Source organism: Pseudoalteromonas sp. APC 3495 (assembly GCF_030407645.1).
Classification (GTDB): domain Bacteria; phylum Pseudomonadota; class Gammaproteobacteria; order Enterobacterales; family Alteromonadaceae; genus Pseudoalteromonas; species Pseudoalteromonas tetraodonis.
In genome coordinates this window covers 1-56,180 of record NZ_JASDDA010000018.1, presented here as the reverse complement: position 1 = coordinate 56,180, position 56,180 = coordinate 1, and the positions used below count along the sequence as shown (strand labels likewise).

At 41.3% G+C, this 56,180-nt stretch carries 62 protein-coding genes (1 of these 62 running past the window's edge); 41 read left to right on the top strand and 21 right to left on the bottom strand.

Annotated features, from left to right (window positions below):
- The 3 genes in view from QL984_RS09500 to QL984_RS09490 are tightly spaced (at most 8 nt apart) and all read left to right on the top strand, a layout consistent with a single transcriptional unit that may run on beyond the window.
- Positions 1-761, top strand: partial view of a protein-glutamate O-methyltransferase CheR gene (locus QL984_RS09500; protein ID WP_138764173.1) — the 3' portion only. Its footprint begins 70 nt before the window's first position; 761 of the gene's 831 nt are visible here — the last part of the coding sequence; the start codon falls outside the window, past its left edge; its stop codon occupies positions 759-761.
- Complete coding sequence (gene cheD / locus QL984_RS09495; RefSeq protein ID WP_138764172.1) at positions 745-1,362, top strand: chemoreceptor glutamine deamidase CheD; 618 nt, start codon at positions 745-747, stop codon at positions 1,360-1,362. Before QL984_RS09500 ends, cheD begins: the two co-directional genes overlap by 17 nt.
- Positions 1,363-1,370: 8 nt before the next feature.
- Positions 1,371-2,402, top strand: coding sequence for a chemotaxis response regulator protein-glutamate methylesterase (locus QL984_RS09490; RefSeq protein WP_028834833.1), 1,032 nt, complete (start codon positions 1,371-1,373; stop codon positions 2,400-2,402).
- Between the two features lie 3 nt (positions 2,403-2,405).
- Here the strand turns inward: QL984_RS09490 and QL984_RS09485 are convergent, their stop codons facing one another.
- Positions 2,406-3,431, bottom strand: coding sequence for a polysaccharide deacetylase family protein (locus QL984_RS09485; RefSeq protein ID WP_128583457.1), 1,026 nt, complete (start codon positions 3,429-3,431; stop codon positions 2,406-2,408).
- 42 nt (positions 3,432-3,473) lie between these two features.
- Between QL984_RS09485 and QL984_RS09480 the strand changes: the two genes are divergently transcribed.
- Entirely contained in the window at positions 3,474-4,745 is a 1,272-nt protein-coding gene (locus QL984_RS09480) for an MATE family efflux transporter (protein ID WP_033102781.1), read from the top strand.
- 4 nt (positions 4,746-4,749) lie between these two features.
- Here QL984_RS09480 and QL984_RS09475 read toward each other — a convergent pair whose 3' ends face one another.
- A complete protein-coding gene (locus tag QL984_RS09475; RefSeq protein WP_033102769.1) occupies positions 4,750-5,019 on the bottom strand; it encodes a hypothetical protein in 270 nt (89 codons plus the stop codon).
- 13 nt (positions 5,020-5,032) lie between these two features.
- Entirely contained in the window at positions 5,033-5,608 is a 576-nt protein-coding gene (gene nfuA, locus QL984_RS09470; protein ID WP_013466120.1) for a Fe-S biogenesis protein NfuA, read from the bottom strand.
- A 146-nt stretch (positions 5,609-5,754) separates the two neighbouring features.
- Here nfuA and QL984_RS09465 point away from each other — a divergent pair, with 146 nt between their 5' ends.
- Positions 5,755-8,304 carry a M14 metallopeptidase family protein gene (locus tag QL984_RS09465; RefSeq protein WP_138764171.1) on the top strand — a complete coding sequence of 850 codons (2,550 nt, stop codon included), beginning with the start codon at positions 5,755-5,757 and terminating at the stop codon, positions 8,302-8,304.
- A gap of 2 nt (positions 8,305-8,306) precedes the next feature.
- Here the strand turns inward: QL984_RS09465 and QL984_RS09460 are convergent, their stop codons facing one another.
- The gene (locus QL984_RS09460; protein WP_036957090.1) at positions 8,307-8,984 is read right to left on the bottom strand and encodes a phosphoribosyltransferase family protein; all 678 of its coding nucleotides are present in this window, start codon (positions 8,982-8,984) and stop codon (positions 8,307-8,309) included.
- Between the two features lie 74 nt (positions 8,985-9,058).
- On the opposite strand from QL984_RS09460, the gene bioH reads away from it, so the two are divergent.
- The 3 genes from bioH to QL984_RS09445 all read left to right on the top strand — a co-directional run bounded on the left by bioH (position 9,059) and on the right by QL984_RS09445 (position 11,061).
- On the top strand, positions 9,059-9,796 hold the full coding sequence (bioH, locus tag QL984_RS09455) for a pimeloyl-ACP methyl ester esterase BioH (protein ID WP_036957092.1): 738 nt from the start codon (positions 9,059-9,061) through the stop codon (positions 9,794-9,796).
- 92 nt (positions 9,797-9,888) lie between these two features.
- Complete coding sequence (locus QL984_RS09450; protein WP_008112879.1) at positions 9,889-10,197, top strand: hypothetical protein; 309 nt, start codon at positions 9,889-9,891, stop codon at positions 10,195-10,197.
- 6 nt (positions 10,198-10,203) lie between these two features.
- Positions 10,204-11,061, top strand: a complete 858-nt coding sequence (locus QL984_RS09445) for a putative metalloprotease CJM1_0395 family protein (protein ID WP_013466116.1) — start codon at positions 10,204-10,206, stop codon at positions 11,059-11,061.
- Between the two features lie 66 nt (positions 11,062-11,127).
- Here QL984_RS09445 and QL984_RS09440 read toward each other — a convergent pair whose 3' ends face one another.
- The 4 genes from QL984_RS09440 to greB form a co-directional block, all read right to left on the bottom strand.
- Positions 11,128-13,452 (bottom strand): Tex family protein, encoded by a 2,325-nt coding sequence (locus QL984_RS09440; protein WP_013466115.1) that lies wholly within the window; start codon positions 13,450-13,452, stop codon positions 11,128-11,130.
- 168 nt (positions 13,453-13,620) lie between these two features.
- Positions 13,621-14,199: a CBS domain-containing protein gene (locus QL984_RS09435; protein WP_013466114.1), complete on the bottom strand. Its 579-nt coding sequence runs from the start codon at positions 14,197-14,199 to the stop codon at positions 13,621-13,623.
- A gap of 55 nt (positions 14,200-14,254) precedes the next feature.
- The gene (locus QL984_RS09430; RefSeq protein ID WP_024602195.1) at positions 14,255-14,560 is read right to left on the bottom strand and encodes a hypothetical protein; all 306 of its coding nucleotides are present in this window, start codon (positions 14,558-14,560) and stop codon (positions 14,255-14,257) included.
- Between the two features lie 124 nt (positions 14,561-14,684).
- A complete protein-coding gene (gene greB / locus QL984_RS09425) occupies positions 14,685-15,158 on the bottom strand; it encodes a transcription elongation factor GreB (protein WP_024602196.1) in 474 nt (157 codons plus the stop codon).
- 183 nt (positions 15,159-15,341) lie between these two features.
- Between greB and ompR the strand changes: the two genes are divergently transcribed.
- Together ompR and envZ are read left to right on the top strand one after the other, a co-directional pair.
- Positions 15,342-16,061, top strand: a complete 720-nt coding sequence (gene ompR, locus QL984_RS09420; RefSeq protein ID WP_016899332.1) for a two-component system response regulator OmpR — start codon at positions 15,342-15,344, stop codon at positions 16,059-16,061.
- Positions 16,062-16,066: 5 nt separating this feature from the next.
- A complete protein-coding gene (envZ, locus tag QL984_RS09415; protein WP_016899331.1) occupies positions 16,067-17,380 on the top strand; it encodes a two-component system sensor histidine kinase EnvZ in 1,314 nt (437 codons plus the stop codon).
- A gap of 41 nt (positions 17,381-17,421) precedes the next feature.
- Here envZ and QL984_RS09410 read toward each other — a convergent pair whose 3' ends face one another.
- Positions 17,422-19,464: a glycoside hydrolase family 97 protein gene (locus QL984_RS09410; protein WP_016899330.1), complete on the bottom strand. Its 2,043-nt coding sequence runs from the start codon at positions 19,462-19,464 to the stop codon at positions 17,422-17,424.
- A 139-nt stretch (positions 19,465-19,603) separates the two neighbouring features.
- Complete coding sequence (gene speE, locus QL984_RS09405; RefSeq protein WP_290172533.1) at positions 19,604-20,467, bottom strand: polyamine aminopropyltransferase; 864 nt, start codon at positions 20,465-20,467, stop codon at positions 19,604-19,606.
- A 199-nt stretch (positions 20,468-20,666) separates the two neighbouring features.
- Here speE and speA point away from each other — a divergent pair, with 199 nt between their 5' ends.
- The 4 genes from speA to QL984_RS09385 are packed head-to-tail and all read left to right on the top strand — an operon-like array spanning position 20,667 to position 25,666.
- Positions 20,667-22,547, top strand: a complete 1,881-nt coding sequence (gene speA / locus QL984_RS09400; RefSeq protein WP_013466095.1) for a biosynthetic arginine decarboxylase — start codon at positions 20,667-20,669, stop codon at positions 22,545-22,547.
- Positions 22,548-22,607: 60 nt separating this feature from the next.
- Positions 22,608-23,480: an acyltransferase gene (locus QL984_RS09395; protein ID WP_008109502.1), complete on the top strand. Its 873-nt coding sequence runs from the start codon at positions 22,608-22,610 to the stop codon at positions 23,478-23,480.
- An 18-nt stretch (positions 23,481-23,498) separates the two neighbouring features.
- Entirely contained in the window at positions 23,499-24,419 is a 921-nt protein-coding gene (locus QL984_RS09390; protein ID WP_138764170.1) for an acetyltransferase, read from the top strand.
- Positions 24,416-25,666 carry a mechanosensitive ion channel family protein gene (locus QL984_RS09385; protein ID WP_138764169.1) on the top strand — a complete coding sequence of 417 codons (1,251 nt, stop codon included), beginning with the start codon at positions 24,416-24,418 and terminating at the stop codon, positions 25,664-25,666. Before QL984_RS09390 ends, QL984_RS09385 begins: the two co-directional genes overlap by 4 nt.
- Here the strand turns inward: QL984_RS09385 and chrA are convergent.
- Complete coding sequence (gene chrA / locus QL984_RS09380; protein ID WP_138764168.1) at positions 25,635-26,786, bottom strand: chromate efflux transporter; 1,152 nt, start codon at positions 26,784-26,786, stop codon at positions 25,635-25,637. The genes QL984_RS09385 and chrA overlap by 32 nt on opposite strands.
- Positions 26,787-26,970: 184 nt before the next feature.
- Here chrA and QL984_RS09375 point away from each other — a divergent pair, with 184 nt between their 5' ends.
- Together QL984_RS09375 and QL984_RS09370 are read left to right on the top strand one after the other, a co-directional pair.
- A complete protein-coding gene (locus QL984_RS09375; RefSeq protein WP_016899327.1) occupies positions 26,971-27,603 on the top strand; it encodes an OmpA family protein in 633 nt (210 codons plus the stop codon).
- A gap of 104 nt (positions 27,604-27,707) precedes the next feature.
- Positions 27,708-28,373, top strand: coding sequence for a hypothetical protein (locus tag QL984_RS09370; protein ID WP_036957095.1), 666 nt, complete (start codon positions 27,708-27,710; stop codon positions 28,371-28,373).
- A 14-nt stretch (positions 28,374-28,387) separates the two neighbouring features.
- Here QL984_RS09370 and QL984_RS09365 read toward each other — a convergent pair whose 3' ends face one another.
- Entirely contained in the window at positions 28,388-30,166 is a 1,779-nt protein-coding gene (locus QL984_RS09365; RefSeq protein WP_036957096.1) for an ABC transporter transmembrane domain-containing protein, read from the bottom strand.
- A gap of 88 nt (positions 30,167-30,254) precedes the next feature.
- On the opposite strand from QL984_RS09365, the gene QL984_RS09360 reads away from it, so the two are divergent.
- The 4 genes from QL984_RS09360 to QL984_RS09345 all read left to right on the top strand — a co-directional run bounded on the left by QL984_RS09360 (position 30,255) and on the right by QL984_RS09345 (position 32,100).
- Complete coding sequence (locus QL984_RS09360) at positions 30,255-30,653, top strand: DUF3224 domain-containing protein (protein ID WP_013466088.1); 399 nt, start codon at positions 30,255-30,257, stop codon at positions 30,651-30,653.
- A 17-nt stretch (positions 30,654-30,670) separates the two neighbouring features.
- The gene (locus tag QL984_RS09355) at positions 30,671-30,853 is read left to right on the top strand and encodes a hypothetical protein (RefSeq protein WP_008109493.1); all 183 of its coding nucleotides are present in this window, start codon (positions 30,671-30,673) and stop codon (positions 30,851-30,853) included.
- Between the two features lie 9 nt (positions 30,854-30,862).
- Positions 30,863-31,480 carry a LysE family translocator gene (locus QL984_RS09350; RefSeq protein ID WP_013466086.1) on the top strand — a complete coding sequence of 206 codons (618 nt, stop codon included), beginning with the start codon at positions 30,863-30,865 and terminating at the stop codon, positions 31,478-31,480.
- 77 nt (positions 31,481-31,557) lie between these two features.
- Positions 31,558-32,100 (top strand): PH domain-containing protein, encoded by a 543-nt coding sequence (locus QL984_RS09345; RefSeq protein ID WP_036957097.1) that lies wholly within the window; start codon positions 31,558-31,560, stop codon positions 32,098-32,100.
- 62 nt (positions 32,101-32,162) lie between these two features.
- Here the strand turns inward: QL984_RS09345 and QL984_RS09340 are convergent, their stop codons facing one another.
- Both QL984_RS09340 and QL984_RS09335 read right to left on the bottom strand, forming a co-directional pair.
- Positions 32,163-32,507: a rhodanese-like domain-containing protein gene (locus tag QL984_RS09340; protein WP_008467278.1), complete on the bottom strand. Its 345-nt coding sequence runs from the start codon at positions 32,505-32,507 to the stop codon at positions 32,163-32,165.
- Positions 32,508-32,512: 5 nt separating this feature from the next.
- Positions 32,513-32,701, bottom strand: a complete 189-nt coding sequence (locus QL984_RS09335) for a DUF2892 domain-containing protein (protein WP_008467276.1) — start codon at positions 32,699-32,701, stop codon at positions 32,513-32,515.
- Positions 32,702-32,832: 131 nt separating this feature from the next.
- On the opposite strand from QL984_RS09335, the gene QL984_RS09330 reads away from it, so the two are divergent.
- From QL984_RS09330 to QL984_RS09320, 3 genes are read left to right on the top strand one after another with little or no spacing between them, the layout of a single operon-like run.
- A complete protein-coding gene (locus QL984_RS09330) occupies positions 32,833-33,135 on the top strand; it encodes a metalloregulator ArsR/SmtB family transcription factor (protein ID WP_008467273.1) in 303 nt (100 codons plus the stop codon).
- A 5-nt stretch (positions 33,136-33,140) separates the two neighbouring features.
- The gene (locus tag QL984_RS09325) at positions 33,141-36,416 is read left to right on the top strand and encodes an efflux RND transporter permease subunit (RefSeq protein WP_036957123.1); all 3,276 of its coding nucleotides are present in this window, start codon (positions 33,141-33,143) and stop codon (positions 36,414-36,416) included.
- The gene (locus QL984_RS09320; RefSeq protein ID WP_128583458.1) at positions 36,406-37,476 is read left to right on the top strand and encodes an efflux RND transporter periplasmic adaptor subunit; all 1,071 of its coding nucleotides are present in this window, start codon (positions 36,406-36,408) and stop codon (positions 37,474-37,476) included. The genes QL984_RS09325 and QL984_RS09320 overlap by 11 nt, the downstream gene beginning before the upstream one ends.
- Here QL984_RS09320 and QL984_RS09315 read toward each other — a convergent pair.
- From QL984_RS09315 to QL984_RS09285, 7 genes are all read right to left on the bottom strand, one after another.
- Positions 37,473-38,150, bottom strand: coding sequence for a nitroreductase family protein (locus QL984_RS09315; RefSeq protein ID WP_013466082.1), 678 nt, complete (start codon positions 38,148-38,150; stop codon positions 37,473-37,475). The two genes, QL984_RS09320 and QL984_RS09315, sit on opposite strands and share 4 nt — an antisense overlap.
- Before the next feature lie 212 nt (positions 38,151-38,362).
- Positions 38,363-39,601 carry an ABC transporter permease gene (locus QL984_RS09310; protein ID WP_013466081.1) on the bottom strand — a complete coding sequence of 413 codons (1,239 nt, stop codon included), beginning with the start codon at positions 39,599-39,601 and terminating at the stop codon, positions 38,363-38,365.
- Positions 39,594-40,301, bottom strand: a complete 708-nt coding sequence (locus QL984_RS09305) for an ABC transporter ATP-binding protein (RefSeq protein WP_033102758.1) — start codon at positions 40,299-40,301, stop codon at positions 39,594-39,596. Before QL984_RS09305 ends, QL984_RS09310 begins: the two co-directional genes overlap by 8 nt.
- Positions 40,301-41,467 (bottom strand): efflux RND transporter periplasmic adaptor subunit, encoded by a 1,167-nt coding sequence (locus QL984_RS09300; protein WP_033102757.1) that lies wholly within the window; start codon positions 41,465-41,467, stop codon positions 40,301-40,303. The genes QL984_RS09305 and QL984_RS09300 overlap by 1 nt, the downstream gene beginning before the upstream one ends.
- Before the next feature lie 48 nt (positions 41,468-41,515).
- On the bottom strand, positions 41,516-42,226 hold the full coding sequence (locus tag QL984_RS09295) for a YIP1 family protein (protein WP_013466079.1): 711 nt from the start codon (positions 42,224-42,226) through the stop codon (positions 41,516-41,518).
- A 194-nt stretch (positions 42,227-42,420) separates the two neighbouring features.
- Positions 42,421-43,098, bottom strand: coding sequence for a TorF family putative porin (locus tag QL984_RS09290; RefSeq protein WP_016899323.1), 678 nt, complete (start codon positions 43,096-43,098; stop codon positions 42,421-42,423).
- 372 nt (positions 43,099-43,470) lie between these two features.
- Entirely contained in the window at positions 43,471-44,634 is a 1,164-nt protein-coding gene (locus QL984_RS09285) for a hypothetical protein (protein ID WP_033102756.1), read from the bottom strand.
- Positions 44,635-44,900: 266 nt separating this feature from the next.
- Between QL984_RS09285 and QL984_RS09280 the strand changes: the two genes are divergently transcribed.
- From QL984_RS09280 to rplQ, 18 genes are all read left to right on the top strand, one after another.
- Positions 44,901-46,859, top strand: coding sequence for an AsmA family protein (locus tag QL984_RS09280; protein ID WP_036957100.1), 1,959 nt, complete (start codon positions 44,901-44,903; stop codon positions 46,857-46,859).
- A gap of 274 nt (positions 46,860-47,133) precedes the next feature.
- Positions 47,134-47,502, top strand: coding sequence for a 50S ribosomal protein L14 (rplN, locus tag QL984_RS09275; protein WP_008115397.1), 369 nt, complete (start codon positions 47,134-47,136; stop codon positions 47,500-47,502).
- A gap of 10 nt (positions 47,503-47,512) precedes the next feature.
- Positions 47,513-47,827 (top strand): 50S ribosomal protein L24, encoded by a 315-nt coding sequence (rplX, locus tag QL984_RS09270; protein ID WP_004589210.1) that lies wholly within the window; start codon positions 47,513-47,515, stop codon positions 47,825-47,827.
- A gap of 16 nt (positions 47,828-47,843) precedes the next feature.
- Positions 47,844-48,383 carry a 50S ribosomal protein L5 gene (rplE, locus tag QL984_RS09265; RefSeq protein WP_010392500.1) on the top strand — a complete coding sequence of 180 codons (540 nt, stop codon included), beginning with the start codon at positions 47,844-47,846 and terminating at the stop codon, positions 48,381-48,383.
- A gap of 10 nt (positions 48,384-48,393) precedes the next feature.
- Positions 48,394-48,699 carry a 30S ribosomal protein S14 gene (gene rpsN, locus QL984_RS09260; protein ID WP_006794245.1) on the top strand — a complete coding sequence of 102 codons (306 nt, stop codon included), beginning with the start codon at positions 48,394-48,396 and terminating at the stop codon, positions 48,697-48,699.
- A gap of 21 nt (positions 48,700-48,720) precedes the next feature.
- Positions 48,721-49,113, top strand: coding sequence for a 30S ribosomal protein S8 (rpsH, locus tag QL984_RS09255; RefSeq protein ID WP_016899320.1), 393 nt, complete (start codon positions 48,721-48,723; stop codon positions 49,111-49,113).
- 13 nt (positions 49,114-49,126) lie between these two features.
- Positions 49,127-49,660 carry a 50S ribosomal protein L6 gene (gene rplF / locus QL984_RS09250; protein ID WP_006794247.1) on the top strand — a complete coding sequence of 178 codons (534 nt, stop codon included), beginning with the start codon at positions 49,127-49,129 and terminating at the stop codon, positions 49,658-49,660.
- 9 nt (positions 49,661-49,669) lie between these two features.
- Entirely contained in the window at positions 49,670-50,020 is a 351-nt protein-coding gene (rplR, locus tag QL984_RS09245; RefSeq protein WP_008115388.1) for a 50S ribosomal protein L18, read from the top strand.
- A gap of 9 nt (positions 50,021-50,029) precedes the next feature.
- Positions 50,030-50,536 carry a 30S ribosomal protein S5 gene (gene rpsE, locus QL984_RS09240; protein WP_008115387.1) on the top strand — a complete coding sequence of 169 codons (507 nt, stop codon included), beginning with the start codon at positions 50,030-50,032 and terminating at the stop codon, positions 50,534-50,536.
- A gap of 3 nt (positions 50,537-50,539) precedes the next feature.
- Positions 50,540-50,722: a 50S ribosomal protein L30 gene (rpmD, locus tag QL984_RS09235; RefSeq protein WP_008115384.1), complete on the top strand. Its 183-nt coding sequence runs from the start codon at positions 50,540-50,542 to the stop codon at positions 50,720-50,722.
- 4 nt (positions 50,723-50,726) lie between these two features.
- Positions 50,727-51,161, top strand: coding sequence for a 50S ribosomal protein L15 (gene rplO, locus QL984_RS09230; RefSeq protein ID WP_013466073.1), 435 nt, complete (start codon positions 50,727-50,729; stop codon positions 51,159-51,161).
- Positions 51,162-51,171: 10 nt separating this feature from the next.
- Entirely contained in the window at positions 51,172-52,500 is a 1,329-nt protein-coding gene (secY, locus tag QL984_RS09225) for a preprotein translocase subunit SecY (protein WP_008115380.1), read from the top strand.
- A gap of 22 nt (positions 52,501-52,522) precedes the next feature.
- Positions 52,523-52,636: a 50S ribosomal protein L36 gene (gene rpmJ, locus QL984_RS09220; RefSeq protein ID WP_002959476.1), complete on the top strand. Its 114-nt coding sequence runs from the start codon at positions 52,523-52,525 to the stop codon at positions 52,634-52,636.
- A 125-nt stretch (positions 52,637-52,761) separates the two neighbouring features.
- Positions 52,762-53,118: a 30S ribosomal protein S13 gene (rpsM, locus tag QL984_RS09215; RefSeq protein WP_008115377.1), complete on the top strand. Its 357-nt coding sequence runs from the start codon at positions 52,762-52,764 to the stop codon at positions 53,116-53,118.
- 12 nt (positions 53,119-53,130) lie between these two features.
- Positions 53,131-53,517, top strand: coding sequence for a 30S ribosomal protein S11 (gene rpsK / locus QL984_RS09210; RefSeq protein WP_002959471.1), 387 nt, complete (start codon positions 53,131-53,133; stop codon positions 53,515-53,517).
- Between the two features lie 21 nt (positions 53,518-53,538).
- A complete protein-coding gene (rpsD, locus tag QL984_RS09205; protein WP_002959461.1) occupies positions 53,539-54,159 on the top strand; it encodes a 30S ribosomal protein S4 in 621 nt (206 codons plus the stop codon).
- 24 nt (positions 54,160-54,183) lie between these two features.
- Positions 54,184-55,170: a DNA-directed RNA polymerase subunit alpha gene (rpoA, locus tag QL984_RS09200; protein ID WP_008115371.1), complete on the top strand. Its 987-nt coding sequence runs from the start codon at positions 54,184-54,186 to the stop codon at positions 55,168-55,170.
- Between the two features lie 39 nt (positions 55,171-55,209).
- On the top strand, positions 55,210-55,611 hold the full coding sequence (gene rplQ / locus QL984_RS09195; RefSeq protein WP_013466072.1) for a 50S ribosomal protein L17: 402 nt from the start codon (positions 55,210-55,212) through the stop codon (positions 55,609-55,611).
- The last annotated feature ends 569 nt before the right edge of the window (positions 55,612-56,180 follow it).

Below are 56,180 nucleotides of genomic sequence, written 5' to 3'. Positions count from 1 at the left end.
TTGTACTAGGAGAGCATAAGCGAGAGATGGTCTACTCACGCTTGGCAAGACGAATTCGTGAGCGAAAATTAACAAACTTTTCAAGCTACCTCGATTACTTAAAAAATCATAAAGATCAGGAGTTTGATGCATTTATCAATGCCATTACCACTAATCTAACCTCTTTTTTTCGTGAAATGCATCATTTTGAGTTTATAAAAGATCAGTTAATACCAACCCTGTTAAAGACAAATAAACAGACTAAGCGCGTTCGAATTTGGTCTGCAGGCTGCTCTACCGGTGAAGAGCCCTATAGTTTAGCAATGACGCTGCAAGGAGCTTTTCCAAGTGATTGGGATGTGAAGATATTAGCCACTGATCTTGACTCTAATGTACTGGCGAAGGCGCAAAGTGGTATTTATACCGCAGCGAACGTAAATGGTCTTGATGATGCTTTACTAAAACGCTGGTTTTTAACCAGTAAAGATGGGCAAAGTTATAAGGTTAAACCTAAGCTGCAGCAATGTATTTCATTTAAGCGTTTAAACTTATTACAAGACTGGCCAATGAAAGGCCCGTTCGACTTGATTTTGTGCCGAAATGTAGTGATTTACTTTGATAAAGAGACAAAGGATCAGCTTTTTAACCATTATGCCGATATTCTTAATGACCAAGGTTATTTATTTTTAGGGCATTCAGAAACCATGGGTAAAGAGCATGTTTTATTTAAAAACTTAGGGAAAACCATGTATCAAAAAGTAGCCCATGCACATGCAATTTAAGCCAGTATTAGCGGGTTTTGAGCATATTAAACGCTATTGGGACGCCTCGCGAGATCGTGTGGTCGCTAAGGTATTACCAGGTGAGTTTTATGTTTCTAAAAATGATGAGCTAATCACCACCGTACTAGGATCGTGTATTGCTGCCTGTGTTTACGACGATAAGCTAGGCATAGGCGGGATTAACCACTTTATGCTACCAATTCAAAAAGGTGAGCGAATTGAGCAAGCGCATAGTTTAAGTTGTCGTTACGGTAATTGGGCTATGGAATATTTAATTAATGAAGTGCTTAAAAATGGCGCATCCCGGGCAAACTTAAAAGTAAAACTGTTTGGGGGAGGCAAAATAATTAGCGCCATGACAGATATTGGTATTGGCAATATCAGTTTTGCCAATGCATATATAGCAGAAGAAGCGCTAAATTTAGTGGCGCATGATATGGGCGGGCCTTGGCCACGAAAAATATTTTTTAATCCTCATAATGGAAAAGTACAAGTTAAAAAGCTACGTAACTTACACAATGATACGATTGAAAAACGTGAAGTGCGTTACTTACATAATCTTGAGCAACAAACAAAAGCCACTGATATAGAGCTGTTTTAAGGATGGCTATGATTAAAGTATTAATAATTGATGACTCGGCACTGATCAGACAATTGCTGACAGAGATACTGCAACAGGCAAAAGATATTGTGGTAGTAGGTGGTGCACAAGACCCATACGAAGCCCGAGAGATGATCAAAAAATATAATCCGGATGTACTAACGTTGGATGTTGAAATGCCAAAAATGGACGGCATTAGTTTTTTAAAAAACCTGATGCGCTTACGTCCTATGCCGGTTGTGATGATTTCTACACTCACACAAAAAGGTTCACCCATTACGCTTGAAGCGCTTGAGATTGGTGCAGTTGACTTTATTGCTAAGCCAACAGTTAACGTTAAGGAGCAAATGAGTCAATATGCTGATATTGTTCAGCAAAAAGTCAGAGTGGCAGCCAGTGCACGGGTTCGAGGCTATAAAAAAAATAGTGCTGTAGCAGAACCTATCCCCACTAATGCCGAATTTTTAGTAAATAAAGTGATTGCGATTGGTGCGTCAACCGGAGGCACGGAGGCGATAAAAGAAGTACTTATACGCATGCCAAAAAACTGCCCACCCATTGTAATAACGCAGCATATTCCTCCTGTATTTAGTACCTCATTTGCAGAGCGAATGCAGCGCACTTGTACCATTAACGTAAAAGAGGCACAACAAGGCGATAAGCTGGTAGCAGGATGCGCTTATATAGCTCCCGGCGGGCTACATTTACGCATTAGCAAACAAGGTAGTGCATTATATTGTCAGCTTGATGATGGTGAACCTGTAAATAGGCATAAGCCCGCAGTAGATGTACTGTTTAACTCATTACTTGAAATTGGTGCTAAGTATATTGTTGCCACACTATTAACCGGTATGGGAAGTGATGGCGCGAAAGGTTTACTGGCGTTAAAACAACAAGGGGCTTATACATTGGCACAAGATGAGTTTTCGTCTGTGGTATGGGGAATGCCCAAGGCTGCTATTGATATCGGGGCTGCAAATGAGGTCGTACCGCTGGATAAAATGACCCAGCGGTTATTAAATCAAGTGATTAAAAAATAGAATTTAATTGATCACCCAAGGCTGTGAAAACCAATAATAACTGCCTGCTTTTTTTATTGATGGGGCGGTGCAGTTAAAGCGAGAGCGGCCTTTATTAAGCTGCTTTGGCGGCGTCACCTCAACCGTATTATCGTTTAACCAATTTAAATTAGCTTGCCCAATGCTTGATACATAACAGGCAAATTGGCTTTTATGAAAGTCATCAGTCTCTAGATTTATAGTTAACGACGGTGGATTTTGTGTGGTTACACTATCTTTATAGGTTAGTTTATTAATAGTAAAAGCAGTTGAATTGAGCTTGGTAATTAACGTATCTAATTTGCTATAAAAACCAGATGCGGGAAAACGTGGTAAACGGCTAAAATTAGAATGTTGATTAACTGCACCAGAGTGCTGACCAATGCCAATAAAGCCTAGTTCAGTAACGAGAGCTTGTAGCTGATTGTTAAACTCTCCGTATGGATAGGCAAGGTATTTATAATCGTGGCCTATTTCTTCTTTTATACGCTGCTGTGAACTAAGAATGTCGTTTTTAGTGCGTTCACGCCATTGGCTTTGTGTTTCATTTTCGCGCTTTTTATGCAGATAGTTATGCTCGGCACTATGATTGGCAATAAGGGCGCCTTTTTTTGCAAGCTCTCTGAGCTTATCCCATCCCATCACATAACCCGCTTGTTCATCAATGAGTTTTGGGTTTACAAAAATAGTGTACGGATAGCCAAATTTCTCAAGAATAGGCGCAGCTTGTTCGTAGTTATTGTTATATCCATCATCAAAAGTAATCGCGAGCGTTTTATCGTCTAAAGCCTTACCTTGTTTTAATGCGCTAATCAGCTCATTTAGTGGAATAACGTTAAAGTTATGCTCTTTTAAATAATTTAAGTGTTTAGTAAAAGTGTTGGCGCTTACACTGGTCACCGCGGGAAGGGTTTCACTGACGTGATGATACTGTAGAATAACAGCTGCTTGCGCACGTAAAGAACCACAAATCAGGAACAATAATACTAAATGAAACAATTTCTTATACATAATAAAGCACACCATAAAAGCTTGTTGTTGTTAGCCGGTCCAATGATATTATCAAATATTACTGTGCCGTTGTTAGGAATTGTTGATACGGCAGTGATTGGTCACCTGGGGAGTGCGCATTATTTAGCGGGAATTGCCTTAGGTTCTACCGTGATCTCCATTTTATTTTGGCTTGCTGGTTTTTTAAGAATGAGCACCACTGGGCTGGTGGCACAGGCTTACGGTAAAAATGATTTAACTCAGTTGGCAGCTTTACTCAAACGCAGTTTGTTATTGGCCAGCAGCGTAGCTTTAATTCTGATTTTATTATCCCCCCTTATAAAACACGCCATTGCTTATTTATCTGCTGCCAATAGTGATGTGCTCAATGAGGCCTATCGGTATTTTAGTATTCGTATTTTTAGCGCCCCAGCAGCGCTATGTAACTTAGTATTATTAGGCTGGATGCTCGGCGTTCATTATGGGCGAGGGCCATTTTATTTATTGTTAGTCACTAATATTACCAATATTGTACTCGACATTTATTTTGTAGTTTATCTTGATTGGGCGGTTGCAGGGGCGGCTTGGGCATCATTAATAGCGGATTACACGGCTTTAATTTTTGCTTTGCTGTTAGTGGTTCAGCTAGCTAAAAAACAGGGCATAAGCTTAGCGGTTGCAAATTGGTTTAGCATAGAAAAAATGGCAGGATTATTAAGTTTAAATCGCGATATTTTTATTCGCTCTTTAGTATTGCAGTTATGTTTTAGCTTTATGACCTTTTATGCTGCACGTATAGGTGAAACTACATTGGCAGCCAATGCGGTACTACTCAACTTTTTAATGTTGGTCAGCTTTGCGCTTGATGGAATTGCTTATGCGAGCGAGGCAAAAGTAGGCCAAGCGAAAGGTCAACAAAGTGTTGAAAAGATAAGGCTATGGGTAAAAATAAGCGTATTTTGGGGCATGTTGTTTGGCATTTTGTATAGTGTATTTTTTATATTATTTGGCAGCTCTATTATAAAGCTGTTGACTAATGTACCTGAGGTTATTGAAGAGGCTACTGATTACTTACCGTGGGTAATTGTGCTGCCAATTTTAGCAATGAGTTGTTTTTTGTTTGATGGTATATTCGTTGGTTTAACACGTGCTAAAGCAATGCGAAATAGTATGCTGTTATCGGCGACAATAGGTTTTTTTGGGGTGTTTTGGTTGTTTCAGTCGTGGCAAAATAATGGCTTATGGTTAGCAATGAGTTGTTTTATGCTAATGCGGGGTGTAACACTTATAATTAAATATCAGCAGCTAAAAACTAATAATCAATTACTTGATTAAACCGTTATTTCCATAGATCGGGGTCGTTATTTTTGGCAGGGATGTTTTTCAATACTTGCGAAAAACGATTGGCAAAAATACCCGCGTAGCCCCAGAATGCAAAAAACAATGCCGGCGCTAAAATTACTATGCCAATGACTTGTAAACTATAATGGTTGTAATAACCCAAAGTGATAAACATCACGGCCAGCACAAACAGTGCTAGGCCGCGAAAAAAGCGCTTTAGACTCAACTTAGGGTCGCTCCCTAAGCGGTAAATGAGTGGCTTTAGCATAGTGGATTAATACTTAGTAATAAGAGTGCTCGCCAGCTTCGTGATCGGTTATGTCAGCCACACCGGTGATCTCATCAAACTTAGCAATCATTTCTTTTTCAATGCCTTCTTTTAGTGTGACATCAATCATAGAGCAACCATTACAACCACCACCAAATTGAAGCACAGCAATACCAGCAGCGGTGATCTCTACTAAGCTTACTTGGCCGCCATGATTTGCAAGTTGTGGGTTAACTTCTGTTTCTAACATGTGTTGAACGCGTTCATTTAGGCTTGCGTCTTCACCTAGCTTACGTGCTTTAGCATTAGGCGCTTTTAGAGTTAGCTGCGTGCCCATTTTGTCAGTAACAAAATCAATTTCAGCTTCGGCTAAAAAAGGCGCGCTTTCGGCATCAACAACAGCGTCAAAACCGTTAAAGTTTAGGCGAATATCGCTCTCTTCTACCGCGTCTTCTGGACAATAAGAAACACCACATTCAGCTTGTGATGTACCAGGATTAACAACAAACACACGAATATTCGTTTGTTGAGATTGATCTGCTAATAGCTTAGCAAAATGCGCTTGCGCTGTTTCGGAAATTGAAATCATAAAACCGTCTATACTTGACTAAATTACTCGGATACTGCATATCATACTCCGCTCATCGTGTTGCGGCTAGTGTTGAACGTAAAAAGTTGGCATCTATTTTAAGCAATGGTAGCGTGCAATTAACAAACATTTTTAGAGTGATTTATATGCGGTTTATATTAACAGTAGTGGTGATACTAGCCAGTTTTTCAAGTGTGGCAAAGCCCCTGTCGTATTATTTTGAGCAACAGGTTGAATTTGATCCCAGCATTCCAACACCTGAAAAAGTACTTGGTCATCAAGTGGGTGAATGGCATGTAAGGCATGATCAGCTTGTACGCTATATGGAAATTTTGGCTCAAAAAAGCGATCGAGTTAATTTTGAAGTAATAGGTCGTACCCACGAGCAGCGCCCACTAGTTATGCTCACTATTACCGCAGCTAACAAACTAAAAAATATAGAACAAACTCGCCAAGCACACTTAGCTCGCCTAAATAACTCAAACAATAAATTAGCAGAGCAGCCAAGCGTTGTGTGGATGGGTTATAGCGTTCATGGTAACGAATCGTCAGGGAGTAATGCTGCCTTGCTAGTGGCTTATTATTTAGCAGCCGCGCAAGGTGATGAAATAAATGAGCTACTTAACAACACGGTGATTTTACTCGACCCGTCGCTTAACCCAGACGGCTTAGCACGTTTTGCTAATTGGGCTAATAGTAATCGTGGAATGAACTTATCGTCAGATCCGCAAACGCGTGAGCATGTAGAGAGCTGGCCAAGTAGCCGTACTAATCATTACTGGTTTGATTTAAATCGTGATTGGCTTTTACTGCAGCACCCTGAGTCGCGAGCGCGTATAGCCAAGTTTCATTATTGGAAGCCTAATATTTTAACTGACTTTCATGAAATGGGACCAAACAGTAGCTATTTTTTCCAGCCAGGGATCCCTAGTCGTAAACACCCCATTACCCCTGAAGAAAATGTGAGCCTAACCAAAGCAATTGCAAATTATCATGCAAAAACTTTAGATGAAAACAACGCACTGTATTTTACAGAAGAAAGCTTTGATGACTTTTATTATGGCAAAGGTTCAACTTACCCTGATGTAAATGGTGGTGTCGGTATTTTATTTGAACAAGCAAGTTCTCGCGGTCATATTCAAGAAACGATCAATGGCCCGCTAACTTTTGCGTTTACGATTAAAAACCAACTTTTAACGAGCTTATCTACGTTTAAAGCAGCGATTGATAACCGCCAAGCTTTGCTAGAGTACCAAGCTAACTTTTATAACAAAGCAGTTACATTAGCAAAAGATGAAGACTATCAAGGCTATATTGTTCAAGGTGGGGAAGACAAAACACGTACTAACGACTTTTTAAGCATACTTAAACAGCACCAAATTAATGCTTATCCAGTTAAAGAGGGACTAAAAGCTGAAGGTAAAAACTTTACCGCTAATAGCTATTTTGTGCCGCTTGCGCAACCACAATACCGATTAGTTAAAGCTATTTTTAGTGAACAGCAAAACTTTGCCGATAACACTTTTTACGATGTATCAGGTTGGACATTAGCGCATGCGTTTAATTTACCATTTGCTAAAGTAAACAGCCGCTGGGGATTAGAGGTTGATACTACGGCTTGGCAAAAAGCAAAACAGCCTGTTTTTACGCCGCTAACTAAAAACTATGCCTACGGATTTGCTTGGGACGACATGCTTGCCCCAAAAATGCTCAATAGTCTGTTACAGCAAGGTATTAAAGCACGTGTTGCATTAAAACCATTAACCGCAACATCAACGAGTAATGAGATAAATTTTGATGCTGGCAGTATTATTATCCCTGCAGGACTGCAAACAGAGACTAATTGGGTGGCAAAGCTAAATCAAGCACAAAGCCAATTTGATATTGAAATTAAGCCAATTACCACAGGCTTAACCAGTAAAGGTGCCGACTTAGGCTCGCGCTCTATGGCGGTTGTTTCTGCGCCTAAGGTGTTATTAGTTGGCGGTAAAGGGGTTAGCCAATATGAAGCAGGTGAAGTGTGGTATTACCTAGATCGCTTTGTAGGCGTAGCGCCTACCATTGTTGAAATGAACCGTTTAGCGTCTTTAGATCTCAGTAATTACAGCCATATTGTGTTGGCGCATGGCGATTATTCGACATTATCTGATACCGACAAAGTGGCAATTAAAAGCTGGGTGAGAAAAGGCGGCGTTATTTGGGGTCATAAAGGCGGGGCAAAGTTCTTAGCTGATCAGCAGTTATTAAAAGCAAACTACTTATCACGTAAAGATGTTGCCAGCGCATTTGATACTCAAGGTTTAAAATATGCAGACAAAGACCATCTAGCGGGTCGCCAGCGTATTGCAGGCGCTATATTTAATACTGATGTAGATACTACGCACCCACTGACGTTTTCATTTAAGCGTGACACTCTGCCAGTATTTAAAAACAGTACCTGGTTACTTGAAGCCTCGCAAGCGCCGTTTGTAAATATACTCACCTATACACAACAGCCGTTACTTGCTGGTTTTACTGATGCAGTTAATGTAGAGCAAGTGGCCGGCGGTGCTGCGCTAATGGCTCACTCTTATGGTCGAGGTAGTGTGATTGCGATGACAGACAACCCTGTATTTAGAGGTTACTGGTATGGCACCAGCCGATTATTAAGTAACGCTTTATTTTTTGGTCATACCTTTCGTGTCAGTGGTAACTAAATCTAAAGTGGCGTTAAACAGGTCGTAAATGCCCAGACTTGTTTAGCGCCCGCTTCTTTTAGCGACAAGGTGGCTGCATTGAGTGTTGCACCTGTGGTCATAATATCATCAATAATGACCACCGTTTTACCCTCTAAATTGGCAGTACATGAAAAAGCCTGCTGTAAATTTTTTATCCGCTTTGTTTTGCTCAGTTGTGACTGTGCCGAGGTGTTTTTATTGCGTATTAAAACATTATTCAAGACCTTAAAGGATGACAAACAAGGCTGCCATACTTGGGTAACCTGATTAAATCCTCGACTAAAAAAACGCGACTTGTGCAAAGGTAAAATAATAAATACAGCAGCAGCTAAATGCTGTTTATTTGTAAAAATAGTAAGTTGTTTTTTGATGACTTGCTGCAGTGCTTTTTTGTAATGAATTTGATTATTAAATTTGAGTTGTTTTAGCCATAAATCAAAAGGGGGTTGATAAAAAGTGCAGGCAAATAGTTTCTCAAAGCTGCAGTTAGGAAACATTTCTACAATATCTGGGCGGTAAAATAAATTGTCATACTCAGCCAAATCTAGCAAAGGCAGGTCATCTAAACAAAACTGACATAGTCCCAGTGAGCTGTGTATTTGATTCTGGCACAACACGCAATACGAGGGAAAAAGCCAATCAGTTAGGCTAAGTTTCATTCGCTGATTCTCCTCATTACAAACTCCCCCTAAAACGCTATCATAGATTTAAGTTTGGTTAAGGTTAGGCAAATATGCAAAATGAATGTGTGTTGTTGCATGGTTGGGGAATGAACCAAGGCGTGTGGCAGTTAATAAAACCAGAATTAGAATTTTTATATTCTGGTAAGGTACGTTGTTTAGACTTACCTGGTTACGGTGATCATGATGTCTCTTTGGATCCGTATACTTTACATGATGCAGCTCAGTTGGTGAGTCAGCAATTAAAACCAAAATCTGTTTTGATGGGATGGTCTTTAGGCGGTTTGTTTGCCATTTATATTGCCAAACATTGGCCAGAAAAAGTGTCAAAAGTTATTTTAGTTGCCTCTACTCCTTTTTTTGTAGAGCAATTGCCCTGGGAAGGTATTAAACCTAAAGTGCTCACACAGTTTAAAGAACAGCTATTGCAAGAGCGTTCAAAAACGATAGAGCGCTTTTTGGCGATTCAAGCGATGGGCAGTGAGTCGGCGCGAGATGATGTAAAACAGCTAAAACAACTATTGAGTCAGTCACCGCCGCCGAGTAATCAAGCATTAAGTGTGGGGTTAGATATACTGCAAAGTGAAGACTTACGTGAATTATTTTCTCACTGTCCCGTCGCGATTAGTGGAATTTTTGGGCGTTTAGACTCTCTCGTTCCTTATCGAGCAATTGAAAAAATGGTCGCACTTAATTCTGACTTTGAGTACGAAGTAATAGACAAAGCATCACATGCGCCATTTATTTCTCATAAAAACGAATTTTTATCTGCCGTTAAATCAATGCTTTGAAGCAAAGCCATGAATACAGCGGTTTAAAGCTTTATTTTGCGTGATTTTTGAGCGATAATTAAACAATATTTATTTGCTGGAGGTTTATTATTATGCCGATTGGATCTGTATTTAATAGCGGTGTTGAAGGGTTTAATAGAGCCAGCCAAGGTATTGAAAAGGCCAGCGCTGAGATTAACCGTGCCAGCATAGAGCAGCAAGATGATTCTCAATTAGCGCAGCAACGTCAATTAACGGCTGCTCGCCCTGAAGAAGCCGTAACCGCGCCGGTATCCCAACCTGCACGAATTGATGATGCATTAGTAAACTTAAAAGTTGAAGAGTTTAATGCCAAGGCTAACACGCAATCAATTCAAACTGCAGATGATGTACTAGGCACTTTAGTTGATATTAAAGTGTAATTCCTCATGAATATCGTCACGCCGTTTCCGTCTATCAATATAAACACTGCAAATGTTTATACGGAGACTGCTCGGCGTGACAATCAGTTACGTGAAGTCATTCCCCCAGCCGCTGCAAACACCGCCGGTAGTACTGAAAACAAAGCTCAAAGTGATGCAGAAAAAGCCAAACTACCTGGTAACAGCGATAGTTCAACTTATACTGCAAGCGGCAAAATTGCAGACAACAAAATTATTGAACAACGCGAAGGCAATGCTGATAGTGATCAAGATGATGCCGAGCAAGAAAAACAGCAAGCTGCCGAAGAAGTTAGTGAGCAAGAAGAGCTTCAACTTGAGCAAGAACAGCAACAAATTAAAGAGCTCAAAGCTCGCGATACCGAAGTGCGAACCCACGAGCAAGCGCATGCGGCTGTTGGTGGACAATATGCCGGTTCACCCAGTTACGAATACCAAAGAGGCCCCGATGGCACTAATTATGCCGTAGGTGGTGAAGTACCGATTGATGTTGGGGTTATCAATGGCGATCCGCAAGCAACCATCGATAAAATGCAAACGGTACGTGCTGCTGCACTAGCACCAGCAGAACCCTCAGGTGCCGACAGAGCGATTGCGGCAGACGCCACACAGAAAATGGCTGCCGCACAAGCTGAGTTAGCTTCAGCTGATGACGAAGACAGCAGCGAAGATAAAAGTAGAGTCAGTGCGTCGTTTTCTAATAGTGAAAGTTCAGAAGTAAAAACCGCTAAAAGCGAAGAACAATCGCGTGATATTGAAGTTGAAGCGCGTGCAGGACGCATTGCTAGCTTTTATCAACTGGCGACATCACCCGCGATTCAGAGCGAATTTTCAGCGCAAATTTAGCTTATTTAAAATGCATAAAAAAAACCGCCTAGGCGGTTTTTTTTATTTTTAAATATATCGTTTAAATTACTTTTTCACTTTTGCGTTAGCAAAGGCGTCAGCAAAGGCATTCCCCATCATCGCATTGCCTGTATCGCGTTTAGGCTTAGGCGCTCGTGCTTGGTTGGTATTATTGCTGCGAGGCTTTTGCTGTGCCGCAGCAGCTGCTTTATTGCTGGTGTCTATGTCGTCATCTAGGCGCATAGTAAAACTAATGCGTTTACGGGCAGCATCGACTTCAACCACTTTTACTTTAACAATGTCACCTGCTTTAACCACTTCGCGTGGGTCTGAAATAAACTTGTTAGTAATAGCTGAAATATGTACGAGTCCATCTTGATGAACACCCACATCAACAAATGCACCAAAATTAGCAACGTTAGAAACCACACCTTCTAAAATCATACCAGGCTTAAGGTCACTAATTTTTTCAACACCGGCTTTAAACTCCGCGGTTTTGAATTCAGGACGTGGATCGCGACCTGGTTTATCAAGCTCGCTAATAATGTCAGTCACGGTTGGTAAGCCAAATTTATCGTCAATATAGTCGTTTGCAGCGAGTTTACTTAAAAATTCACTGTTACCAATTAAGTTATTTACGTCTACCTGATTATGTTCACAAATACGCTTAACGATTGGGTATGCTTCAGGGTGAACTGATGAGTTATCTAGCGGATCGCTGCCATTATTAATGCGTAAAAACCCGGCCGCTTGTTCGAATGCTTTTGGCCCTAAGCGTTCTACTTTTTTCAATTGACTACGTTTTGTAAATGACCCATTCGTGTCACGGTAGTTTACAATGTTTTGAGCCAACGTTTTGTTTAAGCCAGAAACACGTGCAAGCAAAGGCACTGAGGCCATATTTAAATCAACCCCAACACTGTTTACACAGTCTTCTACTACAGAAATTAGGCTTTGCCCAAGTTGGCTTTGTGATACATCGTGTTGATATTGGCCTACACCGATAGACTTAGGCTCTATTTTAACTAGTTCAGCTAATGGATCTTGGAGGCGACGTGCAATAGATACTGCACCGCGTAAAGATACATCTAAATCTGGGAACTCATTAGCGGCAAATTCAGACGCAGAATACACCGAAGCGCCGGCTTCACTGACCATAATTTTATTCAGTTTAAGCTCGGCATTGGCTTTGATAAGTTCGCCAACCAGTTTATCTGATTCGCGAGAAGCAGTGCCGTTACCAATCGCAATAAGCTCAACTTTATGTTGGCGGCATAATTGCTCGAGCGTACGCAGTGATTTATCCCAATGATTTTGCGGTGCATGTGGGAAGATTGTTTGTGTAGCGAGCAGTTTTCCTGTGCTATCGACTACCGCAATTTTACAACCAGTACGCAAGCCAGGATCTAAACCAAGTGTTGTGCGAGGGCCTGCAGGCGCTGCCATTAATAAATCTTTTAAATTTTTAGCAAATACGTCAATGGCACCGGTTTCGGCTTTTTCACGCATTGCGGCTAAAAACTCGTTTTCTAAGTGTAGCCCAAGCTTAATTTTCCATGCCCACTGCACCACAGTTAATAACCATGCACTAGCAGGTTTGTTTTTAATATCTAGGCGGTAATGATCACTGATCATTTGGGCACATAACTGGGCTGGATTTTCAGCACTTGGCTCAGGGTTAATCGTTAACTGTAAAATGCCTTCATTACGTGCTCTTAGCATGGCTAATGCACGGTGCGAGGGCACTTTTTTTAACGGCTCTTGATGTTCAAAGTAGTCTCTGTATTTAGCACCTGCTTGTTCTTGCCCGTCAATTAACTTACTCTCAATCGCCCCATTTTGACTAATATGGCTTCTAAACTTAGCGAGTAATTTAGCGTCTTCAGCAAAACGCTCCATTAGAATAAATTTGGCACCATCAAGGGCTGATTTTGTATCAATAATGGCTTTATCGGCATTAATATAGTGAGCAGCTTCAGCTTCTGGGTCGAGCATTGGGTCGTTAAATAACGCATTAGCAAGAGGTTCTAAACCGGCCTCAATAGCGATTTGACCTTTAGTGCGACGCTTTGCCTTATAAGGCAAGTATAAATCTTCAAGCTCGGTTTTACTTTGCGCTGCTTTTATATCAGCTGCTAATTCCCCGGTAAGCTTATTTTGAGATTCTATCGTCGATAGAATAAAGCCACGACGTTCTTCAAGTTCACGTAAATAAGATAAACGTTGTTCTAGAAGGCGTAGTTGGGTGTCATCTAATCCACCGGTCACTTCTTTTCTGTAACGGGCAATAAAGGGGACGGTTGCGCCTTCATCAAGTAACTTTGTTGCTGCAACCACTTGTTGCTGCTGTGCATTTAGCTCAGTTGCTAAACGTGCAGAGATATCGCTCATGCAAAAACCTTTTAATACAAAAAATAAGACCAGCTAAGAAGTTAACTGATGCGTCAATGTCTTGAATAATATCACAGGGGAAGGTAATAAAAAGCTCTTAAAGCAAGCTATTTTACTTGCTTTAAGATGCCATTACTGGGGTTGGAACTATACTAATAAAAAGCTGATTTAGTGAGGGTGCTCTATACTTTCGAGTACTTCACTAAATGTGTGCGCTATTGGACTAATATGAACAGGAATTTGCAGCTTACGTGCTATATCGCGTGCTGAAATTAAACCACTTATTTCATTATTAGCCGCAGTGACTAATAAAAACATAGCGCCATGATGTTCCATAGTTTGCAGTGCATCACCAATGCATGAGTAGCTTAAGCTTTTCATACTTACACCCATTAAATTACTTAGCGGTGTCATTAAATAGCGCAAGCTAATTTCACTACGAGGCAAGCCTAAACGCTGTGCTAAAATCATGATTTTTGAGCTTTGTAAATCAGCACTCGCCACTATACCTACTAGCTTTTGCTGCTCATCAGTTACCAAAATAAAATCAGAGCGTTGAGTCGTTAACTGTTTTGACGCTTGTTCAATTGTTGTATCAAACGATGCACGCATCGGGCTTGTATCAGTAAAACTAGTCACCACTTGTGTAGCAGGTGAAGTTAAATCAATGACAGCTTCATTAGTAAATGTATTCGCAATAGTGCCATGCGAAATATCTTGGGTACGGAGTTCTTTAAAGTTAGACATAATATCCACCTAATTAGTTATAAAATTTAATAATGTTTAAAAGCAAGTTATTAAACTAAATAACGGGTGGCGCTCGCGGGTGTGCATGGCTGTAAGGTGTGACTAAAAGGCTGCTTTCATAATGAAAGTAAAACGCTAAAGGAAGTGGTTGAATTTCTCTAAGCGCAATAACACCGACATGAGAATCTATATCGGTGTCGAGGTTTGCTTGGTCAGGAGAGTCGCAAACAATAAATTCTGCAGGTGTAAAACCAGCATCAATTTGCGTATTTTTGGGTGTTGCATGCAATGTCAAACTTACACTCATAAAGAGTGTAAACAATAGGGCATTTTGTAATATGCGCGCTGTAATGTTTGACATAGTGACGACCTTAATTAACTACTCTCAAATTAATACATCATAACTTGAGTTACTTTAGTTATAGCTTACTCAGATAATATAAACAATAAAAAGTTAATATGATCTGAATCAAAACTAAGCCGTTTTATTTTTGGTAGGAAATATTATTTACATACCATTGCTTAGCACCTTGAGGGGTCATGACCTCAAAATCATCGTCTACTTGTTTTTTTAATAATGCTCGCGCCATCGGTGAGTCAATAGAAATGTAATCGTTGCGATCATAAATTTCATCGGGACCGACAATTCTAAACTTCTTACACTCCCCAGCCTCGTTTTCTATTTCAACCCAAGCACCAAAAAAAACTTTGCCGTCTTGCACGGGTGAGTAATCAACAATTTTTAAATCGGGGATGCGCTTACGTAGATAGCGCACTCGGCGGTCTATTTGGCGTAATAGACGCTTGTTATACTGATAGTCTGCATTTTCAGAGCGGTCACCAAGGCTTGCAGCCCAACTCACAATTTTAGTGACTTCTGGGCGTTTTACATTCCAAAGATGGTCATGTTCTTGCTGAAGTTGTAAATAACCTTCGCGAGTAATTAAGTTTGTTTTCACGCCGTGTTCTTGTTTAATTTTCATGTGTGGCACGGTATTAAAATAAAGGCAGCTTGTCGAGATAAAATAGCCACCAATGGGTTTGAAATGTTCAGTAACAATCTAAGCACTTAATTAGTTTTTTATTATTAAGTTTTTCATTTATATTAACTATTAATAAATTATAAAAATAAGCAACAGATTATGGGACAAGAGACAGTAAAAGTATTAGTGGTTGATGACGATAAACGTTTGCGCAGTTTGCTTGAGCGCTATTTAGTAGAGCAAGGATTTATTGTTAGAACAGCCGCAGATTCACAGCAAATGGATAGGCTTATTGAGCGTGAAAACTTTCACTTAATGGTGCTTGATTTAATGCTGCCCGGAGAAGACGGGCTCTCTATTTGCAGACGGTTACGTCAAAAAGAAAACCAAATCCCAATTGTGATGTTGACCGCTAAAGGTGATGAAGTAGACCGCATTATTGGTTTGGAGCTCGGTGCTGACGATTATATTCCTAAACCGTTTAATCCACGTGAGTTACTTGCCCGCATAAAAGCAATTTTACGTCGCCAATCAAAAGAAGTGCCAGGGGCACCTTCAGCAGAAGAGAATTTAATTGAGTTTGGTAAATTTACTTTAAATTTAGCCACACGAGAAATGAGCGAGGGGGATAATACCGTATCGCTCACAAGTGGTGAATTTGCCGTATTAAAAGCGTTGGTATCTCACCCTCGAGAGCCGTTAAGTCGTGATAAATTAATGAACTTGGCAAGAGGTCGTGATTACAGTGCGCTAGAGCGTAGTATTGATGTGCAAGTGTCACGCCTTCGCCGTATGATTGAAGTGGATGCGGCTAACCCGCGTTATATTCAAACTGTATGGGGATTAGGTTATGTGTTTGTTCCTGATGGTGAAAAGTAATAATTATGGGGATGTTTCCACGTAGTGCGTTTGGGCAAACTGTTTTTTTAGTAGCAGCTTTGTTGCTGATTAACCAAATTGTATCCTACGTCACAGTAAGTTTATATGTTGTTAAACCCACCATTGAGCAAGTTAATTTGATGCTTGCTAAGCAAATTAAAACTGTATTTATTGACTGGGAAGATGGTGTTGAAGTAACCGATGAAGTTTCAGAAAAGTTTTTTGCAATAACCGGTATTGAGGTGATGACTCAGCGTGAAGCGATGCGCAATGGCTTAGGGCAAAGTCGTGAGTATTCAGGGCTATCGCGAAGTATGTCAGAGCAGTTGAATGGGTTTTCTCGGGTACGCATTAGTCAAACCGATCCACTTATTTATTGGGTGGAAGCCCCGCAAGCACCGGGCTATTGGGTTAAAGTCCCCTTAACCGGATTTAAAGAAAGTAATCTTGAATTTTTAACTTTTTACTTATCCAGTATAGGCTTTTTAAGTGTATTAGGCGGGTGGTTATTTGCAAGGCATTTGAACCGACCATTAAAAGCACTGCAACAAGCGGCAATAAAAGTAGGCGTTGGTGATTTTAGTACTAAGTTACAAGAACAAGGCTCAAGCGAAGTTATTGAGGTAACGCGCGCTTTTAACCAAATGTCGCGAGGTATAGCAGCCCTTGAAAATGATCGTCGATTACTCATGGCCGGTGTCTCTCACGACTTACGCACACCGCTTACCCGTATTCGGTTAGCCACAGAAATGATGGTTGATGAAGATGATTATTTACGCGAAGGTATTATTTACGATATTGAAGATATGAATGGCATTATTGATCAGTTTATTGAATATTTACGCCATCATAAACGTGAAGAACAAAGCTATGAAGATATCAATGCGTTAGTAGCCGAAGTCGTACAAAGTGAATTAAAGCATCAACGTGTTATTACGTTTGAAAGCAATCCTAACCTAGGTAATATTCCCATAAGCTCAGTGGCTATTAAGCGAGTAGTGACGAATATGATTGAAAATGCACTGCGTTACTCGCAAGGGGATATTGAGGTGCAAAGTTATTTTAATAGCAATAAAAAGTACGTCATTATTGCGGTTAACGATAATGGCCCAGGTATTCCTGAGAGTGAATTAGAATCAGTGTTCGAACCATTTAAGCAAGGTGACGCTGCACGAGGCAGTGAAGGCAGTGGTTTAGGCTTAGCTATTATTAAACGCATTATAGACATGCATAATGGCAAGGTTGTGCTCTCTAATCGCCCTGAAGGTGGTTTAAGTGCGCAAATATATTTACCGGTTAAAGTGGTTAATCAAAACTAAATAAAGCTATCCGCCGTTATATGCGGATAGCTTTAACCATTTTATAGTGCTTTAAAACGAATGGCTGTACCACCACTGGTGGCCAATTTTAGTGTGAGTTTATCATTTGCGGTAACAGTGCGTTTTTCGATTTTTAAATCGTAAGGGTTGTTCTTCCACTCTGCCTTATCACCATCTTTGTAGATTTGCGCTTCAAACTGTTTATCTTTATCTAAGAAGTCGAGTTTAACCTCAATGGTGCGGGCGTTTTCATCAGTTACAGCGCCTAAGTACCAGTCATTACCAGTGTAATGATCGCGTTTACGTTCTTTTCGTGCAAATACAATAAAGTCGCCTACTTCTCCATCAAGCGCAATACTTTGTTGCCAATCGGTCGGTACGTCTTGAATAAATTGAAAAGCATCGGGCTTAGCTAAATAATTTTTAGGTAAATCAGCCGCCATTTGAATTGGGCTGTACATTACAACATAAAGTGCTAATTGCTTTGCAAGTGTTGTTTGCGGGCGATTTGTATCGCCACCTAAGCCATTAAAGCTCATATCAAAAATACCTGGCGTAAAGTCCATTGGGCCTGCCAGCATACGCGTAAAAGCAAGCATTGGAATGTGCTCTGGTGGATTGGGTGGCGTGCCCCATGCGTTAAATTCTTGGCCGCGAGCGCCTTCACGAGCAATCCAATTAGGGTAAGTACGGCGAAGGCCGGTGTCTTTTATTGGCTCATGAGTATTAATACTTATTTTATGTTTTGCAGCTAGCTTAACGTTGTATAAGTACTCATTAACCATAAATTGGCCGTCATGCCACTCAAAACGGGCAATGCCGTTTTCATCAATGCGTTTAATATTGCCACCATCGGCCACATAACCGGTTTTAATTTGGCTTACATTTGATTGCTCGTAAAGCGCAAAAGCGTCTTCCATTTGATTACGATAATTTGTTACGTTACCTGAAGTTTCATGGTGGCCAATTAACTGCACCCCTTTTTGCTTACCGTAGCGGGTAAGCTCCTCAATATCAAAGTCATCATATGCTTGGGTAAAGCTAAATACATCGCCATTAAAAAACCAGTCGCCATCCCAACCAGTGTTCCAACCTTCAACTAATACACCATCAAAGCCGTATTTTGCGGCAAAGTCCATGTAGTATTTAGTATTTTTTGTGGTAGCACCGTGTTTTTCGCCACTACCCCAAGTATTCTCATTGATGTGCATGCCCCACCAAATACCTACGTATTTGCCTGGTTTAACCCAGGACACATCACCGAGCTTATTTGGCTCATTTAGATTTAAAATAATATCTGAATTAACTAAGTCTACCGCATGTTCGCCAATTTGAATGGTGCGCCAAGGCGTATTAAATGCACCGTGCTTTTTGACTGCTATACCATCTGACCATGGCGTTAAATCGGCGCTAAAAGTGCCTGGGCGACGTTGGTTAAGCACCATGCCCGCATAATCGACTAGGGCTGCTTCATGAATACTGACATGCACGCCGTTGCCATTTTTAAAAGTAAAAGGGGTGTGAGCGAGTGCAGCATCTTGTAAGGCTGTGGTGTTGTAGACATATTCGTAACGATTCCAACCGCGAGCAGGTATCCACCATGCAGTGGCTTTATCGGCACCGGCGATGGCAAACTCGGTCAGCTCTTTAGTAATTTCTGTTTTTTCAAAACCGGCTTGTTTAGGGACTTCATAGCGAAATCCCACACCGCTATCAAAGGCTTTAAATCGCACTGTGTATGTGCCACCGTGGGGTGCGGGTTTATTAAAGGTAACGGCAATTTCATTGTGCTTGTCGACAACGGTTTGACGCTCTCCCCAAGGTTGCTGCCATTGACTATCTGTTTGTGAGCGAGTTACTTCACTAATAACAAAACCTTCATCAAATGGCGCTTGGCTTTTAAATCTAAAACCTAAATGTGACTGCGTAATAACAGGTTTACCGTTAAAGCTAATAGAATAGTAAGGAGATGAAGATTGATCAGATATGGTGATTTTAATTTTTTGATCAGGCGATTCCAGCATGGCTTCTTTTGCAAAAGCGCTGCTTGAAAGTAAAGCAACTAGCAGTAAAGGTAATCTCATTGTGTGTCCTTTATGTCAAATTGTAGACTATGAGCATAAAGTGAAGGTGGGGTTATTACGAGATGACTGCAAACGTATTCAGTGTAATTAAACACATAAAAAAGGGCTCTAGCGAGCCCTGTTTTATATTTATAACTTATTATTTTTTATCAAAAGCGCGTTTCATGTAATTAGGTGTTGCGAGTGCACCGTGATGAATGCCGCCATTGTAGTATTCACTATGCTGTGCAATTGTTGCTGCGCCGTCTTCTCTAAAGCCATTAAATGCCTCAGATTTGCGAGCTAGCGTCACTGACCATAACCCACTTGGGTAAATAGGTTGTGGGAATGGGAGTGTTTGTAAATCGTTAAAACCAACACTTAGCATAGCTTCGCGCATTTCAACCAACAGTGGCATATGCATTAATGGCGATTCACTTTGTTGTACCAGTATTCCACCAGGGCGAAGTGCGTTTAAACAGCTAGTATAAAACGCATGGTTAAATAAACCTTCACCTGGGCCTACCGGATCAGTACCATCAACAATCACTACATCAATAGACTCACCAGCTGCTTCGCGCATGTATTTAATGCCATCGTCAAACATCACAGTAGCACGTGGGTCATTATTTGATTCACATAACTCTGGGAAGTACTTTAACGACATTTGGGTAACCACTTCGTCAATATCTATTTGAGTTACAGTTTTTACGCTTGGGTGCTTGAGCACTTCACGTAACGTACCGCAATCGCCGCCACCAATAATAACTACGTTTTTTGGGTTTGGATGCGCCAGTAATGCTGGGTGGCTGATCATTTCGTGGTAAAAAAAGTTTTCACGGCTACTTACCATAGTACAACCATCAATGATCATTAAATTACCAAAGTCTGTGGTTTCAAACATTTCTACTTTTTGAAAAGGAGACTGTTTTTCATCTAACTTTTTGTTAATACGTAATGAAAATGCGCTGCCATCGCGGTCGCTAATTTCAGTAAACCACTTACTTTGATCTAAATTTGCCATAGTTGTTGTTACACTTTTGGTTGAGTATGAAAAAAAGGAGGCAATTCTGCCAGTGCTTGGCCTATTGCTCAATCAAATTTTACTCTCTTTAGCGAATAAAGTTAGCTATAAAGAGGGGAAAGTTCAATTTTTGTTAGCTTAGCAGATAGTGACGTATTAAAATGCCCCTTTACACCTAATTTAATAAAGAAGAGTTGCCATGACTTGGGGTTTAGAAACAGCACGTGCTACATACAATGTTGCTCATTGGAGCGATGGTTATTTTGATATTAACGCACAAGGTGAGTTGATAGCCTATCCTGATGGCGACCAAACAAAACCTGCCATTTCTTTAAGTCAGCTTACTGAGCAATTTAAGCAGCAAGGGTTAACATTGCCCGTACTGGTGCGCTTTACTGATATTTTAAAAAATCGTGTAGATACGCTCACCAATGCCTTTACTCAAGCGCGCACTAACCGCGAATATAACGGCAAATACACCTGTGTTTATCCTATCAAAGTAAACCAACAGCGCTCTGTTGTGAGTAAGTTATTAGCTCACCCAAGTGGCCTAGTGGGACTTGAAGCTGGTTCTAAACCTGAACTAATGGCCATTTTAGGGGTGGCGAAAGAGCCTATTACTATTGTATGTAACGGCTACAAAGACAGCGAGTTTTTACGTTTAGCCTGTATTGGTCAAGCAATGGGACACAGCGTTAAAATTGTGGTTGAAAAACTCTCAGAGCTAACCACATTGCTTGAAGAAATTGATAATTTAGGCATTGAACCGGCTATTGGAATTCGTATTCGCTTAAATTCGGTTGGCAAAGGTAAATGGCAAAATACCGGTGGTGAAAAAGGTAAGTTTGGTTTAACCGCAGGACAAGTACTCAGTGCAGTGGAAGTACTTAAGCAACATAGCAAGTTGCATTTAATGCAAATGGTGCATTTTCATATTGGTTCTCAAATCGCCAATATTCGTGATATCCATCGTGCCTTGCGCGAATGTGCTCGCCATTTTGCTGAATTAACTCAATACGGTGTACCGCTAAATACGGTTGATGTGGGTGGCGGGCTTGGCGTTGACTACGAAGGCTCTGGCTCACGCAGTGCCTGCTCAATGAACTACACAGTCGAAGAGTACGCGCGTAATGTAGTGAATGCATTTGCCGATGTGTGCGATCAGCATAACTTAACGCACCCTGCTATTATTACAGAATCTGGCCGTGCATTAACGGCTCATCATGCAGTGTTGATCACCGATGTCATTGATGTAGAAAAAGCACCGAATCATTTAAACCCAGAACCGCCATTGGAAAACAGCGCATTAGTGCTAGATGAAATGTGGCAATGCTTACAACGTTTGAACCCACGTATGGCACTTGAAATATATCATGATGCTATGCACTTATTTAGCGAAGCACACGATCAATACGTGCATGGTTTAGTGAGCATGCTAGAGTGGGCGAAAATAGAGCAGCTTTACTTTACGATTTTACACCGAGTTCGTGCATCGTTAAGCGTTAACGCACGCGCTCATCGCGAAGTGCTGGATGATTTAAACGAAAAGCTAGCCGATAAACTGTTTGTGAATTTTTCATTGTTTCAGTCATTACCTGATGTATGGGGTATTCAGCAGTTATTTCCGGTCATGCCCATCGAAAATCTAACGCAGCCGCTTACTCAGCGCGCGATTATCCAAGACATTACTTGTGATTCTGACGGGCAAATACGTGAGTACGTTGAAGGTGCAGGTATTGAAACTAGTTTACCTATCCCTGAATATACACAAGGTCAGCAGTATCATATTGCCATGTTTATGGTGGGGGCATACCAAGAGATTTTAGGTGACTTACATAACCTATTTGGTGATACCGACTCAGTCCATGTTGAGCTTAATGAGCAGGGATATGTATTAACCAATGCCATTAAAGGAGACAGCGTTAAGGATGTATTAAAATTTGTTGATTATGATAGCGAGTTATTAGCTGATAACTTTGCCACTCAAATTAATAAACTTGATGTATCAGAACACTGTAAAGAAGGGTACCTAGCCGAGCTCAATGCAGGGCTTGAGGGCTACACCTATTTTGAAGATTAATTTAGTTGCATAGTTAAGCGCGGTCTTAGTGGCTGCGCGATGTTTAAAGGAATAGAAGTAATGTCAGTTATTCGCAGTGTATTTAGTATTTTCTTTTATACAATAAACACTCTTTTTTGGTTTGTGCCTATTTTTATTTGTGGCATCGTTAAGTTAATCCCAATCAAACCACTACAAAAATTAATGAGCTGGACGGCCAAGCAATGTGCCTCTATTTGGGTGACCTTCAACACGTTAAATCAAACGTTATTGACGCCAACTAAACTTAATGTTATTGGCCTTGAAGAGCTTAAATTAAAAGATTGGTACCTAGTCATTGCTAACCACCAAAGCTGGGTGGATATTTTAGTGTTACAGCGGGTGTTTAACCGAAAAATACCTTTTTTGAACTTCTTTTTGAAAAAAGAGCTTATTTACGTACCTGTTTTAGGTTTGTGTTGGTGGGCACTCGACTTTCCTTTTATGACCCGTACCAGTAAAAGCCAATTAAAAAAGAATCCTAAATTGCGTGGTAAAGATTTAGAAACCACCCGTAAAGCCTGTGAAAAATTTAAAGAAATGCCAGTCAGTGTGGTTAACTTTGTTGAAGGGACGCGTTTTACAGCGCAAAAGCATGCGCGTCAAAATAGCCCGTTTCCTCACTTACTTAAACCGAAAGCGGGTGGTGTGGCGTTTGTAATGCAAGCCATGGGTGAGCAAATTTCTAAAGTGGTAAATGTCACTATTCATTACCCTGAGGGCATTCCTACCTTTATGGATTTTGCAGCCGGTAAAGTAAAACACATTGATGTACATGTTGAAGTAAAAGGCGTTAGTGACGACTTAATTGGTGATTACACTAATGATCCTGACTTTAGAGTACGTTTTCAAAGTGAATTAAATCGCGTGTGGGAAGAAAAAAACCAGACGTTGGTTAATCTCAAACAAAAATAACAAAATGAGCTGACAGTTATGCTAAAAAAATGGTTACCTAATTGGTTAAATGGCTTAATTGTTGGCTGTGTTTTATTTGCTAATTTAATAATATTTGGCGCATTAGTGCTTACCCTAGGGTTAATTAAATTAGTGCTGCCCATACCTGTAGTGAGTAAATTATTACACAGTGCGTATAAAGGGTGGTGCAAAGGTAACCGCTTAGGGCTGTGGTTAGGCTGTAATAATATTAAAGTTAATATTAGTGGGGAGGTAAACGCCAACAGTTGGTATTTGCTAATCAGTAATCATATTAGCTGGCTTGATATTGCGGTATTGAGCTCGTTGGATGCATTGCCAGCCCCTAAGTTTTTTTTAAAAGATGAGCTTAAATACGTGCCATTTATTGGCACTGGTGCGTGGGCGATGGGTATGCCCTTTATGAAACGAGTGACCAAAGCGCAATTGGCTAAAAATCCGAATTTAAAAGGCTTAGATGTCGAGCGTACTAAGCGCAGTTGCCGTAACTTTCGTCATCATCCTACAACCATAGTTAACTTTGTAGAAGGTACGCGTTTTACTGCGCAAAAGCACCAGCATCAACAAAGTCCTTTTCAGCATTTATTAAAACCTAAGGCTGGTGGAACTGCTTTTGCCTTAGAGGTTTTAAACGAGCAGTTTGACGCTATGCTTAACACCAGTTTAGTGTATAGCGGTCAGTCAGATCATGTGTGTCGTAATATTTTAAAAGGCGAGTTGGAGTCTATTCATATTACTATTGAGGTTATGCCAATAAATACACAGATGATTGGCAGTTACCAAACCGATAAGGCATTCAGGGGCCAGTTTCAGCAATACTTAAATAACTTATGGACAGTAAAAGATAAGCAATTAAGCGCTATTCATATTCAACAAGCTAGTACTGAATTAACACCTAGTAAGGAAATTGAAATACCATGAGCAAAACACACCTACAGGAGCTAATTACTCCTTGGTTTGAAAAAGTCCCCGATGCTTTTTTTCTCAGTGCAATCACCGCCTCATCAATTGGCATTCTTTCATTATTATTTGTTTACTTATTTACTCGTCGCTTAATGTTACCGGGTATTCAAAAGGTGGTGACTAAACTCTCTCCTGAGCGTATTGGTTCATTGTCACCTATGTTAACTAAGCTGAATAAACGAATTGCTTGCTTGTTATGTTGTGTACTTTTTTTAGCCACATTTGATAGTGTTTATCCAGTTAATGCAATTGCTCAAGAGATCCTTAAAACCATTGGCCAAGCATTATTAATTATTTATATTGGTTTTATTATTAGCAGCATAGTGAGCATTGCTGGCGCTATTTATAACCAATTAGATTTTGCTCGCGAAGTACCTATTCAAGGGTTAATTCAAGTGGTTAAGCTGATCACCTTTATTGTGTGTTCAATATTAATTGTTAGTATTGTGCTTGAAAAATCGCCGACTTATATTCTCTCTGGTTTTGGTGCTATTGCCGCTGTTACTTTATTAGTATTTAAAGACACCATATTAGGTTTTGTCGCCAGCATTCAAATTGCCGCTAATCGTTTAGTGACCTATGGAGATTGGATCCAAGTAGATAACTACGGCGCCGATGGCGAAGTAATTGATTTAGGGCTTAATACTGTAAAAGTGCGTAACTGGGATAACACCATAACGACCATCCCTACTTATATGCTGGTGGCCGGTTCATTTAAAAATTGGCGCGGTATGCAAGAATCTGGTGGGCGACGCATCAAGCGTTCTTTAAACATAGATATGAACAGCATCTTTTTAGTTGATGACGATTTTAAAGCGCAAATAGAAGCGGCTATACCACTGCAAGAATATATTCGACTAGGCACACTTCCCGATCCGGTGTCGAACTTAGGGCTATTTCGTCGCTATGCAGAGGGTTACTTAAAACAACACAGTAAAATCAATACCTCGCTCACACTTATGGTGCGTGAACTACAACCGCTTAATCATGGCTTACCGATTGAGTTTTACTGCTTCAGTGAAGACAAACGTTGGATATCGTACGAGCACTTACAAGCTGAAATTATGGACCATTTACTGGCCGTATTACCTGTGTTTGGGCTGCGCGCTTATCAAAGTGTCAGTGGGCAATTAAGCCCAGCTGACGGGGTCAATATGGCAGGTAAACCCAGCATTAAAGTGCCCAATAATGCTGTCCAAGGCTAACACCAATAAACAATAACAATAGCCACCAAATAGGTGGCTTTTTAATACGTAACCATGCAAACGCAGCAATCACTAATGCAATTTGCCAAATATTGCTTACGGCAGAAGTCCAAATGGGTGAATATAATGCAGCTGCCAAAAAGCCAACTACAGCAGCATTAAGCGCTGCAATTGAGCTGGCAAAGCGAGGATTACTGGCCAAGTTTATCCAGCTTTTTTGAAACGCCAGCATCAGTAAAAAACCGGGTGAAAATATCAATAATGTTGCGATTAGCGCACCCACTAATGGTTGTGCAGAGTTCAATTGTGCCCCCAAGTAGGTGGCTATAGTAAACATTGGGCCAGGAACGGCTTGGGCACTGGCGTACGCAGTTAAGAATTGATCATTACTCAGCGTTGGAACTCCCGCTTGCAAAACAGGTAATACAACGTGTCCACCACCAAATACCATGGCACCTGCTTGGTAAAAAGGCGCGAATAACGCAGCGTTTTCGCCAAGTGGGATAAAGCTGATGGCAAGTAGTAGTGCAAATAAGCCAAGAGCAATCCAATTGATGTTGGTTTTTTCTCTGCTAACATTTTCTGTAGATTTAGCTAAGTTAAGTAAAGGCCATAAAGCACCGATAATGGCAGCGGTTACTAAAATGGCGATTTGAGTGCCCAACATAGGAAATAAAATCAGTGCTAAAGTACTCATTATTGCCAGAAGTTTAAGTACCGCACTGGTGCAAAAGCTCTTCGCCATACTAAGGGTCGCATCAGCAACAATAACCACGGCAAATAGTTTCAAACCTGCAATAATAGCAAAATAAACAGCATCAAACTGATGTGCACTTATTGCAATTAGCACCATGATCAAAAACGAAGGCAGGGTAAAGCCTATAAACGCAGCGATACCACCGAGTACACCCGCACGTTCTACGCCAATAGCAAAGCTAACCTGACTTGAACCAGGGCCTGGCAGAGCTTGACTTAAGCTAATTAGCTGCGCGTAACGCGCTGTACTTAACCAGCGAAGCGAATCAACAAAGTGGTGCTTAAAGTAACCTAAATGCGCGGCAGGGCCGCCAAAGCTCATGCAGCCAAGCAAAAAAAACTGCCTAAAAATCGCAATTAACATAGTGTCCATCGCCTTTTGATAAATCATAAAATTGTCACAAACAAGTATGACATTATTATGAAACGCTATCACTACTTCCTTATTTGATAGGCAATATCAACGCTTATACGTTATTCTTCATTGTTGGTTCATACATATATTTGCATAATCGCAATAATAAATTCTAAATGAATAGGAAATTACCATGATGTTAACTAAATCACTTTTAAGTGTCACTGTCGTTGCTGTATTACTTTCTGGCTGTGAAATGAATAACACAGGTAAAGGTGCCGCTATTGGTGCAGCCGCGGGTGGTATTTTAGGTAAAGCTACAGGTAATCATAAAGATAAGCGTATTTTTATTGGTGCAGCTATTGGTGCGCTAGCGGGTGCTGCTGTAGGTGATTACATGGATAAACAAGAAGCTGCTTTTCGTGATGAGTTAGCGGGTTCGGGAGTTGAAGTGGTTCGTGAAGGCGATAACTTACGCTTAGTGATGCCCTCTAATATTACGTTTGCGACTGATCAATCTTATATTTCATCGGGCTTTCATGACACTCTAAATGCGATAGCAAGTGTAATGAATAAATACGAAAAAACCTACTTAAGTGTTGAAGGTCACACCGACAGCACGGGCAAAGACAGTTACAACATGACTCTTTCAGAGCAGCGTGCACAAAGTGTAAAAAACTACTTAGTGAACCAGCAAATTATGGCGGCACGAGTAAGCACGAGTGGCTATGGCGAATCACGCCCAATAGCGACTAACGACACAGCGAATGGTCGTGCGCAAAATCGCCGAGTAGAAATTCAAATTGTACCAAACACTCAAGGTTAGCTTTTGTAGTTACAAACCGCGTTTGCGCGCGGTTTGTGTACTTATTTAAAGGGCACTTTTAAATAAGTTAGTTGTCATAAGGAGTTCTTCATAGGGACATGTTTATGACAAATTGGCGTACAGCAATTATTTTATCGGTATGTTTACATGGGTTAGTTTTGTTTTTTTTAACTACCTTAAAAGCCCCTAAAATTAAACAGCCGCAATTAACGCCAATTAAAGCGTATATGGTGAATGTGCCTGCCAAAACTAAAGTAACGCAACAAGCCACTCAGCAAAGCGCTAATAAAAATGTTAATACAGAAATAACCCCAACCAAGCCTGTTAATGCAACCCAATCAAAACCACTAAATGCGACTAATAAAAAAACAAAGGAGACGACTGAGCCGGTAAGTACCACCTCCATAAACACCCACCCTGTAACCGCAACGTCTTATAAAAAGATCGACCTGAAAAAAGGGCTCAATAGTATTTTACAGCAACAAACTGGCTATTCTGATACTGCAAAGAATGACCCTCAGAAAAAGCGCATTACCGTCCCAAAAGAGCATGCAGGGAAGGTGAAGCCGCTATTAAAAATAGAGCAGCAAAATATGCAATTTACCACTTACCGACGAGGTGATAGCTGTTTTAAAAAGGTATCCGTTGGTGCTGGAGTTATGCCAAAAAATGACTTGCCAGATAGTTATATTGTTGGTGCAAAGTGCGATAAAACCAAGCTAACTGAGGCTTACGATACCGCAATGAATAAATGGCTTGATAAAAAGTAGCGACTAAATTGCAATCAATCTAGATTAAACTGTAATTCACATAGCTTTTGATACAAAGGGTTGCTTGCCATTAATTGCTGATGAGTGCCTGTGGCTTTTATTTCGCCATTTTCCATTACCACAATCATATCGGCGTGTTTTACCGTGGCTAGTCTATGGGCAATAATCAGCGTTGTTCTATTTTGCATTAAGTGCTCAAGTGCGGCCTGAACATGATGCTCGCTTTGCGCATCAAGTGCGCTGGTAGCTTCATCGAGTAGCAGTATTTCGGGATCTTTTAAAATGGCGCGGGCAAGTACAATACGCTGCTTTTGCCCACCCGAAAGCCTAACACCTTGCTCACCTAAAAAGCTGTTATAGCCTTGTGGTAACTGTTTTATAAATTCATCAGCATGTGCATGTTTGGCGGCCGCATAAACTTGCTCGTCACTGGCGCTTGGGTTGCCATAGCGAATGTTATGCATGACATCAGAGCTAAATAAAATCGGGTTTTGTGCCACCATGCCCATTTTGTTGCGTAAGGTGTTTAACGACAACTGTTTAATATCTATATTATGAAACTTAATCGCTCCGCTGGCTGGATCGTAAAAGCGCTGCAATAGTTCAAATAAGGTAGTTTTACCCGCACCGGAAGGGCCAACAATAGCCACAGTTTTACCTGTTTCAATATTTAAGCTGATATTATTTAATGCGCTTACATCTGGGCGAGAAGGGTAATTAAAACTAATACCTTCAAGTGAAATTGCACTGTTGCTGGTTGTTGCATGTAACTCATCATCTTGTGGAATTTCGGGGTTTTGTATTTTACTTTCAACGGCGAGCAGTTCGAGCAATCTTGCTGCGGCTCCTGCGGCGCGCTGTAGTTCACCATAAACCTCTGCAACGGTCGCTACCGACATGGCCACCATAATGGCATAAAACACAAAAGCACCGAGTTCACCGCCCGTCATAGTGCCTGCTAACACATCACTACCGCCTACCCAGAGCATGGCACTAATAGCACTAAAGGTAAGAAAAATAACAGCTGCAATTAAAAACGAACGTTGTTTAATTCGGCTTTTAGCCACATTAAAGGCCTTTTCGGTTTCAAGCGCAAAAGCAGATTGTTCTTGATGTTCGTGGCTATAACTTTGTACCACTTTTATGTTTTGAATGATCTCACCCGCGTAGGTGCTTATATCGGCAATAGCATCTTGGCTAGAACTGGCGAGTTTGCGCACCTTTTTACCAAACACTATCATAGGCACCAGTACTAAAGGGACGCAGGCCACAACGACCAAGGTAAGCTTTAAATTAGTAACAAGCAGCATAATTAAACCACCGACTAACATTAGCGCGCTTCGCAGTGCCATAGAAAATGACGAGCCAATAATAGATTGTAATAATGTGGTGTCGGTGGTTAAACGCGACATCAGCTCGCCGCTACGATTTTCTTCAAAGTAACTCGGGTGCAAGGTAACAATACGATTAAACACGGCTTTTCGAATGTCGTTACTGACTCGTTCGCCAATCCACGACATTAAATAAAATCGGCTGAATGTACCCACTGCCAATAAACTGATCAAACCAATTAATACCAACACAGCTTGTTGTAATTGCGCTTGCGAGCCGGCAATAAAGCCATGATCAATCACAAATTTAACGCCTTGCCCTAGCGATAAGTTAACTCCTGCGGTGGCAAGTAACGCCACTAAAGCCCCTAAAACTACCCATTTATAAGGCTTAATAAAATTGAATATAGGGAATAAAGCGCTAAAGGCGGCTTTATCTGAAGCAGGCTTGTCTGTAGGCATAGTAGATTCTTATTGATGATTAAGGTATAGATATGGCATCAATAAATTAAAAATCAATAGTATTAAAAATCATCAATAAGGAAAAATTATGACAACTAAACAGGTAACAGGCGAGTTTACCGTTTCATTAGCGCCTATAGAGGGGTATGCACACGGGCAGCAAGGCGTTAATTTAGGTCGTATGTCGATTGATAAACAATTTACTGGTGGCCTAACCGCAACTAGCCAAGGTGAAATGCTCAGCGCCATGACCCCCACCCAAGGCAGTGCCGGTTATGTGGCTATTGAACAAGTAATAGGCGAACTTGATGGTTTGCAAGGTGGTTTTGTACTGCAGCATTTTGGCACCATGGATAAAGGCCAAGATAGCTTGATTTTAAAAGTGGTACCCGACTCAGGCACTGATGAGCTCGCAGGATTAACCGGCAGTATGAAAATACGGATTGAGCAAGGGATTCACCATTACGATTTTGAATACATGTTATAAGTTCAATAAGGATTAAAATGCAAAAAGTAATCGAATTCAGAAAGGCCCGTTTTTTGGGTGGGGTAGATATAGTCGCACTAAATGATCGCATACAGGAATTAAACCAAGACGGCTGGAAAGTAATAAACGCAGTGCCATTGACAGGCTTTTATGGGCAAGTGCATGGTTATGCATTACTTATTGAAAATGAAGAAATATAAGGGTTACTAATGGCATTATCATTATGGTTTAGCTTAGCACTGGTATGCATGATGGGCGCAATGTCGCCAGGGCCTAGTTTAGCTGTGGTATTAAAGCATAGCTTAAATGGCGGGATGAAAAATGGCATGCTGGCAGCGTTAAGCCATGGTTTTGGGGTTGGCTTATATGCAGCGGCCTCATTATTGGGATTAGGCGCATTGATGTTGCAGTTTCCTACTGTGTATCAATTTTTAGTGTACTTAGGGGCAGCCTATTTAGCGTATTTAGGTTTGAAAATACTATTTTCAAAACCTAACGACAGCGAGCTGCAAGTTCAAAAAAGTGCAGTGAGCAGTTCTAAGGCGTTACAAGATGGTTTTGCGATTGCATTTTTAAATCCTAAGTTGGCAATTTTCTTTTTGGCGCTATTTTCGCAGTTTATCGATCCAGAAAACCTTACATTAAACATCGGTATTATTATGTGCTTAACCGTTTTTGTAATAGATACTGGGTGGTATTTATTGGTGGCTTTACTCACTGATGTGTCTAAAAAGCGCTTTGGCTTTACCAAGCAAAATGTGTGGTTAGATAGACTATTAGGTATGGTATTTATTGCGCTTGCGATCAAAGTGGTAATAGGATTTTAACTATCAAAGTGATTGAATTGCGTACAGTTGGTAATTAATGTAACTTAAAAAAACTATAATTTAAAAGTGATAAAACGATGTCTAATATAATTTTAAAAAGTGCCACTTTTGATAACAAAGTCAAACAGTACTGGATGTGTTTAGCTGCAATATTTAGCCTTTTTCCAGTTGTAACTATTGTGCTTTTACCCGTTGTATTGCTTTTGGTGTGGCTAGTCGCAGGGCGAGTATTAGCAGCTATGTCGGCCGATTTACTAGAGCGCAAGCTAGTGGTTAAACGTGGTATTTTGTTTAAAGAAGAAAAATCGATTCCGCTTGAAAAAATCACTGATGTGGGATTAAGTCAGGGGCCATTAATGCGACTATTTGGTTTATACCGCTTAAGCTTTGAAACTGCAGGGCAGTCTGGTCACGGTGCATTAGTATCGTTACTTGGGGTAGTTAATGCCAGTGAATTTCGTGAAGCCATTTTAACTCAAAAAGATAACCTCACTGCAGATCAGCCAGCCCAATCTAATAACGATGAACCACAAAGCCAAGTAGAGCTCATCCGCTCGCTTACCTACAGCGTAAAAAATATCGAGCAAATGTTAGTCAACTTGTTGGATGAGAGGAAGTAAGGCGCAGGTATACATTAATTTTCGGCGATCGGTTGATCGCCGAGAGATTTAATTTTTGGCCTTTAAAATGCCTGACAAACAGCTTCTGCTTTACAGGTAATAACTGTGACGTTTTCATAACCTACGCGTGTCAGTGCTTCAGCACTTAGTGTTGCACGCGCACCACTAGCGCAATGTAAGTAAATAGGGCGTGCTGCGTCTTTTTCTATTTCCATTAACTTCATTTCAAGTAAGCCGCGCGGAATATTAATTGCGCCGGTAGCGGCTTTGGTTGCATGTTCAGCCGGTTCACGCACATCAATGAGTAATCCTTTGTTTTCACTGATCTCCTGTTTAGCTTGTTCGGCGTCGATACGACGTTGATTAGGCGTAATAATTTTTAGTAAATCGGGGATAGATGTAAGCATGGTGATTATTCCTTAAAGCCAAGTTTGCGTAATAGAGTGATCATTGGGCACCAGCTAGTAAAAGCTGATTGGATTAAGTTTACAGCGATAAAAGCGGTAAAGTATATCCACTTCGGATCGTGATACGTTTGCAAAAGGATTGATACAACAATCATGATGCCAGCGATAAGACGAAGTGCGTTATTGAGTTTCATAATAGTAGGCCACTTATTTGATTGAGTACAGAGCTACTATATTAGATATTATTAAATTAGTAAATTCTAATATTAGACATTTCTTATCTAGCAATTTATACTAAGTGCATATTTTAGAATAAGAGCATAGTATGAAAATTGACTTTACAGCGATGGCGACTAATGTAGATCAAGCTGAGCAGCTATTAAAAATATTAGCGAATAAAAATCGACTAATGATTTTATGCTCATTACAAGATACCGAAATGAGTGTGTCGCAGCTTAACGAAGCCGTACCGCTAGCGCAGTCTGCGTTATCACAGCACCTAGCGGCACTGCGCAAAGCCAATGTAGTGGCTACTCGCCGCGAAAGCCAAACTATCTATTACCGCGTGATTGATCAAAATGCCGTGCATTTGTTAGGCACATTATATGGACTGTTTTGCAAGGGCTAAAAGTTATGAGCATGATTGATAACGCAGTAAAAAGCAGCTTAAGTGGCCGTATTCCGGTTATTATTTTTGTGTTGTCGATTTTGTTTGGCTTATTTGCTTTACAACAAACAGCGCGAGAAGAAGAACCACAAATAGTGGTGCCTATGCTCGATATATACGTATCGGCGCCCAACGTAGAAGCTCCAGAGGTAGCCAGATTGGTTACCCAGCCACTTGAAAAGCTACTTGCCCAACTTGGCGGTGTGGAACATATTTATTCCACTACACAAACGAATGCCGCAGTGGTTACACTTCGCTTTGAGGTTGGCCATGACCGCGAACAAGCTATTTTAGATACCTATGCAAAACTTAACAGTTATCAACATACTATGGCTTCTGTTATCAAAAGTTGGCAAATACGGCCCGTTGAAGTGGATGATGTACCTATTGTTATGCTGGGGCTATACAGTAAAGACCCACAACTTTATGGTGATTACGAGTTAACCCGCTTTGCTAACGAAATAGCCAACAGTTTACAGCGTATTGAACACACCAGTGAAGTAAAAGTCATTGCTGGTCGTAAACGAACCCTCACCATTAATTTAAATGCCAGCGCATTGGCTGCCCACCAAACAACCGTAAATGACGTTTTTTATGCATTAAGCGTGTCTAATCAACTAACGCAAGTAGGCAGTGTGGTTGATGGTCAGCAGCAAATTGAATTGCAAGCAGGTGATGTTCTACGAAGTCAATCTGCTGTAGAACAGCTAGTAGTGAATGTTGTTAATGGCAAAAGTGTTTACTTGCTTGATGTTGCAAACGTTATTGATGGCCCAAGTGAAGCTAAGCATTACCAATGGCTTGCTCAATCGGCAAACCAGCAGCATTTACCAATGGTAACACTAAGCGTTGCAAAACAAACCGGCACGAACGCTGTTGCCGTCGCCAACGATGTTCATCAAATGATGACGCAGCTAACACGCACGCTATTACCCACTGAGGTGAGCTATGCGGTATTAAGAGATTATGGCCAAACTGCCGATGAAAAAGTAAATAACCTCACTTCAAGTTTAGTCTTTGCGGTCTTTACTGTGGTGATATTTGTGGGGGTGTTTTTAGGTTGGCGTCCGGCGGTTGTGGTAGGGCTGGCTGTGCCTATTTGTTATGGCATTACACTCTCATTAGATTTTGCATTTGGTTACACCATTAACCGGGTGACCTTATTTGCGCTTATTTTATCTTTGGGTTTACTGGTAGATGACCCAATCACAGGTATTGATAATATTAGCCGCTTTTTGAATAAAAAAGGCGATAAAAAACAGCAGATTGTTGGTGCAATGAGCGAAATTCGAAATGCCTTGCTTATGTCGACACTCACTATAATGGTGGCGTTTATTCCACTGGCATTTATCACCGGAATGATGGGGCCGTACATGGCACCTATGGCATTTAATGTGCCGGTTAGCGTGATGGTTTCTACCATTGTTGCATTTTTTGTAACCCCTTGGCTTGCGATGAAGTTACTCAAGCCTGATAACGAACAACCCTCCGAGCTTGCTCCTAAAGTTGGTGCATATCAAAGAATATTAAGCCCATTATTGGTTTCTAAGGGGCGAGCAAAACTTGTTTTGTGGCTAACCCTAGCATTATTTATTATTAGCGCCATGTTACCCGTGATGCGTTTGGTGCCTTTAAAGCTACTCCCTTTTGATAATAAAAATGAGCTGCAAGTACTGATAGATATGCCAGAGGGGACTAATCTGGAGCGCACAGCTGCATTTACTAAACAAATCCAAACACTCACATGGCAATTAAACGAAGTAAGTGAAATAGCGGCCTATGTTGGCCAACCCTCTAGTATGGATTTTAATGGTATGGTGCGCGGTTATTATCGCCGTGAGGCAGCGAATCTCGCCGAGCTGAGGGTATTGTTAGTGGATAAGTCTGAGCGCGATCATCAATCCCATGGAGTGGTTATGCGCCTTCGCGAACAGCTCGCGATGCTAGCAACCGATGGCATTGTAATAAAAGTCGTTGAAGTACCACCAGGGCCGCCGGTACTGAGTACCTTAGTTGCTGAGGTTTACCGGGATGCTTTTGTTGATGAGCAAACACATTCTCACGCTGCCCAGCAGTTAGCTGCGCGTTTACAACAAGAGCCTCATGTAGTTGAAGTCGATACCTCAATGGTGGCACCCTCGCCATTACAACGTTTTGTTACCAATAAAACCAAGGCCGCACTCAGTGCGGTTTCAACTCAAAATATTGCACAAACACTCAGTATTGCCTCTCAAGGTGAAAACGTAGGTGTACTTTATGTGAGCAATGAAACAGAGCCCGTTGATATTAAATTACAGCTACCGTACAGCGAGCGAAATCAGCTTTCGCAATTACTTGCACTTCAGGTAAGGGGCGACAGAGATTTAGCTAAAACCAGTAACGAGTTTGGTTTTAGCAGTGCGCCAAGGCCGTTAGTATCGCTTTCAGAACTCGGTGAATTTACACAACATCATGTTGCTAAAACGATTGTTCGTAAAGATCAGCGCGACGTGATTTATGTTATGGCTGAGCTTAATGGGCGCACACCAGCGGAAGTGATTGCTGATGTGAATGCTGATTTAAATGTATCAAACGATGAGTTTGTTAAAACATCGTGGGTAGGTCGTCACTTTTTTAATAATGGCGGAACTGCTCCATGGCAATTACCAAAAGGAACCCATGTCAGCTTTAGCGGCGAGGGGGAATGGCGCATAACCATTGATGTATTTAGAGATATGGGCATTGCCTTTGCGTTTGCGCTCAGTGCCATATTTATAATTTTACGGGTACAAACACAGTCGGCGAGTTTATCGCTGATTATCATGTCGGCTATTCCGTTAACAGTGATAGGTATAATGCCAGGTTTTTGGCTGTTAAATCAGTTTGGTGAGCGCTCCATAGCAGGTGCCCCAGAGCCGGTATTATTTACTGCCACAGCGATGATAGGCATGATTGCCCTTGCAGGTATCGTGGTGCGTAACTCACTTATTTTGGTTGAGTTTATTAATCAAGCTCGCGGCCAAGGCATGGCAATTAAAGAGGCGCTTGTTGCAGCGGGTACGGTGCGAATGCGCCCTGTGCTCCTAACCGCAGGTACCACTTTGTTGGGTAACTTAGTGATCACACTCGATCCGGTATTTAGCGGGCTCGCGATTGCGATTATTTTTGGCATTGTGGCGTCTACATTATTTTCATTATTTGTAGTACCGCTTGTTTATTATTTAGTGTTTGCAAGCACAGAGGATAAAGCGCATGCAGGGTAAATCAAAACTTATAGGCACATTTGCCGCGTTATTTGTCATTATTATGGCTGTGTTTTATATGGCAGGCAGCTTTTCTGACAAGAAAGCTGCTGGCTTAAAAGAATCACAAATAACGAGCTATCAAGGTGAGCGAGTAACGGTAACGCTGCAAAGTATTGCAGGCACTGAGCAGGTACCAGGTAGTGTAATAGCAAAACAAAATACGCAAATTTCATCGCATGTTATGGCGCAGGTTGAGCAGTTAAAAGTACGTGCTGGCGATAAAGTCGCTAAGGGAGATTTACTTATTATGCTCAAGCAAGATGATTTTAAAGCGGCGTTAGCGCAAAGCAGCGCAAATATTAATGCGGTGCAAGCGTCGTTAACGCAAGCTAAAAAGCAACTAGCCAGAATGATTGATTTAAATGCGCAAGGATTAGTATCTGTTAGTGAATTAGATGACGCCAAAGCAAAGTTTGAAAACTTAACCGCTAATTTAGCGGTTGCTAAGCAACAGCAAACGCAAGCTCAGGTATCGCTTAATTATACGCGTATTACTGCCCCTATTTCGGGCGTGGTCGTTGAGCGTCTAACTGAACCTGGCGATACTGCAACACCCGGTAAACCGCTGATTACTTTGTATAACCCATTACAGTTACAGCTTGAATTTAATGTACGTGAACAACAAGCAGTAAAATTAAGAGTAGGGGACAGTTTAAATGTGGTATTACCTTCTCTAGATATAACAACACCCGCAACGGTGAGCGAAATTGTACCAGTGGCAGATAACGCGGCGCGCAGCTTGCTTATTCGTTTAGAAGCCGATGCGCAACTTGGTTTAATGCCAGGCCTTTATGCTCAACTACAGTTACCAATAAAAAGTACCCAAGGTGTATTAATTGATCCACGTTGGGTGCATGAATTTGGTCAGCTCAATATGGTGTATGTACTTGAAAACGAAACGCTGGTTAAACGTTTCGTGCGTTTAAGCAGTATTATAAATAACCAGCAACACGTAATAGCAGGCCTAAAAGAGGGTGATGTACTTGCTGTTGATTACATGCCAAGTCAAAGCGACTAAATAAAACTCGCAATTTCATCAATCGACTTTTTATCTAGGGCGTGCAGCGGCACTGTTGCATGCTCATCTGGGTAACCGGTAATAAGTAACATATAAGGGCGTTCGTTGTCTTTATCACGCCCACAAATATCGGTTAGAAAACTCATCGGTTTTGGTGTGTGGGTAAGTGTTGCAAGGCCTGCGCGGTGCAAGGCTTGAATTAAAAAGCCAGTGGCAAGGCCTACCGATTCATGCACATAGTAATTGGTGTTTTTATCGTCCGTATTTACACCCCCCTTTTTTTGACTAAACACCGCGATTAACCATGGCGCGTGCTCTAAATAGGGTTTGTTAGCATCGGTGCCTAAGGGTTTTAATGCATCAAGCCATTCTTCGCCTGCGCGACCTTCATAAAATGAGCGCTCTAGCTTTTCAGCGGCCTCTCGTATTTGTTTTTTAACATCTGCACTATTAATGGCCACAAAATGCCATGGCTGGTGGTTTGCGCCACTAGGTGCTGTACCTGCCGCTTTTATACAGGTTTCGATGATTTCTTTTGGCACTGGGCGGTTACTAAAGCTGCGAATACTATGACGGCGTTGACTCGTTTGTAAAAACTCATTCGCACGCGTCAGCATTTCCTCTTGAGGGTATTCTATAAAATCGGCTAATGGTTGGCTTTTATGATTTTGCATGGCTGTTCGCTTCTTATTTTTAGAGTGTGTGGTTTAAAATAGCAGCAAAGGCTTTATCTGCTAAGGTTTATAAAACCCGCGCTACGCATAAAATATTTATATCATATTACAAGGCTTAGCCAATAGATAAGAGCCTATTAGGTATCCTAAAACAGTAAAAGTCAGCTATTTTAGGATACTATTTTAAGCAAACAGGTCGCTATTTTGAGTGTTTATTCATAACGTAAGGCATCAATGGGATTAAGCCTAGCTGCTTTTATTGCGGGAGCTAAACCAAATACAATACCGATTAAAGAGGTAAAACCAAACGACAGCATAATAGCCCAGCCTGGTATATAAGCGTCGGGCATGCTTGGTACAGAGAGCGAAATGAGCTCGGCAGCACCATAGCCAATGACTAAGCCAATTAAGCCTCCAAATAATGACAGCACCACGGCTTCAACTAAAAATTGCAGCATGATAAAACCAGGAGTCGCCCCCAGTGCTTTTAATGTGCCTATCACACGGGTGCGTTCGGTGACAGATACAAGCATAATGTTCATTACACCAATACCGCCAACAACAAGACTGATACCTACAATCCCTGCGGTAATTGCTGTAGCGCTACCTGTAAATTTATCAACGTTAGCGCGTGCTTTTTCAGCTGTTTCAAATTCAAAGTCGTTTTCTTGATTGTCTTTTAGTTTATGTAATTGGCGTAAAATGCGAGTGATTTTAGCAAGTACCAATTCTTCATCACTGTCTTCTTTGAGTCTAAACATAATTTGTACATTGCTGCTGCTACTTGGACCCTCTAATGCGCTCATGGTACTGATGGGAATATTAATATAATCGTCTTGATCGAACCCCAATAAACTACCTTGTTTTTCAGCCACGCCAATAATTCTAAACCACTCGCCGCCAAGTTTAATATATTCGCCTACAGGGTTTTTTGGCAGGTTTAGCTTTTCAATAATGGATGGACCAATAAAAGCGACTCGACGGCGCTTTTCATCATCCTCTGCGCGAATAAAGCGCCCAAGTTCTGGAAAGGTTCTATACGCTTTTTGGTAATCTTGCTCTGTACCCATTACTCGTGATGAGTGGCTTTTATTTCCATATTCAGCGCCACCAGAAAAACGCCAAGTAAACATCAGTGCAGTGAGTGTTTCAGCCTCTTTTACTCGGGCTTTTAAGACTAAAAAATCGTTGTAAGTGAGTTTAGCATTTTTGCCCACCATTTCTTGTTCAATGCTGGTAAAGGGTTTAATTGTGGTTACATCAGGTGCCATATCTGCGAGTTGATCGTTAATTTGCTTAGTAAAGCCTTGCATAACGGCTACCACTGTAATAACCGCGGCAACCCCAATTATAATCCCTAAACAAGTGAGTGCGCTTCGCATGGCATTGGCTTTAATGGCCATTAGTGCTGCTTTTGTTCCTTCCATAATTGCAATAGCAGATTTAAACATGCTGTTTGTCTCCTTCACCTTTACGCACATCGCTCACTACCTTGCCATCAACTAAGCGAATAACTCGCTGGCAATGATCTGCAATATCTTGTTCGTGAGTTACCAAAATAATGGTGTGGCCTTCATTATGTAGCTCATCAAATAGCGCCATAATTTCAGTGGTAGTTTTGCTGTCTAGATTCCCGGTTGGTTCGTCACCGAGTAAAATATGCGGTTTAGTCACTAGCGCTCGTGCAATGGCAACACGCTGGCGTTGCCCACCAGACAACTGGCTTGATAGATGATCCACTTTATCACCGAGTCCTACACGTTTGAGTGCATCGAGGGCTTTTTGTTTACGTTGTTTTGCGGGTATAAACCTATAAACCAAAGGCTGCATCACATTTTCAAGTGCCGACGCACGCGGAAGTAAGTTAAAGCTCTGAAAAATAAAGCCAACACTTTCGTTACGCTGATGAGCGAGCTCGGTTTCTGTCATACTTTTTACAAGTTTATCTTTTAAAAAGTAATCCCCAGTAGTTGGAGTATCTAAGCAACCCAATAAGTTCATTAAAGTTGACTTACCTGAACCTGAAGGACCGATTATAGCGACATACTCGTTTTCATTAATGACCACGTTTACATCATCTAGGGCCTTAAATATTTGCTCACCCATTTTGTATTGCTTGTTAATATGCTCAAGCTTGATTACCGCCGACATTATTGCGCATCCTTGGCAGTTGTTTGCTTAACTTTTACCGTATCATTTTCTTTTAGTTTACTGATAGGACGTGCAGGGCCAATAACAATTCGCTCCCCTTTATTTAAACCTTGGGTAATTGCTTGCTCTATATCTGAAGAAATACCCACTTCTACATAGGCTTTGCTTACAGTGTTATCGTCGTTTAAACGCCATACAAACGTTTTGTCATCTTCTTTTTGTACGGCTTCGATAGGGAGCTTTAAGCCATTCACAGCAAGGCTTGTTGCGATTTCTGCACGGCAGCTCATACCTGCATATAGTTGCCTATCGGTATTATCAAGTAACACTTTCACTCGAAATGATAAACCTTGTGAACCTGCTTGGTTTTTTGCTGAGGTTCCAATGTTAATGACCTTGCCAGTGAAGGGTTGATTGGGGTACGCAGCAGCATAAATATCTGCATGCTGGTCCAATTTAATGCCAGCAATATCAGTTTCATCAACTCTGAGCTCAGCTAAAATAGCGCTTGGGTCGGCAACCAGCATTAAATCTGAGCCAATAATATTAGTGGTGCCGGCAATAACGGTTTCGCCTTCTTTAATATTTACTGAGGCGAGCAAACCACTCATTGGAGCACGAAATACACTTTTGCTAAGTCTATCTTCAGCGATTGAAAGAGAGGCTTTGGCTTGATTATAAGACTCTACTCTGGCTTCAATATCTATTTTGGCAAGGTCGCGTGCATTTTGTAAGTTCTCGTATACTTCTTGCCCTGCTAGGCCTACGTCATAAAGCTCTTTTTGACGTTTAAGCTGACGTTCAAAGTTCAAAAGGCGTGTTTTACTGTGTTTAATTTCTATTTCGCTAGCTCGCAATACCGCTTTATTACGTGTTACTTCTGACTCAAAAGCAGTGGTATCTAAGCGCATTAAAATGTCGCCTTGTTTTACACTTTGCCCTTCTTCAACAAACACCTTGTCGACTCGTCCGGTTACCTCTGAACGTAACTGCACTTGAGTATTAAAGACTAAATTGCCAGAGGCCATAATGGAGTCTGCAATACTACCTTGCTCAACCTGTGCAACATTTACCTCTGGTGCTTTTTCATCGCCAGTAATTTGCTTTGATACGATAAGAGCAATAAAAGCTGCAATTGCAAGGGTAATGATAATCGCTTTTTTCATTTTTATTTCCGTATTTATGAGTAGGCAGAAAAGTTTGCCTACATTCCTTTAAGCAACAATAATAATTGTCCAGATGCTGTAAATGATAATGGTCGGTAGCGCAGCAAAAAGAAGTGCTTTATTAAAGCTGAAATTAGTCCAACACTTTAACCCAATAGCAACCAAAGCTATGCTCCAAAGACTAAAAATACTTAAACTCTCCATCATATTATAGAAGCTATCTCCAAGCTCTAATCCCAGAAATAACTGATTTATAGACGCGTAATTGAATAAACTAATAGGTAATTCATTGTTACTGGCTGTAAGAACTAGCGCAACAACACCTAAACTTGAAATAACCATGGGCATCATGCTCCAAACACCAAAACCATACCACGCACCATAGCTATAATTAGCATCAGGGTCTTGCTTAGATATCAACATGTAATACCCAGATAGGAGTGCATTTATAAAAAGAAGGCCGAAAATACCCCCGCCAATTGCAAACCACACTTGGTTATCGAGGCTTTGCTCCATACTTTGACGGATCATTTTTTTCTCGCCGATTGTGGCATCCACACTCGCTGCAGCAACCTGCTGGTCTAAAATAAATTGTGAGTCTGCAGTGGTATAAAATGTATAAGCAGAGGCTGCAAGGGTTAGAGCGAGAAGTGCAAAAGCAAGCCAAGACCAGCCTTTAGCTTCTTTTAGCCCATTAAAAGCCTTGCTTGGGCTGATAAAAATGTCGATACAAGCAGATAGCGCGTTAGATGACTTCATGATTATTCCTTTATGATTTTCTCAATAGTGAACTATATAGTTATCAGTCATATACTAAGGTAAAAGCGAGGTAAGTTGATTTATTAATTGTAACGGTTTGTTAACAAGGTGTGGCGTGATTAGATCTAGTTAAGTTATTTAAAACGAGAAAGGGCCTTTCGGCCCTTAGTGTTGCAGCAAGTAACACATTCTTTTTATAGGCTAAAGTCGACAGCGTAGGCTACATAAGCTTTAACATCTGAGCCGTCCATGTCGTTATCAGATAGGCCAAAGGTAAAACCATCTTTAGACACTGATACACCATAATCAATAATATTGTCATCACCGATGAAATCGCCTGAGTAATGCCCTATGTGTAGCGCCATTTCAGTGCCATTGCTACCAACAGCGAAGCTGTAATCGGCGTTTAAATACAGTGAATCACCAAAATCAGTACCATCACCACTGGCAGCAGATGTTGCAAGTACGGCTGCACCAAATGTAAAACCTTGCACACTAATGCTACCGTAAACTTCTGAAAAATCTGCATCGGCACCTGATGCCGCATCTGGGTAAGCGTAATAAATATAACCTACGTCATAACTTACGTTTTCATTAATAGCGCCGCCAAAACCGGCGTATAAGTCTAGTTCGTAGGTCATTTCATCGGCCCAAGACGCATTTGACGCCCACGTACCTGCATAAAATCCAGATTCATTAGCGTAATCAATACCGCCAGATACAGCTGCATCGCCCCCAGTTTGCTCTTGTCCGCGCCATAAGTAGTTAGAAGTAGCGGCTGCATTGGCTGTTACTTCGGCAAATGCAGTAGTTGATGTCATTCCTGTTAATGCCAATGCACCGATGAGTATTGTTTTTTGTAGTTTTAGCATGTTTCATTTCCCATTGTATGATTTTGCACGCCAAGGTTTTTTATTATAAACGACTACAACCTTTTGAACGGCGGCGTATTATTACGTTACTGCAGGGGGAATTGCACTGTATGTGCCAGCTTCCATTTATTTAATAAAAAATAAATTTTATATTATAAAACAAGGTGTTGAAGTTATGCGCAAAGACGCTTAGTGAAAAGTATGTAAGGAAAGAACACACTGCTGGTGCAAAAAAAAGCCTGGCTGCACCATTAGAGCGCTACCAGGCTATCTATATTAGGATCTATTGACCTTTGAAAATTTAACCTTGAAAGGTCTACAGACCCTAACGTTAAGCTAGTTTATTAAAGCTAATTGCGTTTGATATACGTTTTAACCAAAAATGGTACGCATAAGTGTAATTGTTTCGTTTACACTACGGCCTTTTTGTACTTCGCTAATAATAGAGTCACGTTTAGCACGAATATGTTCTGGGATATCATCAGCAGCAAGAGCGCGATCCACTAAAATCTCAGCAGATTCTTTACCTCGGCGTGGCGCTTTACTGCTGCTCGAAGTGCTACGTGTAGGTTTATTTAGTAGCTTAATGTAGTTAGAGTTATCTGCAGTATTCGTATCTGCATAATAAAAAAAGCAAGGTATTAGCGCTTTTATATCCACTAACTGAGTTTCTAGTTCATTACCTGCATTGGCCATTTTAAACCATGACATAGCGTGAATGCTTTGTACTACATCTTGCCAGTAACGCTCAAAGTCACGGTTATTTAATTTGGTGATACCAAGTGCGGAGCAAAGTGCATCTAAGCGACTGTTACTAATCGGTGTAAATACATCAGGGCGGCGCATTGCTAATAAACGGGTGGCAGGCGCCAGAGTTGGTTTTTCATCACTACCATTAAATGCACTCAAATAAGCAATTACAAATTGTTGGTAATTACCTAGCGCTACATCACCCTCAAGTGGAATGTTGCTGAGTGCATCGTCGAATGCACCTGGCAAATCAGCCAGCATCAGGTGAAAACCTTTGGCGCTTTTGGTAGAGGCAAACCATTCTACATCAAAGTTATAAGTACTCGGATCGAGTGATGCCATATGCTTACCGCTAAAAGCGAGTAAGTCTTCAGGGATCATATCTTTTAACGGCTTTTCACGCAGGCCTGAGATATAAGCAGTTAAACGTAATTGCTCATCAAGTGCCACCAGTTCTTTATGTTGTTCTACAAACATACTCACTACCGGCCAAGGTGCTACCCGTAATGTTTTTAACTGTAAAAAGCTAATCGCTGAAATAAGTTGGTCGTGCAGTTTTTTTAATAATGGTAATTGTGAGGTTTCGAGTAAGTCGTAATTAATGCGGTCGCGGCTTGCACTTAATAGCTCGTAACACCAACCTAAAAAATCTTCTGGATGGTTTTCCACTTTCACGGCCATCAGGTTTAGGCTTAGCTCTGAAGATTGCTTCAGAATGTTTTGATAAATTTGACTTTCTTGTTCGCCTAATGCCATTTTTGACGGTGAAATTAGCAGTTTCTTCATGCCTTGTAGACTCTCCGGTTAGATATATTTTTTAGTCGCTACATTTTAGCTTATTTAGGCTAAATACAACAGGGCCGGGGATCATACCGAACAATTGCAGCAATGTAATCAGGGGCATGAATCTTTAAATTTATTAAAATGAGTTTTGAAAACCTGATTTTAAAAAGGGATGCCCTAATTGATATGTTTTTTATTTATTTAACAATGCTTTTAGTGTTAACTCCCGCTATGATAAGAACATTATTTGCACGTTTGAAAGGATGATCATGAAGACCTTATTTAAAGTTATTGGTGTCATATTATTGCTATGCATAGCGTTAATTGTTGCTGCACCTTTTTTAATTCCTACTGATACCATTTTTAATAAAGTGTCTGAGCAGGTTGAAAAAACAACCGGGCGCACATTAACCATAAAGGGCGATAAAACCCTCAGTGTATTCCCTGCATTAAAATTAGAGCTTAATGATGTGCATTTTGCCAATATGCCTAGCGGCTCTCGCGCTGATATGGCAAGTATGCAGCAACTTGCCGTTCATATTCCTTGGCTTTCATTACTCGGTGGCGAGTTAAAGCTAGAAAAGTTTGTCATTAATGAGCCTGATATTTTGCTAGAAACCGATAAAAGCGGTAAAGCTAACTGGCAGTTATTTGATGCAGTGGCCAAGCAACCTGAGCAGCAAACTCAATCGGGTGAGGCAGTCAAACTACCTGAAAACTTTGATATTCAATTAGGTGAAGTCGCTATTTATGGCGGGTCGTTTACATATTTAGATGGTCAAACGGGTGCTAAACAACAAATTAGCGATTTAGAACTGGCTATATTACTGCCTTCACTGCGCAAACAGCTCGAAGTCAAAGGGGCTATTACTTATATGCAAGAGCGATTTGAGCTTGATGTAAAACTTGATACTCCAGCAAAAGCGATTGAAGGTGCCCCATTTAATGTAAAGCAAACGCTTAACTCACGTTTAGTCGATTTAACGTTTGATGGCAGCATAGCCAAACAAGGCCAAGATATTAAAGGGTTATTAGCACTTAACGGTGATTCAGTTAAAAATATTGCTAACTGGCAAGGGGTTGACTTAAACGCTAAAGACAATGCGTTTAATGCCTTTAGTATCAATACCCAAATGCACTTGCTCAGTGAGGAGTTTAACCTAACAGAATTAGTTGCAACGCTCGATGCTCTCGAGATTAAAGGTAAAAGTAAGGTGAATCTAGGCAGCCGTTTAGCGGTTAATGCTGATATTGACCTAGGGATGCTTGATTTAAATCCTTACTTACCAGAAACCGTAGCTAAAAAAGAAGCCCCAGTAAAAGACGAGTCTAAGCCTGCAGAGCCAATAGTGTGGGATGATACTAAAATTGATTTAAGTGGCTTAAGTGCATTAGATGCAAATGTGATTGTTCGTTCAAGTGGTTTAAAAGCTAACGACATTAAACTAGGCGCTAATCAGTTTACTATGGCACTTAAAAATAGCATTGCTAAATTAAGCTTAGATAGCTTTGTCGCTTATGAAGGAACAGGTAAAGGGGTGGTTACTATCAATGCCCAAAATACCCCTTATAAAATAGCAACCAACTTCGATTTAGATAAAATAGAGGCACAGCCCTTACTTACTGATGCTGCAGGCTTTGATAAGCTAATGGGCAAGGGCTCTTTAAGTTGGAATCTAACCACAGCAGGGCAAAGCCAAAAAACGTTTATTAACGCGCTTAATGGTAAGCTAGGGTTCAAGTTCGCGGATGGTGCCGTTAAGGGAGCAAACGTAGCGGAAATGGTGCGTAAGGGTAAAGAGCTAGTTAAAGGCAACTTTAATGCCGTGTCTGAGGGATTAGATACAGGATTTGAAGAATCTGAGAAAACCGATTTCTCTGCACTTTCTGGTAGTTTTAACTTTACCAATGGCGTAGGCAAAAATACTGATTTATCGTTGATCAGCCCTTTAATACGCATTTCAGGTGAAGGAGACGTTGATTTACCGCAAACGCTCGTTAACTATCGACTAGTAACAGGCGTCGTGGACTCTATTGAAGGTCAAGGTACAACCGATGACAGTACTGGCTTTAAAGTTCCTTTACGCATAAAAGGCCCGTTTCATGACGTGAATATAAAGCTTGATGTAAGCAATGCTTTAAAAGATGAAGCTAAGCAAAAGCTTGATGATGCAAAAGACAAAGCTAAAGATAAAATTAAAGACAAATTAAAAGGTTTGTTTGGCTAATTTTAATTACTGATATAAAACAAGGCATCAACAAGATGCCTTGTTTGTTTTATAACCACCTGTAAATTAGATAAATAGCATAGAAAACCTCGTTTTAATTTAGCATCCCTATTAAATTAATTAAAAAATAACCTACCACTCCCCCCTCAATGCTGATACAATTGCCCGCCCTTAAGAGACATCTAGTATGTTTTTTGAGTGGAATTCAATCGAAATGTCTTGATTTTAAACAAATTTAAGACAAGTTGTAATTACTACACCGGAGGTCATTAACATGATCCAAATGCAAACTCAGCTGGAAGTTGCTGATAACAGCGGCGCTCGCAAAGTGCAGTGTATAAAAGTCCTTGGTGGTTCACACCGTCGCTATGCAGCGATTGGCGATATCATTAAAGTTTCTGTAAAAGAAGCGATTCCTCGCGGTAAAGTGAAGAAAGGTGATGTTAAAAACGCGGTAGTTGTGCGTACCAAAAAAGGCGTTCGTCGTCCAGACGGTTCATTGATCCGTTTCGACAGCAATGCGGCTGTTATCTTAAATGATAACTTGCAGCCTATTGGTACTCGTATTTTCGGCCCTGTGACTCGCGAACTTCGTAATGAAAAGTTCATGAAAATCGTTTCACTAGCCCCAGAAGTACTGTAAGGAGTCTATCATGGCAGCAAAAATCCGTCGTGATGACGAAGTAATCGTACTAGCAGGTAAAGACAAAGGTAAGCGCGGCAAAGTGCTTTCAGTTGTAACCGAGTCTGGTCGAGTATTTGTCGAAGGCATTAACTTAATCAAGAAACACCAAAAGCCGGTTCCACAGTTGAACCAAGCTGGCGGTATTGTTGAGAAAGAGGCGTCTATCGACGTATCAAACGTTGCGATCTACAACTCGGAAACGAGCAAAGCAGATCGTGTAGGTTTCAAGATTGAAGATGGTAAGAAATTACGTATCTTTAAATCTACTGGTAAAACTATCTAATAGTTGGAGTAGAATGATGGCGAAACTGCATGAAGTATATAAAGACAAAGTAGTTGCTGAACTTCAAGAGAAGTTTGGTTTCAGCTCTGTCATGCAAGTCCCTCAGATCGAGAAGATCACATTAAATATGGGTGTGGGCGAAGCCTTAGCTGACAAGAAGATTTTAGATAACGCTGTTGCGGATCTAGAAGCTATCTCTGGTCAGAAACCTTTAATCACTAAAGCACGCAAATCTGTTGCTGGCTTCAAAGTGCGTGAAGGTTACCCGATTGGTTGTAAAGTAACCCTACGCGGCGAGCGTATGTGGGACTTTTTTGAGCGTTTGGTTTCAATCGCTATCCCACGTATCCGTGACTTCCGTGGTGTGAGTGCTAAGTCTTTTGATGGACGCGGTAACTACAGCATGGGCGTACGTGAACAAATCATCTTCCCAGAAATTGATTATGATAAAGTAGACCGTGTACGCGGTATGGATATCACAATCACTACATCTGCGAAATCAGATGAGGAAGGCCGTGCGTTGTTAGAAGCGTTTAACTTCCCATTCAAGAAATAAGGGTAGGGTTATGGCAAAGAATTCTATGAAAGCGCGCGAAGCAAAGCGCACTAAACTAGTTGCTCAGTACGCTGAAAAGCGTGCAGCACTAAAAGCTATCATCAGTGATGTTAATACATCTGAAGATGATCGTTGGGACGCGGTACTTAAGCTACAAGCTTTACCTCGTGATTCTAGCCCTGCACGTCAACGTAATCGTTGTAACATTACGGGCCGCCCACATGGTTTCCTTCGCAAATTCGGCATGAGCCGTATTAAAGTTCGCGAAGCAGCTATGCGCGGTGAAATTCCTGGCCTTAAAAAGGCTAGCTGGTAATAGAATCATGGGAGTAAGACTATGAGCTTGCAAGATCCTATCGCGGATTTATTTACACGAATCCGTAACGGTCAGTCAGCGAAGAAAGTATCTGTAACGATGCCTAATTCGAAACTGAAAGTAGCAGTAGCTAATGTATTAAAAAATGAAGGTTACATCGCAGACTTCTCAGTAAGTGGTGATGTAAAACCTGAGCTTTCTATCGAGTTAAAGTACTTCGAAGGCAAAGCTGTTATTGAAAATATCCAGCGTGTAAGTCGCCCTGGTCTACGTATCTATAAGAGACGTGACGAATTACCAAAGGTAATGGGTGGTTTAGGTATCGCTATCGTATCAACTTCTAAAGGCCTAATGACAGACCGCGCAGCACGTAGTGCAGGCGTTGGTGGTGAAATCATTGGTTTTGTAGCTTAATCGGAGGGGAACTATGTCTCGCATAGCAAAGGCACCAATAAACGTTCCTGCCGGTGTAGAAGTTACATTAAAAGGCCAGGAAATCACAGTTAAAGGCAAAAACGGTGAACTTACTCGTACTATCAACGATGCAGTTGAAGTACAAGTTAACGACAACGTTATTACAACTTTACCTCGTGAAGGCGTAGCCAATGCATGGGCACAAGCAGGTACTGCTCGCGCTCTAATCAACAACATGGTTGTTGGTACGCATGAAGGTTACGAGAAGAAACTTCAGTTAGTAGGTGTTGGTTACCGTGCTGCAGCTAAGGGCAAAGTTTTAGACTTAACTCTTGGTTTCTCGCACCCAGTTAATTTCGCAGTTCCTGAAGGAATTACGATTGAAACTCCAAGCCAAACAGAAGTTCTAGTTAAGGGCGTAGATAAGCAGTTAGTTGGTCAAACAGCTGCTAACATTCGTGCATACCGTAAACCTGAGCCTTATAAAGGTAAAGGTGTTCGTTATTCAGATGAGAATGTACGCCGTAAAGAGGCTAAGAAGAAGTAAGGTAAGACGATGGATAAAAAAACAGCTCGTCTACGTCGTGCTAAACGCACTCGTAGAAATTATATTGAACAAGGCACAACGCGTCTTGTTATCCACCGCACGCCACGTCACATTTACGCTCAAGTTGTAAACGCTGAGGGTAATGTACTGGCTGCTGCTTCTACTGTTGAGAAAGCTATTAGCGAAACAGTTAAAGGCACAGGCAACGTTGCAGCTGCACAAGCAGTTGGTAAAGCGGTTGCTGAACGTGCGGCTGACAAAGGCATCGAAAAGATTGCTTTTGATCGCAGTGGCTTTAAATATCACGGCCGTGTGAAGGCGCTAGCTGATGCTGCGCGTGAAGCCGGTTTGCAATTCTAGGAGTAGACAATGGCTAACGTAGAAGCAAAGCAACAACAGCCTGATTTAGCTGAAAAGCTAATCGCGGTGAACCGTGTGTCTAAAGTAGTTAAAGGTGGTCGTATCTTTAGCTTTACTGCACTAACTGTAGTTGGTGATGGCGCAGGTAAAGTAGGTTTCGGTTATGGTAAAGCACGTGAAGTTCCAGCTGCTATTCAAAAAGCAATGGAAAAAGCACGTCGTAACATGATCAACGTAGACCTAAATGGCAACACATTACAGCATCCTGTTAAAGGACGTCATGCTGGCTCACAAGTGTTTATGAAACCAGCATCTGAAGGTACTGGTATCATTGCAGGTGGTGCTATGCGTGCAGTACTTGAAGTGACTGGTGTGCAGAACGTACTTTCTAAATGTTACGGTTCTACTAACCCGATCAACGTTGTACGTGCAACGATCTCAGCTCTTGAGAACATGAATTCTCCTCAGTCGATCGCTGCAAAACGTGGTCTTCGAGTAGATGAGATTTTGGGGTAAACCATGGCTAATAAAACTGTAAAAGTAACACAAGTAAAAAGCTCTATCGGTCGTTTACCGAAGCATAAAGCTACATTACGCGGTCTTGGTTTACGTCGTATCAATCACACTGTTGAGTTAGAAGACACAGCATGTGTACGTGGTATGATTAACCAGGTTTATTACATGGTTAAGGTAGAGGGGTAATTCGATGCATTTGAATACACTTTCACCTGCTGCAGGTTCAAAAACTGCTCCAAAACGTGTTGGTCGTGGTATCGGTTCTGGTCTTGGTAAGACTGGTGGCCGTGGTCACAAAGGTCAAAAATCACGTTCTGGCGGTAAAGTACGCGTTGGTTTCGAAGGCGGTCAAATGCCTATGCAACGTCGTCTACCTAAGTTCGGTTTCACTTCTCGCAAATCATTAGTATCTGCAGAAATTAACCTATACGAAATCGCTAAAGTTGAAGGCGATGTGGTAGACCTAAGCGCGTTACAAGCAGCTGGTCTAGTTAAAAAGAACGTTCAGTTCGTTAAAGTTGTTAAATCTGGCGAAGTTTCACGCGCTGTTACCGTTAAAGGCCTTAAGGCTACTAAAGGTGCACGCGAAGCTATCGAAGCTGCCGGAGGCAAGGTAGAAGACTAAGGAAGTACTAATGGCTAAACCAGGTCAAGATACACAAAGTGCACAAGGTGGACTTTCGGAATTGAAGCGCCGATTACTCTTCGTATTGGGTGCTATCATAATTTACCGTCTAGGTTCATTTGTGCCGATCCCTGGGATTGACGCCGCTGTACTTGCCGATTTCTTCGAGCAACAAAAGGGCACCATTGTTGAGATGTTCAACATGTTTAGCGGTGGTGCGCTTGAGCGAGCTTCAGTGTTAGCACTGGGTATCATGCCGTATATCTCGGCTTCGATTATTACGCAACTATTAACGCATATGTATCCGCCGTTTATAGAGCTTAAGAAAGAAGGTGAGCAAGGGCGTAAAAAGATAAGCCAGTACACACGCTACGGCACGCTTGTGCTTGCTACTATCCAATCAATCGGTATTGCCACAAGCTTACCGGGCATGATGAACGGGTTAGTTGTTAACCCAGGTATGGGATTCTATTTCACCGCAGTGGTGAGTTTAGTAACCGGTACTATGTTCCTTATGTGGTTGGGCGAACAGATAACAGAACGTGGTATCGGTAACGGTATCTCAGTTCTAATATTTGTTGGTATTGTAGCTAACCTGCCGTCTGCTATTGGTTCGACAGCCGAAATGGCGCGCCAAGGTGATTTGAATGTTTTTGTACTGTTGATGGTTGCGGTTATAGTATTCGCTGTTACTTATCTTGTTGTATTCTTTGAACGTGGACAACGACGTATCGTTGTTAACTACGCCAAACGTCAACAAGGTCGTCAAGTATTTGCTGCTCAAAGCACGCATTTACCTCTGAAAGTAAATATGGCGGGTGTTATTCCACCAATCTTCGCTAGCAGTATAATTCTGTTCCCTGGTACAATTGCAAGCTGGTTCGGCCAGGGTGAAGGTCCGGTTGCTGATGTGCTACAAGCAATTGCTACAACGTTGACTCCAGGTCAGCCTTTGTATGCAATGGTTTTAGCTGCGGCTATCATCTTCTTCTGCTTTTTCTACACAGCGTTGGTTTTTAACCCGCGTGAAACGGCAGACAACCTGAAAAAATCTGGCGCATTTATCCCAGGTATTCGTCCAGGTGAGCAGACATCTAAATACATTGATAAAGTGATGACACGCCTGACATTGGCAGGTGCTTTGTATATAACCTTTATCTGTCTGGTGCCCGAATTCATGACTATGGCATGGCAAACGCCATTCTATTTCGGCGGTACATCAATTTTGATTATCGTTGTAGTAATCATGGACTTTATGGCACAAGTACAGACGCATCTGATGTCACATCAGTATGATTCTGTGCTGAAAAAAGCGAACCTTAAAGGCTACGGTCGATAAGGTCAGTTTACGGAGTTGAGCAATGAAAGTACGTGCTTCCGTTAAGAAAATATGCCGTAACTGTAAAGTTATTAAACGTGCTGGTGTAGTACGCGTAATTTGCAGTGAGCCTAAGCATAAGCAAAGGCAAGGCTAAGTAAACAGTCGTGCAGGCTGAGGTTTCTCGGCCTGTGTTTTTAGTTGTGATTTGGTCTTCGTTTGAGTATCCTTACGGGCTTTTCAAACAGATGATTACCAAATTCAAATATAGGAGATGTGTTAGTGGCCCGTATCGCTGGCATTAACGTCCCTGATCATAAACATGCAGTTATTGGTTTAACAGCTATTTATGGCATAGGTAAGACTCGCTCTAAGGCTATCTTAGAAGCGACTGGTATCGCCGAGACCACAAAAATCGGTGAACTTTCAGACGAAACACTTGACGTATTGCGTGAAGCAGTTGGCAAGTACACTGTAGAAGGTGACCTTCGTCGTGAAGTTACTTTGAATATCAAGCGCCTTATGGACCTTGGTTGTTTCCGTGGCCTACGTCACCGTCGCTCTTTACCACTTCGTGGTCAAAGAACAAAGACTAACGCGCGTACCCGTAAGGGTCCTCGTAAGCCTATTAAGCGATAAGGGGATAGTAAAATGGCTAAGACACCAATTCGTCGTAAAAAGGTTAAAAAGCAAGTTGCTGATGGTATGGCTCATGTTCATGCGTCTTTCAACAACACTATTGTAACGATTACCGACCGTCAAGGTAATGCACTATCATGGGCTACTGCCGGTGGTTCAGGTTTCCGTGGTTCACGTAAATCTACTCCATTTGCTGCTCAGGTTGCTGCAGAGCGTGCAGGTACTGCTGCTCAAGAATACGGTTTAAAAAATCTAGAAGTTTTCATCAAAGGTCCAGGTCCAGGTCGTGAATCTGCTGTACGTGCTTTGAATGCTGCTGGTTACCGTATCACCAACATTACTGACGTGACGCCAATACCACACAATGGTTGTCGTCCACCGAAGAAACGTCGCGTTTAACAATAGGTTAGGAGAAATAACATGGCAAGATATTTGGGCCCTAAGCTCAAGCTGAGTCGTCGTGAAGGTACTGACCTGTTCCTTAAGAGCGGCGTAAGAGCTATCGACTCTAAGTGTAAACTTGAGACTGCACCTGGTCAGCACGGCGCTCGTAAAGGACGCTTATCTGATTACGGTTTACAATTACGTGAAAAGCAAAAAGTACGTCGTATCTACGGTGTATTAGAAAAGCAATTCCGTAACTACTACAAAGAAGCTGCTCGCCTTAAAGGTAATACAGGTGAAAACTTGTTACAGCTTTTAGAGCAACGTTTAGACAATGTTGTATATCGCATGGGTTTTGCTAGCACACGCGCTGAAGCACGTCAGTTAGTAAGCCACAAAGCGATTCTAGTTAATGGTCGTGTTGTGAACATTCCTTCATACGTAATTACTCCAGAAGATACTGTTGTAATCCGTGAGAAGTCTAAGACACAAGCACGTATCATCGCTGCTCTAGAGTTGGCTGAGCAACGTGAAAAGCCGACTTGGGTTGAAGTTGACGGTAAGAAATTGGAAGGTAGCTTCAAGCGCCTACCTGAGCGTTCAGATCTGTCTGCGGACATTAATGAACAACTAATCGTCGAACTTTACTCTAAGTAAAGTTAAGAGTTAAGAGAGGATAAAATGCAGGGTTCTGTTACAGAATTTCTAAAACCAAGGTTAGTCGATATCGACGCTATAAACCCAACGCGTTCTAAAGTAGTTTTAGAACCACTCGAGCGTGGCTTTGGTCACACTTTGGGTAATGCCTTACGCCGTATACTGTTATCATCTATGCCTGGATGTGCAGTAACTGAAGTTGAAATCGACGGTGTATTGCATGAGTACAGCGCGAAAGAAGGCGTACAAGAAGACATCATTGAAATACTACTAAACCTTAAAGGTCTAGCGGTAACGTTAGAAGGCAAAGATGAAGTTTTTCTGACCCTGACTAAATCTGGTGTAGGCCCTGTGACTGCGGCAGATATTCAGCACGATGGCGATGTAACAATTGCTAACCCAGATCATGTTATTTGTAATTTAACTACAAATAACAGCGAGATCAGCATGCGTATTCGTGTTGAGCGTGGTCGTGGTTATGTGCCGGCATCTAGTCGTTTATCCTCTGATGACGATGAGCGTCCAATTGGTCGATTGCTGCTTGATGCATCATTCAGCCCAGTTGAACGTATTGCGTACTCGGTTGAATCAGCCCGTGTTGAGCAACGTACAGACTTAGACAAGTTAATCATTGATATGGAAACAAACGGCACTTTAGATCCTGAAGAAGCGATCCGCCGTGCGTCTACTATCTTAGCTGAGCAACTAGATGCATTCGTAGATTTACGCGATGTAACTGAGCCAGAAGAGAAAGAAGAGAAGCCAGAATTCGATCCTATTCTACTTCGTCCAGTTGATGATCTTGAACTAACAGTACGTTCAGCAAACTGTTTGAAAGCCGAGCAAATTCAATATATCGGTGATTTAGTTCAGCGCACTGAAGTTGAGCTTCTTAAAACGCCTAATTTAGGTAAGAAGTCTCTAACTGAAATAAAAGACGTGCTAGCTTCACGTGGTCTTTCTCTAGGTATGCGCCTAGAAAATTGGCCGCCTGCAAGCCTAGCTGAATAATCTAAATCACTATATTAGTTTAGTTAGAAGGATAGGGTCATGCGCCATCGTAAGAGTGGTCGTCAATTAAACCGTAACAGTAGCCATCGTAAAGCGATGTTCAGCAATATGGCAGGTTCTTTGGTGAAACATGAAATCATCAAAACTACTTTGCCTAAAGCGAAAGAGTTACGCCGTGTAATTGAACCTTTAATCACACTGGCTAAGACTGACAGCGTAGCAAATCGCCGTTTAGCATTTGCCCGCACGCGTGATAATGAAGTAGTTGGTAAATTGTTCAGCGAAATCGGTCCTCGTAATACAGACCGTCCAGGTGGTTACACTCGTATTCTTAAGTGTGGCTTCCGTGCTGGTGATAATGCACCAATGGCTTATATTGAACTAGTTGGTCGCCCAGCGGCGAGCGAAGAAGTTCAAGAAGACGCACAGTCTGCAGAGTAAGTCTTTAAAGAGACACCAAAAAGCCGAGCTTATGCTCGGCTTTTTAATACCTAAAATTTATCACACGGTAATAGGGTCGCGACAAGTCCTCCCCAATTTTTTTATCAATAATAAACAACAGCCCCATATCAATAAAGGCAGTCTATTTGCTACTAACAGAAAAATAGTTCGCTTATTTAAATACTTTCTTCATGTTACCCCTGACCTATATATGCTATTTAGCTATGATTGGTAAAAATAAGCTAATTATATAACTTAAGGTTGTGATTAACGTCATAGGTTGAAACAGTAAATACATAAGTAAAGAAAGCCTTACCTATATGCTATGTTTTTTGCCAAATGCCCTTAGTGTTCTACTAGCTAAAATAGTTATAGCAAGAAATCGGATGCTATTTGCAAGCGATTTCAACATCAACATCAACACGTTATCATTAAAAAATAACTTATAACCTCATTTGAAGCTAAATATGCTTGAGTTTAGTTGTCTTTTTAAGCGTTTAGTTGTAATTTTGTTCGAACAGTCATTTATTTCAAGTTTTCTTCAAAAAAGGGTTGATCTGTTTTCGGAT

Excerpts from the sequence above, each read along its gene's own strand:
- QL984_RS09335 (WP_008467276.1), bottom strand. The coding sequence starts at position 32,701 with ATGAAACTCAATAACGCACTTCGTCTTATCGCTGGCATCATGATTGTT.
- rplF (WP_006794247.1), top strand. The coding sequence starts at position 49,127 with ATGTCTCGCATAGCAAAGGCACCAATAAACGTTCCTGCCGGTGTAGAA.
- QL984_RS09330 (WP_008467273.1), top strand. The coding sequence starts at position 32,833 with ATGAAAATTGACTTTACAGCGATGGCGACTAATGTAGATCAAGCTGAG.
- bioH (WP_036957092.1), top strand. The coding sequence starts at position 9,059 with ATGCAAAATGAATGTGTGTTGTTGCATGGTTGGGGAATGAACCAAGGC.
- rplQ (WP_013466072.1), top strand. The coding sequence starts at position 55,210 with ATGCGCCATCGTAAGAGTGGTCGTCAATTAAACCGTAACAGTAGCCAT.
- QL984_RS09390 (WP_138764170.1), top strand. The coding sequence starts at position 23,499 with ATGCTAAAAAAATGGTTACCTAATTGGTTAAATGGCTTAATTGTTGGC.
- envZ (WP_016899331.1), top strand. The coding sequence starts at position 16,067 with ATGGGGATGTTTCCACGTAGTGCGTTTGGGCAAACTGTTTTTTTAGTA.
- QL984_RS09485 (WP_128583457.1), bottom strand. The coding sequence starts at position 3,431 with ATGTATAAGAAATTGTTTCATTTAGTATTATTGTTCCTGATTTGTGGT.
- rpsK (WP_002959471.1), top strand. The coding sequence starts at position 53,131 with ATGGCTAAGACACCAATTCGTCGTAAAAAGGTTAAAAAGCAAGTTGCT.
- speE (WP_290172533.1), bottom strand. The coding sequence starts at position 20,467 with ATGGCAAATTTAGATCAAAGTAAGTGGTTTACTGAAATTAGCGACCGC.
- QL984_RS09395 (WP_008109502.1), top strand. The coding sequence starts at position 22,608 with ATGTCAGTTATTCGCAGTGTATTTAGTATTTTCTTTTATACAATAAAC.
- QL984_RS09365 (WP_036957096.1), bottom strand. The coding sequence starts at position 30,166 with ATGCCTACAGACAAGCCTGCTTCAGATAAAGCCGCCTTTAGCGCTTTA.
- secY (WP_008115380.1), top strand. The coding sequence starts at position 51,172 with ATGGCTAAACCAGGTCAAGATACACAAAGTGCACAAGGTGGACTTTCG.
- rplX (WP_004589210.1), top strand. The coding sequence starts at position 47,513 with ATGGCAGCAAAAATCCGTCGTGATGACGAAGTAATCGTACTAGCAGGT.
- rpsH (WP_016899320.1), top strand. The coding sequence starts at position 48,721 with ATGAGCTTGCAAGATCCTATCGCGGATTTATTTACACGAATCCGTAAC.
- rpmJ (WP_002959476.1), top strand. The coding sequence starts at position 52,523 with ATGAAAGTACGTGCTTCCGTTAAGAAAATATGCCGTAACTGTAAAGTT.
- QL984_RS09460 (WP_036957090.1), bottom strand. The coding sequence starts at position 8,984 with ATGAAACTTAGCCTAACTGATTGGCTTTTTCCCTCGTATTGCGTGTTG.
- QL984_RS09345 (WP_036957097.1), top strand. The coding sequence starts at position 31,558 with ATGTCTAATATAATTTTAAAAAGTGCCACTTTTGATAACAAAGTCAAA.
- QL984_RS09300 (WP_033102757.1), bottom strand. The coding sequence starts at position 41,467 with ATGAAAAAAGCGATTATCATTACCCTTGCAATTGCAGCTTTTATTGCT.
- rpoA (WP_008115371.1), top strand. The coding sequence starts at position 54,184 with ATGCAGGGTTCTGTTACAGAATTTCTAAAACCAAGGTTAGTCGATATC.
- QL984_RS09490 (WP_028834833.1), top strand. The coding sequence starts at position 1,371 with ATGATTAAAGTATTAATAATTGATGACTCGGCACTGATCAGACAATTG.
- QL984_RS09340 (WP_008467278.1), bottom strand. The coding sequence starts at position 32,507 with ATGCTTACATCTATCCCCGATTTACTAAAAATTATTACGCCTAATCAA.
- chrA (WP_138764168.1), bottom strand. The coding sequence starts at position 26,786 with ATGTTAATTGCGATTTTTAGGCAGTTTTTTTTGCTTGGCTGCATGAGC.
- ompR (WP_016899332.1), top strand. The coding sequence starts at position 15,342 with ATGGGACAAGAGACAGTAAAAGTATTAGTGGTTGATGACGATAAACGT.
- rpsE (WP_008115387.1), top strand. The coding sequence starts at position 50,030 with ATGGCTAACGTAGAAGCAAAGCAACAACAGCCTGATTTAGCTGAAAAG.
- QL984_RS09305 (WP_033102758.1), bottom strand. The coding sequence starts at position 40,301 with ATGTCGGCGGTAATCAAGCTTGAGCATATTAACAAGCAATACAAAATG.
- QL984_RS09285 (WP_033102756.1), bottom strand. The coding sequence starts at position 44,634 with ATGAAGAAACTGCTAATTTCACCGTCAAAAATGGCATTAGGCGAACAA.
- QL984_RS09295 (WP_013466079.1), bottom strand. The coding sequence starts at position 42,226 with ATGAAGTCATCTAACGCGCTATCTGCTTGTATCGACATTTTTATCAGC.
- QL984_RS09440 (WP_013466115.1), bottom strand. The coding sequence starts at position 13,452 with ATGAGCGATATCTCTGCACGTTTAGCAACTGAGCTAAATGCACAGCAG.
- QL984_RS09370 (WP_036957095.1), top strand. The coding sequence starts at position 27,708 with ATGACAAATTGGCGTACAGCAATTATTTTATCGGTATGTTTACATGGG.
- QL984_RS09355 (WP_008109493.1), top strand. The coding sequence starts at position 30,671 with ATGCAAAAAGTAATCGAATTCAGAAAGGCCCGTTTTTTGGGTGGGGTA.
- rpsN (WP_006794245.1), top strand. The coding sequence starts at position 48,394 with ATGGCAAAGAATTCTATGAAAGCGCGCGAAGCAAAGCGCACTAAACTA.
- QL984_RS09465 (WP_138764171.1), top strand. The coding sequence starts at position 5,755 with ATGCGGTTTATATTAACAGTAGTGGTGATACTAGCCAGTTTTTCAAGT.
- QL984_RS09410 (WP_016899330.1), bottom strand. The coding sequence starts at position 19,464 with ATGAGATTACCTTTACTGCTAGTTGCTTTACTTTCAAGCAGCGCTTTT.
- QL984_RS09315 (WP_013466082.1), bottom strand. The coding sequence starts at position 38,150 with ATGCAAAATCATAAAAGCCAACCATTAGCCGATTTTATAGAATACCCT.
- QL984_RS09450 (WP_008112879.1), top strand. The coding sequence starts at position 9,889 with ATGCCGATTGGATCTGTATTTAATAGCGGTGTTGAAGGGTTTAATAGA.
- QL984_RS09445 (WP_013466116.1), top strand. The coding sequence starts at position 10,204 with ATGAATATCGTCACGCCGTTTCCGTCTATCAATATAAACACTGCAAAT.
- rplE (WP_010392500.1), top strand. The coding sequence starts at position 47,844 with ATGGCGAAACTGCATGAAGTATATAAAGACAAAGTAGTTGCTGAACTT.
- QL984_RS09385 (WP_138764169.1), top strand. The coding sequence starts at position 24,416 with ATGAGCAAAACACACCTACAGGAGCTAATTACTCCTTGGTTTGAAAAA.
- QL984_RS09310 (WP_013466081.1), bottom strand. The coding sequence starts at position 39,601 with ATGTTTAAATCTGCTATTGCAATTATGGAAGGAACAAAAGCAGCACTA.
- cheD (WP_138764172.1), top strand. The coding sequence starts at position 745 with ATGCACATGCAATTTAAGCCAGTATTAGCGGGTTTTGAGCATATTAAA.
- rplO (WP_013466073.1), top strand. The coding sequence starts at position 50,727 with ATGCATTTGAATACACTTTCACCTGCTGCAGGTTCAAAAACTGCTCCA.
- rpmD (WP_008115384.1), top strand. The coding sequence starts at position 50,540 with ATGGCTAATAAAACTGTAAAAGTAACACAAGTAAAAAGCTCTATCGGT.
- QL984_RS09280 (WP_036957100.1), top strand. The coding sequence starts at position 44,901 with ATGAAGACCTTATTTAAAGTTATTGGTGTCATATTATTGCTATGCATA.
- QL984_RS09360 (WP_013466088.1), top strand. The coding sequence starts at position 30,255 with ATGACAACTAAACAGGTAACAGGCGAGTTTACCGTTTCATTAGCGCCT.
- QL984_RS09320 (WP_128583458.1), top strand. The coding sequence starts at position 36,406 with ATGCAGGGTAAATCAAAACTTATAGGCACATTTGCCGCGTTATTTGTC.
- QL984_RS09325 (WP_036957123.1), top strand. The coding sequence starts at position 33,141 with ATGAGCATGATTGATAACGCAGTAAAAAGCAGCTTAAGTGGCCGTATT.
- speA (WP_013466095.1), top strand. The coding sequence starts at position 20,667 with ATGACTTGGGGTTTAGAAACAGCACGTGCTACATACAATGTTGCTCAT.
- QL984_RS09475 (WP_033102769.1), bottom strand. The coding sequence starts at position 5,019 with ATGCTAAAGCCACTCATTTACCGCTTAGGGAGCGACCCTAAGTTGAGT.
- QL984_RS09375 (WP_016899327.1), top strand. The coding sequence starts at position 26,971 with ATGATGTTAACTAAATCACTTTTAAGTGTCACTGTCGTTGCTGTATTA.
- rpsD (WP_002959461.1), top strand. The coding sequence starts at position 53,539 with ATGGCAAGATATTTGGGCCCTAAGCTCAAGCTGAGTCGTCGTGAAGGT.
- nfuA (WP_013466120.1), bottom strand. The coding sequence starts at position 5,608 with ATGATTTCAATTTCCGAAACAGCGCAAGCGCATTTTGCTAAGCTATTA.
- rplR (WP_008115388.1), top strand. The coding sequence starts at position 49,670 with ATGGATAAAAAAACAGCTCGTCTACGTCGTGCTAAACGCACTCGTAGA.
- rplN (WP_008115397.1), top strand. The coding sequence starts at position 47,134 with ATGATCCAAATGCAAACTCAGCTGGAAGTTGCTGATAACAGCGGCGCT.
- QL984_RS09430 (WP_024602195.1), bottom strand. The coding sequence starts at position 14,560 with ATGTCAAACATTACAGCGCGCATATTACAAAATGCCCTATTGTTTACA.
- QL984_RS09350 (WP_013466086.1), top strand. The coding sequence starts at position 30,863 with ATGGCATTATCATTATGGTTTAGCTTAGCACTGGTATGCATGATGGGC.
- QL984_RS09290 (WP_016899323.1), bottom strand. The coding sequence starts at position 43,098 with ATGCTAAAACTACAAAAAACAATACTCATCGGTGCATTGGCATTAACA.
- QL984_RS09435 (WP_013466114.1), bottom strand. The coding sequence starts at position 14,199 with ATGTCTAACTTTAAAGAACTCCGTACCCAAGATATTTCGCATGGCACT.
- QL984_RS09480 (WP_033102781.1), top strand. The coding sequence starts at position 3,474 with ATGATATTATCAAATATTACTGTGCCGTTGTTAGGAATTGTTGATACG.